We start from the raw sequence: 54286 nt of genomic DNA, 5'->3' as shown, positions 1-54286 counted from the left end.
GATGTCGCCGATCGCGAAGATCGAGGATTCCAGGAACTCCTGCAGGGCGTAGACGTCGCCCTGCAGCCGCGACATCAGCCGGCCGACCTCGGTCTTGTCCATGAACGACAGCGAGACGACCTGCAGGTGCGCGTACATCGCCCGGCGCAGGTCGAACAGCAGGTTCTGGGCGGTCTTGCTGACCGTGGTCTCCATCAGGTGGTTGGCGGCGTAGTTCAGCGTCACCACCCCGGCGAACACCGCGATGAACCAGTGCAGCAGGTCGATGTCGGTGGCGCCTTCCACCAGCGCGTGGTCGATGGCGGCGCGCACGATCAGCGGGATGGTCAGCTGGGTGACGGTGAAGGTCAGCACCGCCGCCACGCCCAGCGCGATCCGGGTCTTGTAGGGGGTGAGGTAGGTCAGGAAGCGCTTGACCACCCACGGGTCGAAGGCGCGGCCGAACAGCTCCTCGTCCTGGTCGATCTGCGAGCCGACCACCGCCAGCGGCGGCCGCTCCTGCTGCTCCGACGGGTGCGGGGCGGGCGAAGTGGTCTCGGTGCTCACGCCGTGCCCTCCCGGTCGGTTGTCGCCTCGGCGCCGCGGGCCTGCAGGTCGTAGAGCTGGCGGTAGCGGCCGTCGGCATCCGCCATCAGTTCGTCATGGCTGCCGCGCTCGACGATCCGGCCGCCCTCGACGAACAGGATCTCGTCGGCGTGCATCAGCGAGCTGAGGCGGTGGGCGATCACGATCACCGCCCGGTCGGCGACGAAGCCCTTCAGCGCCTCGCGGATCCGCCGCTCGGTGGCGGCGTCGACGGCGGCGGTGGAATCGTCGAACACCAGCACCTTGGCTTCCGGCAGCAGGGCGCGGGCGATCGACAGGCGCTGGCGCTGGCCGCCGGACAGCGACACCCCGCGCTCGCCGACCAGGGTCTGGTAGGCCTGGGGCAGGGCCTTCACGTAGTTGTGCAGCTGGGCCATCTGCGCCGACCGCTCGATGTTCGGCCGGCCGGCCCACGGGTCGCCGTAGGCGACGTTGTGGTCGATGCTCGCGGTGAACAGGAACGGCTCCTGCTGGACGATACTGACCGCGTCGCGCAGCGAGCGCAGGGTTACCCCGCGGATGTCCTGGCCGTTGATGGTGATGCGCCCGGCGCTCACATCGTAGTATCGGCCGATCAGCTGGGCGATCGTGGTCTTGCCGGCACCCGGCGGCCCGACGATGCCGATCATGTGGCCGGGCCGCGCCTCGAAGCTGATGTCCGACAGGGTGCGCTCGTCCTTGGCGTGGCTGGGATAGCGGAAGCCGACGTCCTCGAACCGCACCACGCCGCCGGTGACGGCGAGCGGCCTGGCGTCCGGCGCGTCGGCGATCGACGGGATCAGGTCGAGCACGTTGAACAGCCGGCCGCCGCAGGTCGACGCCCGGGCGATCGAGTTGATCATCCAGCCGATCTGGCGCACCGGCATCTGCAGGATCAGCATGAACGCCAGCGCCTCGGTCAGCTGGCCCAGCGTGATGGTGCCGTCGATCACCTTGGTGCCGCCGACCCACAGGGTCAGCCCCATGGCCAGGAAGTAGACGAAGGTCATCTGGGTGGTCGACAGCACGAACAGCCGGACCCGCCGGCTGGCGATCGCCAGCGCGGTGTCGGAGATCCGGTCGTAGCGGATCATCTCGTGGGCCTGGGCGGCGAAGGCGCGGACCACCCGGATGCCGCCCAGGTTTTCCTCCATCACCTTGGTCAGGATCGACATCTGGTCCTGCAGGGCGATCCAGGTGTCGCGCAGCTTCAGCCGGGCGATCGACGCGCGCACCGCCACGATCGGCACGAAGCTGAGCGCCACCAGCGCCAGATCGGTGTCGTTGCGGAACAGCACCACCGCACCGCCGCCGATCAGCACGGTCAGCAGGATCGAGCGCAGCACGCCGGTGTCGACCCACAGCCGCACCCCCTCGATGTCGAGGATGCCGCGGGTCATCAGGTCGCCGGTGTGCACCCGGTCGTGCCAGGACATGCTCAGCGACTGCAGCTTGCGGTAGAAGTCGAGCCGGCGGTGAAAGCCGATCAACTGGCCGACCGCCTCGCCCTGGTAGTTCTGCAGCATGGTGAACACCCCGCGGGCGACCGCCGCGGCCAGCAGCAGCAGGGCGGTGGTCAGCAGTGCGGCTTCGGCCGCCGTCGAATCGACGCTGCCGGTCGTGGCCCCGGCCAGCAGCCCGCGCGCCTGGTCGACCGCCCGTCCGAGATACTGCGGCACCAGCAGCTGGAAGCCGCCGGCGCACAGGGTCGCCACGATCGCCACCGCCATCCGCGCCCGGTGCCGGAACGCCATGGCGGTGATCCGCCACAGCACCGAGGTGTCGAGCTTTGAGACGTCGGTGTTGTAGTCCGCGTCGACTTCAGCGTCGACGCGCTGCGCGCGTTTTGCGGGGCTCGCCATGGGGCGTCCAGGTCAGGGGCAAGTGGATTGCCTCGGGAGTATGGCACGGTCGTTGCGGCATGGGGAGGCACGCGACGGGCGAATTCTATCCCTTCGCCATCGCCTCCAGCACGGCGCGCGAAGCCTCGTCGGCGGGGAAGAAACTCTCGATGCGGATGTCGTGCAGGGCAAGGTCCTGCGGCTCGCCCAGGGTGGTGATGGTGGAGAACAGCCGGACCGTCGCGCCGTCCTTGGCGATGTCGAGGGTCAGCACCGGCGGCAGCGGCACCTGCTCCTCGCTGTCGCGCACGGCACCGCCGGCGGCCCAATGCGGGGCGGCGGGTCCAAGGCGCCGGGCCATGTGCGGCAGCACCTCGTCGCGGTTCTGCAGGTACAGGCCGAGCCCCTCGGGATCGAAGATCCAGGCCGCCAGGTCGATCGATCCGTCGGCCGCGGTCGGCAGGCCGTCGGGTGCGAGGAACGCCAGGATCCGCTCGGCGGCGGCGTTGGCGCGGCGCAGGTGCCAAGCCCGGTCGATGACGATCGCCGGGAACGGTTCCTGCTTGTCCAGGATGAAGGTCAGGGCGGCGTCGATCGCGGCGAGATCCGGGTCGTCGTCGCGGCGCGCCAGGAAGGCCGGTGAGAACCCGGCCGACGACAGCAGGCTGTTGCGGTCGCGCAGCGGCACGTCGAGCGCGCCGGCCAGCGCCACCACCATGTAGCGGCTCGGCCGCGCCCGGCCGGTCTCCAGGAAGCTCAGGTGGCGCTGCGAGGTGCCGGCGTTCAGCGCCAGGTCGAGCTGGCTGACGCCGCGCTGCCGGCGCCAGCGGCGCAGCAGCACGCCGAACTCGTCGGACGGATCGTAGCTATCCTGCAGATCGAGCGCGGTGGCCATGATTACTCCCTGCGTAATTGTGGCACCCCGGCGCGACGGCCGATGGTGCGGGCAGGATACGTCAATGAAAGGAGACGATCATGTCCTTGTTCAGCCATCCCGAGAACGCCCTGCGCCTGGTGCTGCGGCTCAACGCCGGCTCGTCGCTGCTGATCGGCATCGCCATGGCGGCGGCGTCCAGGCCGCTGGCCGCACTGTGCCTGACCAGCCCCGGCCCGTTCCTCGGGCTCGACGGCGCCACCTGGATCCTGCTGGTCGGGCTCGGCCTGTTCCCGTTCGCGGCGTTCGTATTCTGGGTCTCCGCCAGGCCGGCGCAGCGTCCGGCCCTGGTCCGGGCGATCTGCGCCATGGACTGGTCCTGGGTGCTGGCCAGTGCCGCCCTGCTGGTCCTGGGGTGGAGCGCGTTCACCTGGACCGGCGCCATCCTGGTCGACCTGATGGCGGTCGCCGTCGCCGGCTATGCGGTGCTGCAGGCGAAGTTCCTGGGGGCGGTCCGGCCGACGATGGCGTCGGCCGGGTGACCGGGCTCAGGCGTTGGCACCCTCGTTCAGGAAGTTGAGCGGCAGGCCGGGGCGTGGCCAGTCCATGGCGACGAGCCGGCCTGTGCAGCTCAGGGTGATGAAGGCGGTCCGCAGGCCCGGGCCGCCGAACGCGATGTTGGTGCAGTACGGCTCCGGCATCGGGTGGAACTCGAAGGTGCCGGTCGCCGGCGAGGCGACGGTGACGCCGCCGGTGCCCAGCGTGGCGACGCAGATCGCGCCGTCGCGCTCCACCGCCAGGCTGTCGAACCGTCGAAATCCGGCGTCGCAGGCGACCAGCCGGCCGCCGTTCGGCGACGGGAACGGGTGCTTGGCCACCTCGCCCTCGCCGATGATCTCGTAGGCCCACAGCCGCCCACCCTCGGTCTCGGCGACGTACAGGGTCTTCTCGTCCGGCGACAGGCCGATGCCGTTCGGCATCATCATCGGGTAGATCGCTTCCTTGATCAGCCCGGTGTCGGGGCGGCAGTAGTAGACGCCGCCGCGGTCGATCTCGCGCTTGCGGGCCTTTCCGAGATCGGTGAACCACAGCCCGCCGCTCTTGTCGAAGACCAGGTCGTTCGGGCCCTTAAGCGGGTGGCCGTCGCATTCGGTGAACAGCGTCTCGATCGCCCCGGTCTTCAGGTCGACGCGCTCGATCCGGCCGCCGGAATAGTCGCGGGCCTGGCCGATCGTGCGGTGCTCGCCGGTCTCCGGATCGACGTGGAAGTCGAAGCCGCCGTTGTTGCAGATGTAGATCTTGCCGTCGGGGCCCATCGCGGCACCGTTCGGGCCACCGCCGGTCTCGGCGACGATCTCCTTGCGGCCGTCCGGCCAGCAGCGCGTCAGGGTCCGGCGGGCGATCTCGACCACCACGACCGACCCGTCGGCCAATGCCACCGGGCCCTCAGGGAACTGCAATCCATCGGCAAGGGTGCGCAAGCTCATTTCTGGTCTCCTCCCACGGTTGCGGGCAGTATCGGCTTGAAACTCGGTCCGCCGCAAACGCGCTGCGGTCACGAGTGCCGTTCTTGGCAATATCGGTCTTGGGAGGTTGGTCATGAGCGATCGCGGCGACAGCGCGGGCCCGGACTCCGCATCCAATCCGGAAAGCCCGGTCGTGGAGACGGTGATCGTGCCGCGCGCCCATGACATCGGCGGGATGGAGGTCCGGCGCGCCCTGCCGTCGGCCCGGCGACAGATGGTCGGCCCGTTCATCTTCTGGGACCAGATGGGGCCCGCCCGGTTTCCCCTCGGCGAGGGCATCGACGTCCGGCCGCATCCGCACATCGGGCTGTCGACCCTGACCTACCTGTTCGAGGGCGAGATCATGCACCGGGACAGCCTGGGCACCGCCCAGCCGATCCGGCCAGGAGAGGTCAACTGGATGACGGCGGGGCGCGGCATCGTGCACTCCGAGCGGACGGCCACCGAACTGCGGGCCGGCGGTGCCGCCCTCTACGGTATCCAGGCCTGGATCGCCCTGCCGAAGGCGGACGAGGATACCGCACCCGGTTTCACCCACCTGGGTTCCGGCGCGCTGCCGACCATCGAGGCCGAGGGTAAGCGGGTCCGTGTCGTCGCCGGCACGCTGTGGGGCGAAACCTCGCCGGTGCCGAGCTTTTCGGAGATGATCTACGCCGACGCGATCCTGGAGACCGGCTCCAAGCTGCCGGTCCCGGCCGAGCACGAGGAGCGCGCGGTCTACGTGGTCGAGGGCACGGTGTCGATCGCCGGCGACCGCTTCGAGTGCGGGCGCCTGCTGATTTTGCACCCTGGCGACGCGGTCACGGTCGAGGCGGTCAGCAACGCCCGGGTGCTGGTGCTGGGCGGCGAGCCGATGGACGGGCCGCGCTTCATCTGTTGGAACTTCGTCGCGTCGTCGAAGGAGCGGATCGAGGCCGCCAAGGCCGATTGGAAGGCCGGGCGTTTCGATGTCGTGCCGGACGATTCCGAGGAGTTTATCCCGCTGCCGGAGCGGTGAGAGCGTCGCTCAGTTGCTCACCCACCGCTCGTCCTGAAGGCAAAAGCGCTGGGTCCCAGTTCGCTCCCGATCGTTCAGATAGTAGTAGCTTTTCACCTGCTTGCAGAGGTTGCCGCCGTCGAGGACCGGCGGCGACGCGCGTTCGGCCCATCCGAACACGTCCTTGTTCGTCTCGCTCTGCCAGTGGACGGGCCCTCTGATCGAAGCGTTAGCCGATTGGCGGGCCGCGTCCTCGGCACGCAGGCGGTCGGCTTTGTCAAGGGATGCCCAGAACGCACCACCGGCAATCGCTCCAACGACCGCACCGACCAGCACTCCGACGAGTATGTTCTGCCCGGAGAACCCGCCACCGGCGATGGCCGTCCCGGTTGCCGCTCCGGCGCCGGAGGCGGCGCCCACGGCCGCGCCGGCTGCGGCCCCGGAAGGCTGGTCCGATCCGGTCGTCTGGCATCCGGACAACGCGATCGCCGACACGGCGAACACGGCGACTATCCTGCGAACGCGAGCCACCGGCTTCCTCCCTGTGCGCTCCGGGACGGGTGTCGGCCGGAGGCCATCAGCCGACCACATTGACGACGTTGAACCGGCGCATTTCCTGCTCGCTCAGCCAGTGGATATCGAGGTGCGAGGTCGCGAACAGGGTGTCGAACACCTCGACGGCCACGCCCATCCGCACCACGTAGGTTGCGATCATCCCGGCAATGCGGGCCGACATCTGTTCGTTCAGCAGCACGATCAGCCGTATCCGGTCGTCGACCGACATGCGGCGCTCGCTCAGGATCTGCCGGAGCTTGGCGACGTACTCGTCATTACCGGCGGCGGAATGCATGTGCACGCCCAGCCGGCCGGTACCGTCAACACTGCGCAGCACACCGCCCAGGAACGCGAAGAAGCAGGCGCTGGCGCACTCGCGACCGCTGGTGATCCGGGTCGCGACCTGCGCCGCCCGCAGGGTCACGCCGACGTCGATGCCGGCCTTCATGTTGCCGCCCGGGGAGTGCAGCCGCACTTCCATGATCGGTTCGCGGGACAGCGCGTCGAGCACCTTGTTGGCGTCACCGGCCACGAACTCGCCGGACAACGTCAGGATGGTGCCCTGCTTGGTGGTGATACGGTCGAGTTGCAGGGCGTGCGCGACCGAGGTCAGCGCGAACAGGGCAACCAGCGACGCCAAGAGCCGGATCAGGCTTCGGTCCATCGTCCGTCCTGAAGGCAGAAGCGTTTCGTCTCCGTCTGCTCCTGACCGCTCAGATAGTAAATGCTTTTCACCTGCTTGCAGAGGTCGTCGCCATCGAGGGCGGCTGCCGACGCCGGCTCGGCCCAGCCGTGCACGTCCTTGTTCTTCTCGCTCTGCCAGTGCACCACGCCGGCGCTGGGCGCGTTCGCGACCTGGCGAGCGGCGTTCTCGGCCCGCAAGCGGTCGGCGTCATCCAGCGAGGCCCCGATCGCGCCACCGGCGATGGCGCCGACCAGTGCCCCGACCACCACGGCGACCAGCCGGCCCTCGCCGCTGCCGAACTGAGCGCCGGCGGCCGCGCCGGCCAGTCCGCCCAGGAGAAATCCGCTCTGCTGGTTGTTACCCGGGCCGTCTCCGGTGGTCTGGCATCCGGCGAGTGCCAGTGCCGAGATGGCCACCGCCGCGGCCAGCCTGCGTCCCCGCGTCATGAATGCTCCCCATACCCATACGCCGCAAACATTGTCCGCGACGCTCCACCCCAGATTGCAACGATGCCCTGCGCTCAGAGTCTGGGCAATGATTTGCTGCGGTATTTCCTCAGTCGGCGCAAAGCAGTCTTGCGCCGTCGACGCTTTGACGCGCCCGGGCTCGACGATACAGTGCGCGCCATGACGATGCTCTCGCTCGACGATCTGAGCTTCTTCGGCGCCGGGCTGCGGCGGCCGGAGTGCGTGGCCTGCACCGCCGCGGGCCCGGTCTGGGTCAGCCATGCTCTGCCGGAGGGCGGCGGCGGGGTGGCCCGGCTTGACGCCGACGGCCGGCTGCATCCGCTGCTGGCGAAATCGGGCATGCCCGATGACTTCATGCCGAACGGCAGGTGAATGGCGCCGGAGGGCTCGTTCCTGATCGCCAATCTCGGCGAGTCCGGCGGGGTGTGGCGGCTGCGGCCGAACGGGGTGTGCGAGCCGGTGCTGCTGGCGGTCGACGGGGTGACTCTGCCGTCGATCAACTTCGTGCACCGGGCCGAGGACGGTGCGTTGTGGATTTCGGTCAGCACCTGGCGGGCGCCGCGCGACCGGGCGTTCCACCGCGATGTCGCCGACGGCTTCGTGATCCGCATGCCCGATCCGGCGGACCCGGCGTCGGCGCGGATCGTTGCCGACGGGCTGGGTTACGCCAACGAGGTGAAAATCGATCCTTCGGGTGCCTATCTGTATGCCAACGAGACCATGGCTCGGCGTCTGTCGCGTTGGCCGTTGACGCAGGACGGCCTCGGTCGGCGCGAGACGGTGGCCGACTACCTGGACGGCGTGTTCCCGGATGGCTTCGAGTTAGATGCCGAGGGCGGCGTGTGGTGTGCAAGCGTGATGAGCAACCGGGTGGTCCGGGTGGCGCCGGACGGCACCCAGTCGGTGGTGCTGGAGGACTGCGAGCAGGCCGCCGTGGACGCCGCGATGATCAACTGGCTCGACGGCACGTTCAGCCGGGCCGACATGAACGTCGGAGCCACCCGCCGGCTGGCCAACATCGCCAGCATCACCTTCGGCGGTCCGGATCTGCGGACCGCCTATCTTGGTTCGCTCGCCGGGGAGAGCCTGGTGACCTTCCGCTCGCCGGTGGCCGGCGCCGTGCCGCCGCATTGGCATTTCTGACGACAGGAGACGATCGATGGCTGAGGTAAGCCCCATTACGGCCGGTCACCGGGTTGAGGTGACCGAAGTCGGGCCGCGCGACGGCATCCAGGCCGACGCGACCTTCGTGCCGACCGAGCACAAGATTGCCCTGATCAACCGGCTGACCGAGGCCGGCGTGCCGCGGATCGAGGCGACCTCGTTCGTCTCGCCGCGCGCCGTGCCGCAGCTGGCCGACGCCGCCGAGGTGATGAAGGGCGTGAAGCGCTCCAAGAACACCGTGCTGGCCGCCCTGGTGCCGAACGCCCGCGGCGCGATCCGAGCCGCCGAGGCCGGTGTCGACCAGATCGTGGTCTTCATGTCGGCTTCTGAGAGCCACAACCTGAAGAACGTGAACTGCACGGTTGCGGAATCCCTGAAGGCGTTCGAGGAGGTCGCGAAGATCGCCCATGATTCCGGGATCCCGGTGCACGGCGCCATCGCCACTTCCTTCGGTTGCCCGTTCGAGGGCGACGTTCCGGTCGCCCAGGTGGCGCGGATCGCCAAGGCGTACCAGGACATGGGCTTCGTCGGCATGAGCTTCGGCGACACCACCGGCATGGCGACCCCGCCGCTGGTGAAAGAGCGGGTCCTGGCCGTGCGCGACGCGGCGCCGAAGCTGTCCCAGGTGCTGCACTTCCACAACACCCGCGGTATCGGCCTCGCCAACGTCATGGCCGGGCTCTCCGTTGGCGTCGACCGCTACGAGAGTTCGATCGGCGGTACCGGCGGCTGCCCGTTCGTGCCGAAGGCCACCGGCAACATCTGCACCGAGGATCTGCTGTACCTGCTGCACGAAATGGGCATCGAGACCGGCATCGATCTGCGCAAGCTGATGGGCATGGCCAGCGACATGCAGTCGGTCCTGGGCCGCGAATTGCCGGGGCAGATCATGAAGGCCGGACTGCGGCTCGACCTGCATCCCATGGAGTCCGTCCGGACGGCCGTCGGCTGACCGGGGACAGTTGATGAGTGCATTAGCCGGTATTCGAGTCGTCGACCTCACGCGGATTCTCGCGGGGCCGTTCTGCACGCAACTGCTTGCCGACATGGGCGCGGAGGTCATCAAGATCGAACCGCCCGGGGGCGATCCGGTGCGTGCCCAGGGTGCGGTGGTCGACGGCTACTCCTGGTACTTCGCCCAGTTCAACCGCAACAAGAAGTCGGTCGTCCTTGACCTCTACACCGACGAGGGCAAGACGGCGCTGACCCGCCTGATCGAGACCGCCGATGTCCTGGTGGAGAACTACCGGCCCGGAGTGCTCGCCAAGATGGGCTTCGGCGACGCCCGGCTGGAGGAACTGAACCCACGGCTGATCACCGCCAGCGTCAACGGCTACGGCTCGACCGGGCCGTATGTCGACCGGCCCGCCTTCGACTTCATCGCCCAGGCTATGAGTGGTTTCATGGCGGTGAACGGCGATCCGGACGGCCCGCCACGGCGGGCGGCGCCGCCGATCTCCGACCTCGTTGCCGGCCTGTACAGCGCGTTCGGCGTGGTGTCGGCCCTTGAGGGTCGTCACCGCACCGGCCGCGGCCAGAAGGTGGAATCGACCCTGACCGGCGGCCTGATGTCGATGATGGCCTATCTGTCGGCCGAGTACTTCGCGACCGGCCGCAATCCGACCCGCACCGGCAACGATCATCCGATCGTGGCACCCTATGGCTTGTTCGAAGCCGCCGATGGTGAGATCGCGGTATCTCCGTCGCACGATGTGATGGTCGCGCGGTTCCTTGGCGTGCTCGGCCTTGCCGATCTGCTGAACGAACCGGACTATGCCGACAACGCCCGGCGCATGGCCAACCGTCCGGCGCTGAACGCGCTGATCAACGAGGTCACTCGAACCCGGCCGGTCGACCACTGGATCGAGGCGATCAACAAGGCCGGCTGCCCGTGCGGCCGGGTGATGGGCCTGGACGAGGTGTTCACCGACCCGCAGGTTCTGGCCCAGGACATGGTGGTCGAGTCGGTTCGGCCCGGCCGGACGCCGATCAGGATGACCGGGTTCCCGGTGAAGATGTCCGGGACGCCGTGCACCGTGCACTTGCCGCCGCCGGAACTGGGCGAACACACCGAGGAGGTACTGGCCAGCCTGCGCTGACGTTTGCGGACTCCGGTTGAACGAAAGTGCCGGGCGGCGTAGGAGTCTGCCCATCCGACGTGCCGGAAACCGTGTGCCATGAAGATCGGCCCGCTCCTCAAACGCGCCCGCGCCTTGCGCCGCTGGAAACAACAGGCGGTGGCCGATCTGGCCGGCGTCGCGCAGACAACGGTATCGCGCTGGGAATCCGGAGAGGTGGAGCCTTCGGCGGAGCACTTGCGACGGCTGGCTCCGGTTCTCTCGACGGTCTCCGACCTAACCCGTGACAGCGGGCTCAAGCGGCTGGTGGTGACGTCGCCCCTGGCAGTCCACCTGATCTGCGATCTGTCCCACCGTCTGCTGGCGGCCTCGCCGGCCCGCGAGGCGGAATGGCTGGTGCCGGCCAGCGACCTGCACGGCGAACCGTTGTTTCCGTTCGCCACCGACGAGATCCGCGAGGCCGAGAGCCGGCTCGACGGCATCGGCTGGTTCGCTGACGCCACCACCGGCGCGGTCCTGTGGGTCCGTGGCCGGGAGCGGGCAGCGACGATCCGGATGGCGACCGGCTATTGCGTGTGGGAGCGGCTGCTGCTGAACGACGGCAGCCCGGCCCGGCTCGTTACGACCCTGCCGCCGGGCATGCTGCCGGACAGCGGGTTGATCCGGTTGTTCGACGAGGACCCGCGGGGCACGTGACCGCCGCGGCTCGCTTCGTCAACGACGGTCGAGGATCGCCTGGGTGAGTGCCGCGATGAGTTGTTCGGGGTTGTATGGCTTCTGCAGAACCGCAACTCCCGGCCAGTTTGAGTCTTCTGGCGCCATGCCGTAGCCGGTTGCGAACACGAAAGGGACCGATCGTTGGACGAGCAGGTCGGCGACGGCGTCACTTCGCTTGCCGTTCAGGTTGAGATCGAGCAGGGCGGCATCCGGTGAACTGGCGTCGACCAGCTTGATCGCGTCTTCAACACTCGTCGCCGGCCCAATAACCGTGGCGCCGAACTCGATCAGCGTGTCTTCCACGGTCATCGCGATAATTGGCTCATCCTCGACCACGAGGACCCGCTTGCCCGATAGATCACTCATGGCGTTCTCCTTGGGGTAGCGGAGCGTCGATCTCACAGACCAAGCCCGAGGGCTTGAAGTCCAGACGGACGGTGCCCCGCAGTTCCGCCGCAAGCGCACGCTCGATCATCTGCGTTCCAAAGCCGCGCCGCGTCGGTGGGCGAACGGTCGGTCCGCCGGTCTCCCGCCAGACGATGCTGATCCTGGGCTCGGTGTCTTGCGCGATCGACCAGGTCATGGAGACGCTCCCTTCCGCGGTGGACAGGGCGCCATGCTTGGCGGCGTTGGTGCACAACTCGTGCAGCGCGATCGCGATGGTCACGGCGGTCTTCGGCAACAGGGACACCGAAGGGCCGGCGGCACGGATCCTTCGCGCCTCGTCGTGGTGCGCGCACATGACTTCGCCAGCGATCGACGCCAGATCGGTCGATTCCCAGTTCTGGCGGGTCAGCAGATCGTGGGCGGTCGCCAGTGCGGCGAGACGCCCCGCGAACGCTTCGCGCGCCAGGTCCAGGTCGAAGGCGTCCTTGAACGTCTGCTGGCTGATGGCCTGAACGATCGCCAGCGTATTCTTGACGCGATGGTTCAACTCGTTGATCAGCAACCGGAGGTGCTGCTGTTGCAGGCTCTGTTGCGTGACGTCGTGACCTTCCACGATGATGCCCGTCACCTTTCCGTTGGGGTCGGTGATTGGCTCGTAGACGAAGTTCAGGAACAGGTCCTGCGGAGGCGATTCCGGAGACAACTGCAACCGCAGCGGCATGTTCTCGCCGACGAAGCGCTCGCCGGTCCGATAGACTCTGTCGAGAATTTCGAGAAAGCCCTGCTCGGCGATGTCCGGGAACGCCTCCTTGACCGACCGCCCCAGCAACCTCCTCTTGCCAACCAGGCGCACATACGCGGCATTGGCAAACTCGAACGTGTGATCCGGCCCTCGTAGGATCGCCATGAAGCTTGGTGCCTGGTCGAACAGATCCCGAAAGCGCGCATACTCGTCGCGGATGGTTTTCGCGGCGTTCAGCCGGACTTTGGAAAGCTCGATCGCTGAGGCGACGCGTGCGAACAGTTCCCGGCTGGAGAATGGCTTGACGATGTAGTCGTCGGCTCCGGCGTCGAGACCCTCGATCTTGGCTTCCTGACCCGCGCGGGCGGACAGCATGATGAGGGGGATGTCTCGGGTGGCTTCCCTGTCTCGCAGCGCACGCAGCAATCCGAAGCCGTCGAGCTTCGGCATCATCACGTCCGACAGGACCAGGTCCGGCCGTCGTCTTTCGACGGCAGACAACGCTTCCAGTCCGTCAGAGGCTACCTCGACATGGTAGCCGCCGCCCTCGAGCAGATGACGGATGTAGTCGCGCATGTCGGGATTGTCATCGGCGATCAGCACACGATGGCCGGTGCTCGCTGCGGACCTCCCCGGCACGCTGGCCGGTTCGCTGGCCAGGGTATTCGGGTGTGTGGCGTTTCCAACCGGAAGCCAACGCAACGCTTCGGCAACAAACCCGCTGGAGCGTGAACTGGCCGACACCGGTTGCTCGTCCTGGCCGACATGCTCGCGAGGCAGATGTTCGCTGCCATATGGGAGCGTCACCGTGAACGAACTGCCTTTGCCGTGCTGGCTTTGGACCGACAGGGTGGCGCCGTGCAGGTTCACCAGTTCCTGGACCAGTGCCAGTCCAATGCCGCTGCCTTCGATTGATCGTCCCAGTACGCCCTCGATCCGGTGGAAGCGTTCGAACAGGCGTGGCAGTTCATCGGCCGGGATGCCGACGCCAGTATCGCGGACGGAAACAATCGCGCTGCGGCCGTCGGCGGCCGGGCCGACATCCACGATGATCTCGCCTTCCAGCGTGAATTTGAACGCGTTCGAGACGAGGTTGAGAATGATGTTCTCCCACATGTCGCGATCCAGATAGACCGATTGCGGCAGTGGCGTTGCGCGCACGTTCAGCGCAAGACCGGCTTTCTCGGTCGCAGAGCGAAAGCTGGACACGAGGTCGGTCGTGAGCTTCACGAGATCGGTCGGTCGGTAGAACGCGTTCATCCGGCCGGCCTCAATGCGGGAGAAGTCCAGCAGGCTGTTCACCAGCTTCAGCAGTCTCAGGCTGTTGCGGTGAACCGCTTCCAGCCTGGTGCGGTGAGCGTCGTCCAGACCGCGGTCGTCGGCCAGCGTGTCTTCCAGCGGTCCGAGCATCAGCGTCAATGGAGTGCGGAACTCGTGGCTGACATTGGAGAAGAACACGGTCTTCGCCCGGTCGATCTCGGCCAACGCTTCGGCGCGCTTGCGTTCGAGGTCAAGGGTCTCGGCGTCCGCGACGACGGCCGCCAGGTTTGATGCGCAGGTGTCGATGAAAGCTCGGTAGGGCTCATCCCAGTGGAGGCGCGGGCTGAGTGCGGAGACGATCATTCCTGCCGGGGCAGTACTTCCCGGCGGCACGACCGTGCGACACGCAACGCGCGTCACCGGCTCGGGCCATGGCGGGCAGACGATACCTTCCTCCAACTCCACCATGCCGTCCGCGTGCACGCCGCCAGCCGCACTCCGCAACGCCAGCAGTGCAGGGGTCCGCGCCCCGTCCGGTCCAGCGAAGGCGGAGATGGACCAGGCTCCGTCCTCGTCCGGAGCCCCGATCGCGACGAACGGGACGTCTTCCCGGCACGATGCGATCGTCTCCGCGGCATGGTGGAAGATGGCGGACCGGTCGACCTGCGCCTGCTTGGCCGCGACGTCCTTGAGAACCCGTTGGCGCCGCTCCCGGAGCACCCGGTCGGTGGTTTCCAGAACCGTGACGAAAACCCCGCCAGCCTCTCCTGTCTCCAGCAACACGGGGCTGTAGGAGAATACGAAGTAGCACTCCTCGGGGAATCCGAAGCGGTTGAGTGCCAGCAGCTGGTCAATGAATGTCGATGCCTGGGCCTTTTCGAGAACCGTTCGAAACATTGGCCCGATGAAGTCCCAGATCTCGGCAAACGTATCGGCGGTCCCCGTACCGAGTGCTCCGGGATGCTTTGTATCGCCCAGGATCGGGCGGTACGCATCGTTGTAGATCTGGATGAAGCTCGGCCCCCACGCGAGGTACATGGGGTAGCCGGAGTTCAAAAGCAGTCCGACCGCAGTCTTCAGGCATTGCGGCCAGTTCTCCGGCGGTCCGAGTTCCGATCGTGACCAGTCGTGGGCGCGCAACAGGCCGCCCATTTCCCCGCCGCCGGACAGGAAGCTCCGCTGCTCGCCGTCCCTCATCCCTGTTCCCTGTCGTCCCGTTCCACCCGAACCATTCAACCGCATCACGTGGCCTCGGTTCCACAAGATATGGACGTGCCGCGGACAGTGCGGCGGCAGTTCAGCAGGAGAACCGAGGAAGCATCCCTGTTTTGCGATGCGTCCTGCAAGTCGTGCAGTCGAGGACCGGCAGTGTCGGGTGCTGGTGCCGCATAAGTTATGCGTGGCTGCTCTGGCGCGTGACACTTACCGTTCAGGTCATGAACGGATCAGGGAACAAATCCATGCGCGCCGCCGATTGGGCGATTGCCGAGCTTGTACAGTCGGCCGCCCGGTCGACCGCAAGCGAGCACGGGAGTGCTGAACGGGCATGGACCGCGGCACTGTCCGCCATTCTGCTCGCGCGTCACTTGGAGCACCCGGTGGATCTGTTGCGTGTGCTGGAAATGATCGTTGTCGGAGCCCTTGATCGGCCGAGGGCGGACATCAGGTCCGCGCTCGATCCGGACAATGGGCTGCACGCCTTTGCACTGCTGCTCGAGCTCGAGAACGCCGGCACGTCAGAGGCGCGTCTGGTCCACGCCCTGGTCGCCTCGGGCAGCGGCAGGGCAGTACCGGTCACCGACCGGTTCCTGGGGCGTTTTCTCGACGCGATGTCCGATGAGGCGTCGCTGAACGCCGCCGGTTGACGCTGCGGTCCGGGCGACCGATCCTCCCGGCCGAACCCCGACGGAGACACCTGATGGACGACACCGGCAACACCTTCGATTCTGCAGCCTATGGCGGACCGGGCTGGCAGGGGCGGACCCGCAGCCACCGCCAGGAGATCGGCGACCTGTGGGCGGCTTCGGGGATCGACAGCGAGTACGGCCGGCTGCGCAGCGTCCTGCTGCATCGACCCGGCGGCGAGTTGACGGCGGCGCTTGAGAATCCGAACGCGGTCCAGATGCTTTCGGCGCCGGACATCGGACGGGCCGGGGAGCAGCACGACGCCATGGCCGATGCCTATCGGTCCAACGGCGTGGCGGTGCACTATGTCGATCCGGCCGGCCAGCCGACCCCGAACCAGATGTTCTGCGCCGACCTGTTCGTGATGACGCCGGAAGGCGCGATCCTGGCCCGACCGGCATCCACGGTGCGGGCCGGCGAGGAGCGCTGGGTGGCGCGCCGGCTGGCCGATCTGGGCGTCCCGATCCTGCGGACGCTGACCGGAAACGCGGTGTTCGAGGGGGCCGATCTGATGTGGCTCGATCCGGAAACCGTGATGGTCGGCCTCGGCCTGCGTACCAATGAGGATGCCGCCGCGCAGATCGCTTCAACGCTCGAGGATGTGGGGATCGAGACCCTGGCCGTCGACATGCCGTACGGCACCATGCATTTCATGGGAATGCTGCGGATCGTCGATCGGGATCTCGCAATCTGCTGGCCGCGCCGCACGCCGTTCGCCACGGTTCAGGCGCTGCAGGAGCGTGGCTACCAGATCGTCTGGCTGCCGGACGAGAGCGACGGGACCCTGAATCGGGCTCTGAACATCGTGACCCTCGGCCCGCGCAAGATCCTCATGCTGGCCGGCTACGAGTCGGTACAGAAGGTGTATGAGGCGGTCGGGATTGAGTGCGTGACGGTCGACGGCTCCGAACTGGTCAAGGCCGCCGGGGCGATCGGGTGCCTTACCGGCGTGGTCCAGCGCGATCCGGTCGGATAGCCGCCCTGACGCGGAGTGGGACGAGCGTACCGTTCCGGTTCGCGCGCAGCACGGCGGCCAATGTCCAGGCGGTTGCGATCGAGATTCCGATCCAACTGACGACGATCCACAATGCGAGGTCCATCCTACGGTCCTTTCCCGGTCGGGACGCATGACCGCAGTGTCGGTCGAGAAAGTTAATTTTTCGTGGACGTTGCGGCTGCGGATGCTTGCGCTGCGCCGCCCTCGATCAGCCGTCGATGCCGCAGGATGGCCGGGGCGATGAAGTCGATCAGGGTCCGGATCCGGGCGGTCTTGCGCAGATCGTGATGGTACAGGACCCAGATGCTCTTGCCGTCCAGCGTGCCACTGCCGGGTACCCGGATCACTCCCGGCTGCTCGTCACCCAGGAAGCACGGCAGCAGCGCCAGCCCCAGCCCCTCGCTGGCTGCCTGCAGCTGCAGGATGTTGGAGAACAGCCGGTGCCGGACAGGTAGGTTGGGAAACGGCGTGTCGCGCGGCCAGGCGGGGTAGGGCAGTCCCGCGCCCCATCCGATCCAGCAATGGACATCGGGATCGAGGTTCCTGCCGCCGTTCGCCGTCGCCAGATAGGCCGGGGAGGCGTAGATCGCTTTGCGGTACCGGATGACCCGCAGGCCGACCAGGTCCTCGGTCACTTCGTCGGCCATGCGGATGGCGATGTCGGCCTCGCGCCGGGTCAGGTCCGAGTAGCTGTGCGAGGCATCTACGTCGAGTTCGATACCAGGGTGCAGTTGGGCGAACGCCACCAGCTCCCGGGCCAGGAACGACTGCAGCATGGCGGGCGGAACGCTGAGGCGCACGACGCCGCGCGGGCTGTCGTCCCGTCCGACGACCCTGCGATGGACGGCGATCAGTTCGCCTTCGACACGCTCGACGGCTTCCAGCAGGTCCTCGCCGGCCTGGGACGGAGCGAGTCCGTCGGGCCGGCGGTCGAACACACGTGCGCCCAGGGAGGCCTCAAGCGCACCCAGTCGTCGTGTCACGGTCGCATGGTTGACGCCGAGCTGGCGGGCGGCCCCGCGCAGCGACCCGGATCGGTAGACCGCGAGAAAGAACCGAAGGTCGTCCCAGTTGATGGATGAATATCGATCCAGCATGGCGAATTATTACGATCTGCCGGATCGTATGGGAACCACATAGATTGTTGGTGCGGCAGCGCTCCGTAGGCTGAATGCTGCCGGGCACTTCAAACGTGAGGCGATGCCAATGGCTGCGACGTCCAGCATTCATCACTCGGTTCTCGACCTGATCGGCAACACGCCACTGATCGCACTCAGGGTGCTGGTTCCCGAGGGCAGCGCCCGGATCCTCATCAAGGCGGAAAGCCAGAACCCGACGGGCAGCATGAAGGATCGCATGGCGCTTGCCATGATCGAGGCCGCCGAGCTTGACGGCCGGTTGAAGCCCGGTGGCCGGGTCATCGAGTACACCGGCGGCAGTACCGGCGTGTCCCTGTCGCTGGTCTGCGCGGTGAAAGGATACCCGATCAGCATCGTCACGTCGGATGCGTTCAGCGAAGAGAAACGCAATCACATGGCGGCGCTGGGTGCGGAACTTACGATCGTGCGCAGCGTGGGTGGCGGCATGGACGAGACGTTGACGCGTACCATGATCGAGGAGGCCCGGCAGATCACCGAACGGACCAGCGGTTTCTGGACCGACCAGCTCAACAATGCCGATCAGCTGTCCGCCTATCACCGGATGGGCGATGAAATCTGGCGTCAGACCGGCGGACGGGTCGATGCGTTCGTGCAGAGCACCGGCACTGCCGGCTCGGTTAGGGGAGTGGCCGAGCGGCTCAGGTCTCGCAACCCTGACGTTCGGATCGTCGCCGTGGAGCCCAGGGAGTCGCCGGTGCTGTCCGGCGGCAAGACCGGCATCCATAAGATCGAGGGTATCGGGCCGGGGTTTGTCGCGCCGCTTTGGGACCCGTCGGTGATCTCCGAGATCATGCCGGTATCGACCGAGGAAGCGATGGCGATGGCGCGCCGACTGGCACAGGCTGAAGGCTTGTTCGCCGGCACGTCGACCGGGGCCAATCTGGTGGCCGCCTTGGATCTCGCGCGCCGCATGGGTCCGGAGGCGACGGTGGTGACCGTCATGTGTGATTCCGGAATCAAGTACCTCAGCACCGCGCTCTACAGGAACGCGCTGGAGGGGAGCCGTGGCTAATAGGGAACGTAAAGGTCGCTGAACTGGCGAGGGTCAGGGACGGTCCGACCGGATCGGAGCGTCGTTCGCGCGGCCCAGAAGGCCGATCATCGGTGCGGCAACAAGCGAGACCGTGCACCAGATGCCTACAACCCAAAGTGCGACGTCCATGGTCCGTCCTCCGGTGGTGATTCTCACCCGCCTTCCCGTTCTCGTTAGGGATGATAAGTAGACTCCAGTAATACAATCAATGGGAAATATTTGCCGTCGAATTTGTCCGAACAGGCAACTATTGCCCAGTCCCGACGCTCCATTGCACCGATTCAAGCCCGGTGAAAACGCGCCACCGCTCGATCTCGGCCTCGACCCGGGCCATGCGAGCCTTGGCGGGCCTGATCCCGGGTTCCAGCCAGAACCCGCGGACTTCCAGGACCCCCTGGTCGCGGTGCGCCTTGAGCTCGATGCGGCCGATGAGACGGTCGCGCTCCAGCATCGGCAGGACGTAGTAGCCCCAGACCCGCTTGGCTGCCGGCACGAACGCCTCGAAGCGATAGTCGAACCCGAACAACCGCAAGGTGCGGTCGCGCTCGCGGATCATCGGGTCGAACGGCGACAGAAACCGGACTCGCGCCGGCGGTTCCGGCGCCGCGGCGGCAAGATCAAGCACGTCCGGACGAGCCCAGACCTCGCGCAGCGATCCGTCAGCGTGCTCGATCTCGATCCGCCGCAGCGTTTCCGGAGGTGCCGCCGCGCACCAGGCTTCGGCTTCCGCCAGGGAGACCGCATTGAAGAACGCGGCGATCTCGCGAGGCGATGCGACACCCAGGCGGGCGATTGCCTGACGGCACATCCAGTCGACCGTAGTCTCGTGATCGGGTTCGGGGTCGTGATGCTCGGCCGGGATCACCCGGTGTGCGAGGTCGTAGATCTTGGCGAAGCCACGCCGGCCGGCGACGGCGAACTCGCCAGTGTGCCAGAGAAACTCCAACGCCGTCTTGGAGGGGGTCCAGCCCCACCAGGCGCTGCGCTCTTCGGTGTCATCGGAGGTCACGTCGCGCGAGCTGACCGACCCGTTCTCGGTGACCCGTCGGCGAATCCCGTCCAGCACCTCGTCCTGGCGGCCGTTGAAGCGTTCGGCCCAGTGCCGGTTGTCCGTGATGCGGGCTGCCGCCCGCCGGAACCGTCGCTTCCAGTAGGGGTAGAATCGTGTCGGAATGATCGAGGCGTCGTGGGTCCAGTGCTCGAACAGCGACCGCCGCTTCTCCAGCAGGTACTTCAGCAGCGGCTTGCGGTAGCCGTTGGCCCGCGTGAACAGGATGTGGTGATGCGCCTGCTCCAGGGTGGAGATCGTATCGACCTGAACGAACCCCAGGCGTTCGATCAGGGCGTCGAGTCCGTCGCGGGTCAGCGGGCCGGACGGCGATACGCCAAGCTCATGCCGCTCCAGGAACAGGCGGCGCAGGTCGGGATTGGACAGCCGGTCGGTCATGGTCGTCGGTCTCGATTTCACGGTAAGCTGGCGGACAATGCCTAAGGCAGGCTTGCCCCGGAGGATAGCGATGCCAATCCAGAAGCTCGACCACGTCAATGTCCGAACGACCGATCTCGAGACGATGATCGGGTTCTGTGAACGGATCCTCGGATTGAAGAAGGGCCGGCGGCCGGGGTTCGATTTTCCCGGGGCGTGGATGTACGCCGGTGAACAGGCGATCGTCCATCTCGTCGGAGCTTCGGAGGAACTGGCCGAGTATCGGCCGGACCAGCAACTGGAGCACTACGCGCTGAGCGCCAGCGGACTTGCCGACTTCCTCGCGCTTCTGCGGACCGAGAAGGTCGCCTACTACTGCCGGGTGCTGCCGGATTTCGGGATCCGCCAGGTCAACATCTTCGACCCGGACGGCAATCATCTGCACATCGATTTTCCGGCCGACGAGGAGGCCGACCTGTCCGACTATGACGGCGCGTGAAGAGACCGTGCGCCGACGGGCGCTTGGCGGTGCGGCCCGCCCGGGCCTAGGATTGCCGCAATCACCCCGCGACCAGGGAGTTCCGCCATGTCCGTCACATCGCTTACCCAACCCGCCGCCAAGCGTTCGAAGACCCGTTCTCCAGAGGAGCAGACGGTGCGCGAGGAACTGGCGGCCGTGTACCGGATCTTCGGCACCCTGGGGATGGATGACCTGATCTACACCCACATTTCGGCCCGGGTCCCAGGGGCCGATCACCACTTCCTGATCAATCCGTTCGGGTTGATGTACGAGGAGGTGACGGCGTCGAACCTCGTGAAGATCGACCTGGAAGGCAATATCGTCGAGGACACCGGACACCCGATCAACTACGCCGGGTTCCTGATCCACGGCGCAATCCACGAGAAGGCTCCCGACGCGCACTGCGTGATCCATCTGCACACCGATTCCGGCGTTGCGGTGTCGTGCCAGCGCGAGGGCCTGCTGGATGCCTCGCAGTTCGGCATGTTCCTGCCGGGTGGCATCGCCTATCACGACTACGAGGGTCTGGCGCTCGATGAGGATGAGAAGCCGCGGCTGGTCGCCGACCTCGGTGACCGCAAGGCGATGATCCTGCGCAACCATGGCACGCTGACGGTCGGTGAAACCGTCGCAGAGGCGTTCTTCCACATGTACAATCTGGAGCGGGCCTGCCGGGTTCAGGTGCTGGCCCAGGCCGGTGGACAGGCCGAAGTCGTGCGGATTCCGGCGAAGATCGTGGAGCACACCCGGGCGCAGAAGCCGGTCGGGTCGCGGTTCGGCGGATACGGCCAGATCGAACTTGCAGCCTGGATGCGCAAGCTCGACCGGATGGGCGTACCGTTCCGCGACTGAATGGCGATGGCGGCGGCTGGCTACGGGGCTTGCCCGGGATCGAGGTAGATCACCAGGAAGATCTGGTCCGCCGGGCCATCGGCGCGGCTGCGAACCGGAAGCAGCATGCGAACCGCCGAGCGGAACTTCCGCTGGTAGATGCCGATGGCATGAAGGCTAGGCCGACCGGTCCGGAGCGCCTCCTGCATGTGGCTCACAAGCTGAGCGTTGAAGGCAGCGTCGACCTCGCTGGCGTAACGGCCGGTCCAGTCCTCCCCGGTCATCTGGCTTATCCGGGTGCCTTCCAGGCGGATCCGAAAGTCGGCGCCGCCGTCGACTGCTTCATAGATGCTGATGTGCCCGAGCCAGGGCCTCAGTTCGAATGGACCGATTTGCTCGCGGGATGGCGGGAGCCCGTCGGCACAAAGCGACCCCCATTTATCGAGAAGGGTGCGCGCCTGTGGATCGGCACTGGATGGCAGGTCTGCGATTTCGCGATCTGGCCCGACCACGCGAGTTCCTCATTTTCTCGGGAGCCGGTCTTCAATCCGACAGGTTGTATATGTCTACAATGCAACATATTGGCCGACCGGTCGAGTTGTGGTTAACCAAAATGCGGATTGATCAATCGCCGTCCACCGAGAGCGCGGGCTTCAGACCGAGATCGACGATGCCGGTGACGTGCCGGTCATCGACGGCCGCAACTTCGAAAACGAGGGCGTTGATCCGGCGGTGAACGGAGTGGCGCTCCTGGCCCAGCATGGCGGAGACGCCGGTGTTGAGCGTGTACTGGCCCGGGTTCAGCGCGCACCGGAACCCGAAGGAGATGCGGGCCGTCTGACCGGCGCGCAGTTCCGTGCAGCGGGTGGTCTCCTCGCCGAATCCAAGTCCGCCGATCTCCACGCCGCGCAGAGTCTTGATCAGGGTCGCAAACAGTGGATGACGGATGGTCTGATCGACCCGCAACTCGTAGCGGATCACGTAGTCGTGGTTTCGAACCAGGACCGGCGCCGGCCGGCCATCGGGGTCGGTGATCCGGACGTTCTGGATCGAGGCACCGCGCGACACATACTGGACCTCCTCGACGCCGTCTGACGTCGGCGGTCGGTCGGGTGCGATCTCCAGGGCGTGGACGCCATCGCCATTGGGTTCGGCCGCCGGCTCGCCGGTCAGGATCTCCTGCCGGATGGCTTCCTTGGCATCCTCGGGTGCGAAGATCAGCCGGAGATACAGGGGTGCGACGGTCGTGGGATCACCGTCCGCCAACAGTCGGCCGTGATCGAGCAACAGGCATCGATCGCACAGCTCGATCACCACCTGGGTCGAGTGCGTGACCAGCAGGACAGTGGTGCCGCGATCCTTGAGCTGTTGGATCTTCTCGAAGCATTTGAGTTGGAACGACGCGTCGCCGACCGCCAGGGCCTCGTCGATGATCAGCAGTTCGGGCTCGACAGAGATCGCGATGGAGAAGGCAAGTCGCAGGAACATGCCGCTGGAGTAGTGCTTCACCGGTTGATCGATGAACTCCGACAATTCCGAGAACGCCAGGATCTCGCCGACCTTGTCTTGGATGCGGCTTCTGGGAATGCCGAGGACGGCGGCATAGAGAAAGATGTTCTCGCGCCCGGTGTATTCGGGGTTCAGCCCCGCACCGAGTTCCAGCAGCGCGCTCACGGTCCCGTTGACGGACACGGTTCCCTGGGTGGGCGTCAGGGTCGAGGCGACCATCTGCAGCAAGGTCGACTTGCCGGAACCGTTGTGGCCGAGGATGCCCACCATCTCGCCACGACCGACATCGAAGCTGACATTGTCCAGCGCGGTGAAACTGCGCGCCGGGCGCACGATCCTTGGTGCGATCAAGCCGAGCATCTGGCCCATCGGCGAATGCCAGATCGGATAGCTCTTCGTCAGTGACCGGCATGACACCACGATGTTGTCGTTGGTGACGGCGGGCTCTTCGGCCAGACTCATCCGGAAACCTCAGCGTTGCGCGGCGCGCGACGTTAGTCGGTCGGGCCGCAACCCTCAAGGCGCGAGTGCGCGGTTCGGCAAAGGGGTTGCATCACCGTTCGCCGATATTCTACTTCTAAGCCTACCCATGAATGATCGACAGGCAGACAACGACGCTGCGGCTAAAGCACGCGTCCGGGCCCGAACGCTCATGAAGGCTGGTTGGCGGAGCGAGGCCATCAGCCTGCTTCAGCAGGCAGCCTACGGAGACGCCGACCACGATGCCGGCGTCCGGATCGATCTCGTTGAAGCGCTGCTGGCGGCGGGCCGCATTGAGGAGGCCGAGGCGGTTCGACTGCCTGGTACCGACCATTGATCGTGCTCGGCATTCACATGGGCCACGATGCCGCCGTGACCGTTGTGATCGACGGCGTCGTGCAAAGCCTGATCGAAAAAGAGCGCCACACCCGCATCAAGCATGCGGCTATAGCGACGGTCGTCGACATCGACCTGGCGCTGGCGGACGCCGGGATCGGGCTGGAGTCGGTCGATGCCGTTGCGGTTACGACAACCCAGAACTGGCCGTTCCTGTTCGTCGACCCGGGTCGATTCCGGTTTGAGTACGCTCCGGATCTGGAAGGCGTGCTTGGCGGCCCGGACTTCATGCGGCAGCGCTGGGCGGCCTTTGCCAGCGCGATGATGCGGGAAGAAGCGCAGGGTCGAAAGCGGCTGGTCGACTTCCATCACTACCCGGACACGGCCGCGCTCTTCGACGCTGATACCGATCCCTCCGATCCCAAGGCGGAGGTGCTGTTCGCACGTCAGTTCCCTTTCACGCCAACGGGGTGGAGCGAGGTTGGCCGGCCCGATCGGATCACCGCGAACGCGGCGGAGTTGTACGGCAACCGGGATTGGCGCGAGCTGCTGGCAGGGCCGTTCCATGCGCCGATCCGATGCACAATTCGCGGCCGTACGCTGCCGGGAGCGGTGATACCGCACCACTTGGCACACGCGGCAACGGCGTTCTACCAGTCCGATGCCGAGCGTGCCGCCGTCGTCACGTATGACGGTGGCTATCAAACCGGTGTCTACGGTCACGCCGCGGGGATCCACGCCGTGGGTGAAGGCGGCATGCTGTATCCGATCTGGTTCAACCACTCGCACGCCGGAAACCTGTATCGCCGCGTGGCGGATGCCTGCGGGCTGAAAGGGATGGGTGGACCCGGAAAACTGATGGGACTGGCTCCGTACGGAACGCCGCGATTTCACGACCCGTCGTTCGTCGGCACGATGGGCGAGGTACGCGAACGGTATCCCTGGGATCGGGCCAAGATCGTTGAGCTGCTGTACGAGACCGCCTGGCCGTACATCCGCAACGCCGCGGCGCTGGCGCGGGACGAGGTCGGCGCCCTTCCGGCTCCGGATCCGTTGGCTCGATTTCCCAGGGACATGGCCGCCTCCGTGCAACTGACCTTCGAGGAACAGGCGCTCGGGTTGGCGCGAACCGCCGCTCGCTTGGCCGCCGACCTGGGAGTTGCCGCTGACACCCTGTGCTTGTCGGGTGGCTGCGCGCTGAATTGTCCGGCGAACAGTCGTATCTGGCATGAAGCAGGGTTCGCCCGGGTCTTCGTTCCGCCGAGTTGCGATGATTCCGGTCTGGCAATCGGCGCGGCGTTCTATGTCGCGCACGCGCTGTTCAAGGATCCGCGTGTGCACCAAGGGGCCGATACCGGTGGGCTGGCTTACCTGGGTCGGCGCCAGAGCGACGGCGAAGTGGATCGGGCCGTACGATCGGCAGGTAACGGCCTCCGCGTTGAGGAACGGATCGATGCGCCGGCCGCGGCGGCAGCGGATGTCGCGGAAGGAGCGGTTGTCGGCTGGTTCGAGGGCCGTTCGGAAATCGGACCGCGTGCGCTTGGGCACCGTTCGATCGTTGCTGATCCGCGCGATCCCCGGAACCTCAACCGGGTCAACGACATCAAGAGCCGGGAGCGATGGCGGCCTTTGGCACCGGCGGTGCTAGTCGAACGGCACGGCGAGTGGTTTGCAGGGGGGCCGCCGTCGAGCCCGCACATGTTGTTTACTGCCAGGGTCCGCAGCGACGCATTGCCGGCGATCACCCACGTTGACGGATCGGCCCGGGTGCAAACGGTTGACGATAGCGCCAGTGGTTTTCGCAAGCTGATCGAGGCTTTCGAGACCCGGACCGGAACACCGGTGGTTATGAACACGTCGCTGAACGGGCGCGGCGAACCGATTGTCGAGAATCCGGCCGATGCTCTCGATCTGTTTCGCAGCAGCGGGTTGGATGTCCTGTATCTTGAAGGCCGACGTGTGTGCCGGCGAAAGGATGAGCCTCCTGGTCGTGCATAGTCCCTGGCCGTCTGCCGTGCGCGGGCTATGCTGGGCCTTCGGGGTAAGCTGACTGGACACCGGCATGGCGCGGCGCATTCTGATCGTCAATCCGAACGTCACGGAGGCAATCACCGCCACCATGGTGGAGGAGGCTCGGAGGACGGCGGCGCCTGACACCGAGATGGTGCCGGCGACCGCCCGCTTCGGCACGCTGTACATCGAGAACCGGGTTGAATCGGCGATCGCCGGTCACGCGGTGCTGGAAACACTGGCCGAGCAAGCGCCCGGTTGCGATGCAGCGATCGTCGCCGCCTTCGGAGACCCCGGCGTGTTCGCGGCCAAGGAGATGCTGGAGATTCCGGTGATCGGAATCTCCGAGGCGGCATTCCTGACCGCCTACACGCTCGGGCGGCGCTACGCAATCGTCTGCCTCACCCCAAGGCTCGGTGTCTGGTACCGTGAGTGCGCGGAGGAACACGGACTTGCCGGTCGCCTCGTAGCGGTCCGGCCGCTGGACGTGCCGCCGACCGATATCACCAACGCCAAGGAGCAAACCGGCCGACGGCTGGTTGAGGCCTGTCATGAGGTGATCGACCGGTACGGCGCCGAGGTGGTGATCATGGGCGGCGGTCCGATTGCCGGGTTGGCGCGGACGGTGGCGCATGAGATCCCGGTGCCGGTCCTGGACGGCGTGTCGTGCGCGGTGCGTTTGGCGGAGGCCCTCGTCGACCTGGCACCCAGGCCGGCAACGCGCGGCAGTTTCGCCCGGCCCCCGTCCAAGCCTTCAAAGGGGCTGTCACGAGCACTGCAGACGTGGGTGGAGCGGCGCGACGGGTAGCGGTACGGTCACCTTCAGCGAACGATCGACATCAGGGAGAACGAAATGGATCTCGGGATCAGCGGCCGCAAGGCCATCGTGTGTGGTTCCAGCCGCGGACTCGGCCGGGCGATCGCGGGGTCCCTGGCGCGGGCGGGCTGCGTGGTCGTGCTGAACGGAATCGACGCCGACCGCCTGAAGGCCGAGGCTGGCGCGCTGCACAAGGAGACCGGTGCGGATGTCATTCCGGTCGCGGCCGACGTCACCACGCGGGAGGGGCAGGACGCCCTCTTCGCCCCGTGCGCCGCGCCGGACATCCTGATCACCAATGCGGGCGGCCCGCCGTTCAAGGATTTCCGGCAGATCGATCGCGAGGCGATGCTGAAGGGCGTCACCGCGAACATGATCACGCCGATCGAGCTGATCCAACGGGCGGTCGACGGCATGGTCGAGCGGCGGTTCGGGCGGATCGTCAACATCACGTCGGTGTCGGTGAAGATGCCGGTGTTCGGGCTCGACCTGTCGAGCGGCGCACGGGCCGGCCTGACGGCGTTCCTGGCCGGCGTGTCGCGATCGGTGGCGCACGCCAACGTGACCATCAACAACATCCTGCCGGGCTACTTCGACACCGACCGCTACCGGGCCGGAATCGATGCGACCGCCAAGGCCCAGGGCAAATCCCACGATGCGATGCATGACGAACGGGTTGCGACGGTGCCGGCCAAGCGCGCCGGCAATCCGGCGGAATTCGGTGATGCCGCCGCATTCCTGTGCAGTTCGCAGGCAGGGTACATTACTGGCCAGAACCTGTTGCTCGACGGAGGGCTGTTCCAGAGCGCCTTCTGATCGCCGAGTTCGTCCGTTAGCGCGGACCGTGGCAGGGGCGTTGCGCGCTGCGTTCCCGGCGCGTTCGGGGCCAGGATTGGATGAGTGGACGGTGATCAGATGATGTTCACTGCTGAAGCCAGTCGCGCCTGGGCCAGACATTGGCAGTCGCTGCCGCGCGACGGCGTGGTTCCGCTGCGCTCGGTGTTCGATCCGCTCAACGTCCCGGCGCTGATTCCGCACATGATGATCTGCGACCTGTCGGAGCCCGGCGTGGTCCGCATCCGGCTGATGGGCACCGGGATGGTGTCGAGCTTCGGCTTCGACCCGACCGGCCGCGACTATCTGGACCTCGTGGCGCCGGAGCGACGGGCGGCGGCGCTGGAGGGTTTCGTGGTTCCGGCCAGTCATCCATGCGGGATGCGGGTGCTTGGCGAGAACCGGTTCGAGAGCGGCAAGACCATGGCGGTGGAGACCGTGGCGTTCCCGTTTCGCCGCGACGATGGCGCGGGCATGCATCTGGTTTTCGTGGGCTCCAACATCGACACCACCCTGGGGCCCTGGCCGGACCTCGGGCGCACGACGACCTTCCATGTGTTCGAACGGCAGTTCATCGACATTGGAGCCGGGACCCCGGACGTTCCGCTGTAGGCGACGTCAGCCGGTCACTCCGTGCGCCTGCAGGTCGCGCTGGTAGGCGAAGAGCGCCGGAAGACCGCCGGTATGCAGGAACAAGGTCCGGCTTCGCTTGGGAATCCGGCCATCGCCGGCGCAGGCGATCAGGCCGGCAAGCGCGCGGGCAGTGTACACCGGGTCGACCAGCAGACCTTCGAGCCGGGCGGCCAGCCGGAGGGCGTCGGACACCGCATTGTTCAACTTGCCGTAGCCCGGGTGCAGCACGTCGTCGAACACCTCGATATCGCCGTCCCTGACCGGGTTGCCGGTACCGGCCAGCGTCGCGATGCGATCGATGTGCCGTGCCAGACGGCCGGCCTGCGCCGAAGCTGCCCGTCGCACGCAGATCCCGATCACGCGCCCCTGCCAGCCTAGCGTGCGCAGGCCGAACAGCAGGCCGGAGTGGGTCAGGCCGCTGCCGGAGGGGACGACGACCTGATCGACGTCGAGGGCGCCCTGCCGCATCAGTTCAGCTGCGCAGGCGAGGTAGCCGAGCGACCCGAGCGGCGGATGCTTCGGGCTGAGCGGGATCACGTAGGGGCGTCGCCCCTGTCGCGACAGCTCGCCGGCGATCTCGTGCAGCCGGGCGTCGGCACCTTCTTCGTCCTCCCCGACGTCGAAGGCATGCCGATGCGCTCCGAGCAGGTCGTCGAGCAGGACGTTTCCGGAAGAACGATACGTGTCGTCCTGGCCGGAGACCCGCTCTTCCAGTTGTACATGGCAGTCCAGTCCCAGCCGGGCGGCGCAGGCGGCAACGACCCGAACGTAGTTGCTCTGGACGGCGCCGGTGATCAGCACCGTGTCGGCGCCTTCCTTCAGCGCTTGGCCGAAGTAGAATTCCAGCTTGCGCACCTTGTTGCCGCCGAACGCCAGCCCCGTCAGGTCGTCGCGCTTCACGCGGAGGTCGATCCCGAGATGCTTTCCAAGCCGGGGCAGCGGTTCGACCGGGGTGCTCCAACTGAGGAAGGGCGTCCTCGGGAATGGCGCCAGCAGAGCATCGATCGTTTCGGGCACGGCGGTCTCCTCCGGATGGTCCGAGGGTACACTGAGTCAAGCAGCAGAGTCTGCCGCGCGAACGGCATGCTGCTCGACCCCGAAACGGTGAAGTGATCGTGTGAGATGATCGCCGGTGTTGCCGTGACCGCAAATGGAGCAGACAATACCCTGGGCCGAAAGAATGGGCAGAACGCCGATGATGGCAGCCGTTGCGAAGCCTTTCGAACTGTTCGAGGCGACGACCGCGCAGAGGGTTTTCCTGGGCCTCGATCCAGATGCGCCCGACTTCGGGTTCTTCCGGCCCCTGTTTCAGTATTGGACCGATCGGCGGGGTCTCAGGGTTGCACCGGCGCGGGCCGACCTTGATCCGCTCGAATTGCCACCGGCACTGCTGCCCCACGTGCTGCTGATCGACGTCGAGCGCGAGCCGGTCGATTTCCGCTATCGTCTGGCCGGCACGGCCGCCGACACCATTCACGGTCAGAGCCTGAAGGGCGTGCGGATATTGGACCTGCGCCCGGAACCGTTTGCCCGCACCTTGCACGGCGACCTGGTTCGCATGACCGAGGATCTTGCGGCGCAGTTCACCGAACTGTCCTTCACGAATCGGCAGGACAAGACCCGGCGCTACCGGGTGCTGCGCCTGCCGCTGTGCGATGACGCGGGGCGTCTGGCGATGATCCTGGTCCTGGCCGACCACGGGGCAATCACGCGCTGATTGCGGTTGCCTCCTGAGCGGCTTCAAGGCCGGGGGCGTACGGGTTGTCGTTCTGAAGCTGCTGAATACCCGAGCCTCTGATCCTCAGATTTTTCACGTTTCACCTCAGACTATGTCCCAGAGGATGATGCCCGGACGTCTTGGAGCAGGTGCAACGCATTTCGCGAGGTTAAGACGTGAAAGAGTATCTTTTGATCTTTCGTGACCATGAACGTCGGTGGGACAGTTTCTCGCCGGCCGAGATGCAGGCGGTCATCGAGAAGTTCGATGCTTGGAACACTCAGGTACGTGCGACCGGGGCGTTCATCGGTGCCGGCAAGCTGACCAGCGATATGGGTTCCACGGTCCGGCAACGCGGTGATCGGATGGTGGTCGATGGTCCGTTCTGCGAAGCCAAGGAGGCGGTCTCCGGCTACTATTGCATTCGCGCCACGGATGCCGCCGCCGCTGAGGAGACGGCAAAGGGTTTCCCGATGCTGGCCTATGGCGGATCGGTGGAGGTGCGCGAGATGGTGATCCGTCAGACGGAGTGAGATGTGGGCTCGCCTGACGAACCCAAGGTTCTGGTCGAGCATTTCTTTCGCCAACAATGGACCATGGCGATTGCGGGATTGGCCGCTCAGTTCGGCCCGGCCCGGTTGGATGACATCGAGAACGCCGTGTCCGGCGCGATGGTTAAGGCTGTCGAACGCTGGGCGATATCGGGTGTGCCTGACAATCCGGGCGGCTGGATCTACCAGGTTGCCCGGAACATCCTGCGTGACGGGATGCGCCGAAGGCAGATCCACGCGACTAACGAGCGGCACGTCGTCGACGCGTTGTACGCAGAGGCGGATCGAAACGAGCCTGTCAGTTCCGATCCCCTCAACGATGATGTGCTGAAGCTGATGTTCGTGTGTTGCGACCCCGGCATCAGCCTGAGGGACAGCATCGTGTTGACGCTCCGCGTAGTCTGCGGACTTGGGTTCGAGGAGATCGCGTCCGGTCTCTGCATGGCATCGGAGGCGGTTCGAAAATCGCTGTTCCGGTGCAAGCAGGGGCTGGCAAAGAGAGGGATACCGCTCGATCTGCCGCGCCCGGGAGAACTGGGCGAACGTCTCGGCGACGTGCTGCAGATTGTTTATCTGGTGTTCAACGCCGGCTACTACGCAACCGGCGGCAAATCACTGATTCGAGACGACCTCTGTCGAGAGGCAGAACGGCTGATGCACCTTCTCCAGCATAGCCAGTTCGCCTCGGACGGCCGGGTATGGGCGTTGTCGGCTCTGCTGGCGTTCCAGGCTTCCCGGTTGTCGGCACGGGTCGATCCGTCAGGCCGGATACTACTCTTATCCGAGCAGGATCGTGGGGAATGGAATCGGGAGAGCATCGGTCGAGGCTTCAGCTATCTGCGGCGTTCGATGGCTCAATCCCAAAGCTCCCAGTATCATTTGGAGGCCGCCATCGCGGCATGCCATGCCTCTGCGGATTCCTATCAGGCAACCGACTGGCAGCGGATCCTTGGCTACTACGACGCGCTGCTTGAGAGGACGGACTCGCCGGTCGTCCGGCTAAATCGTGCCGTGGCGGTGATGGAACTGCGCGGCGCGGCCGATGCGCTGCCCGTGCTTGGCGAGATCGAGGGGGACCCGCACTTCCGGCACAGTTTCCTGCTGCCGAGCGTCATGGCGGAATGCCATCGTCGCCTCGGCAATCAGGTCCAGGCAACCGCCTACTGGGCCAAGGCCGTCGCGCTGGCACCCAATCGGGTCGCCGCCGAGTTCCTGACCGAGCGGTTGGATTCCTAGCCCAGGTCGGAGGGTTCCCGTCTCTCCAACTCATCTCGCAGAATACGGTTCAGGTCGGTCAAAGCCGTCGCTGCGCTAGTTAGATCAGTTGACGCCATGGAACTGGCAAGCCGTCCCAGCGGCTCAGCCTCGCGCTTCCGCATCAGTTCGAATGTCGTACGGCCGGACGGCGTCAGTTCGTAAAGTGGCGAGCGCTTATGCGCTGGATTGTCATGCGAAACCGCGAGATCGCGCTCTTGAAGCGTGTTCATGATGATCTGGATGTGCTGGCGCGAGACCCCCCGAGCCCGGGCGATGTCGGGTACCGTCTGGGCGCCCGCCAACGCGAGAGCCTCCATCACGGCGCGCATCGAAGGGGTCACCGCCAGGTCGTCGTGCATTGCCTCCGCAAGCGTCTTGAGCAGGTTGAAGCAGACTCGGACCTGGTCTACGACCATGCGGAGTTCGTTCTTGCGATCAGTCATCCCGCTCCATCGGGTTTGGTCATGAGGCTTTGCCGGTTGATCAACTTGGTGGTCCGCACCGGTAAAGTCAGCAGCCACCAGATCGAGTTCACGCGATCATCCTGACACTCCTCCAGGCCGAGTGTCATCGTTGCCAGAGCCCTCGGGGCCTTTTCCCGGTACGTGCCGAACAGACGATCCCAGATGGTGAGTGTCGCGCCGTAGTTGCTGTCCGTCTCGGCCTGCCGGGACGAATGGTGGATGCGATGGACGTCCGGGGTGACGAGCACCAGGCGCAAGATCCGTTCTATGGACGATGGCACCCGGATGTTGGAGTGACTGAACACCGCCATGACGGCATCGAAGATCTCGTAGGTCATCAGCGCGACCGGCGAGATGCCGACTGCCAGGATCGCCAGCAGCAGCACCGGGGTAGCGATCAGGAACTCCAGCGGATGGAACCGGACGGTGGTGGAGATGTCGAGGACCGGATCGGTGTGGTGCACCCGGTGCACTCGCCAAAATAGGGGGATCTTGTGCATGGCCAGATGGATCGCCCATGACAGCAGGCTGCGGACCAGAATGCCGATCGGTAGGGCGAGCAACGCGGAGACCGACAGAGGGTTCAGCAGTCTGTAGTCGTGATCGCGTGCGTAGTCGGCGACGAACACGCCTGACACCGGGATCGCACCGAGAATCAGGATGTTCAAAGCGGTCAGACCAAAGTTGATCGTCCAACGTCGCCCGCGGCAGGGCGCGGCACGGCCGCGGCTGATAGCCAGTTCCAGGAAGCCTAGGATGACCAGGGATCCGAAGAATGCAGCGTATTGCAGTGGTCCTGCCTCGGTTCGAAGAAACTGCTCCAGCGCTTCCATGCCAAACTCCATTGACAACATTACTGTCATATATTTAATGACAATAATGTTGTCAATATAGATCGAACACGAACGACTGGTGCCGAAGCAAAAAGCGTCAGTGAGAGCGGGCGGCAGGTTCGCTTGGCAGATGAATCCCGCACTCGGTCTTGCCGAACCCGGCCCAGCGGCCGCTGCGGGAATCCTCGCCGTCGCGTACCCGGCGGGTGCAGGGCTCGCAGCCGATCGACAGGAAGCCGTTGTCGAACAGCGGATGGCGCGGCAGGCCGCGATGCCGGAACGCCTCGTCGATCCGGGCGGCGGTCCAGCCGGCCAGCGGGTTGATCTTCACCCGGTTGTCAGCGACCTCCACCGGCTCGATCTTCGAGCGGTCGGTGCCCTGGAATCGTTTGCGTCCGGTGATCCAGGCGTCGAATCCGCTGAGCGCGCGTTCCAGCGGCGCAACCTTGCGGATATGGCAGCACATGTCCGGGTCGTGCCGGTGCAGGTTTCCGTCCGGGTCGACATGGCGCAGATCCGCCGGATCGGGACGCAGGCTGCGCACATCGATCAACCCGAAGCGCCGGACCAGGACGTCGCGGTAGGTCAGGGTCGCGTCGAAATGTTTGCCGGTGTCCAGGAACAACACAGGCACCGACCTGTCGATCCGGGCCACCATGTCGAGCAGCACCGCGGCTTCGGCCCCGAACGACGAAACCAGGGCGATCCGCCCCGGAAACACCCGGGTGATCATGGCCTCCAGCAGCGCCTCGCCGTCCAGGTGGCCGAAGGCCCGGTCCCAGGCGGCGGCATAGGTCGGGGCATGCGATGGGCCAACGGCTCCAGGCTCGCCCGCCAGGTCGCTCGACGGATCGCGATACATGACACTCATCCCGCTTGATGGGTCGGGCGGCGGCTCAGTAGGCCCAGGTGGCGGCACAGACCGCGAGTTCGGCGGCGTCGGCAGTCCGAACCGGTTCCGAGCGGATCACCGACTGGGAGGTGCGGGCCGGAACGGCGTAGCGCCGTCGGGCAGGGATCGGGGCCTGGGCATCGGTGGCCGGCTGGTACCAGGCGCTGAACGCCGTGGTCGCCGACTGCCAGCCGCCGGCCGCCCGCTCGTCGACCTCAAGTGAGTCGAACCCGCAGCGCAGCATGAAGGCGATCTGGTCGCGCAGCACGTGGCCGACCGCGCGAACCTCGCCGGTGAAGCCGTGGCGCTCGCGCAGCAGGCGGGCGTAGGAGTAGGCCCGGCCGTCGGTGAACTTCGGAAACTCCAGCGCCACCAGGTCGAGGCGGTCCAGGTCGGCGGCGATCAGAGCAGGTGACTGGGCGCTGGCCAGCCGGACGCCCAGCGGGCCGACCCGGCCGACCAGCCGGTCACGGTGCTGCTGCCACAGTTCCAGCGGAACCAGCAGCGGGCCGGAGCGGTCGAGGTCGGATTCGGTGGTAGCCGCGAACCAGGGATCCTGGACGGCGGCTCCGTTCTTAATGAGTGGCATAGAGCTTCTCCTTGAACGGCTTGATACCGATGCGGCGATAGGTGTCGATGAACGGCTCGTCCGAGCCGGTACGCTTTGCCAAGTAGACGTCGACCACGGTCTCGACCGCGCCGACGATCTGGTCCTCGTCGAAGGCGGGGCCGACGATGTCGCCGATCGCGGCGCTGTGGTCGGCGGCTCCACCGAGCGTGACCTGGTAGAACTCCTTGCCCTTCTTATCGACGCCGAGGATGCCGATGTTGGCGACGTGGTGGTGGGCGCAGGCGTTGATGCAGCCGGAGATGTTGACGGTGACGTTGCCGATCTCCTGCTCGCGCTCCAGATCGGCGAAGCGGGTGCTGATCATCTGGGCGATCGGGATCGAGCGGGCGTTCGCCAGATTGCAGTAGTCGAGGCCCGGGCAGGCGATGATGTCGGACAGCTTGTGCGAGTTCGCGGTGGCCAGCCCGGCCGCCGTCAGTTCCTGCCACACCGCGAACAGGTCGCGCTGGCGCAGGTCCGGCAGCAGCAGGTTCTGCTTGTAGGACACCCGGATCTCGCCGAAGCCGAATCGGTCGGCCAGATCGGCGACCAGTTCCATCTGCTCGGCGGAGGCGTCGCCGGGGATGCCGCCATGCGGCTTCAACGATACCGTGGCAATGGCATAGCCCGGCTGCTTGTGGGCCTCGACGTTGCTGCGTACCCAGGCGTCGAACGCCCGGTTGCCGGCCCGTTGGACATCCAGCTCGGGGCAGGCCGCGTCCAGCGCTTCATAGGCCGGCGGCGCGAAGTAGGCGTGGATGCGGGCAATCTCGTCTGCCGGCAGCTTCAGTTCGCTGTCGCGGATGTGCGCCCATTCCTCCTCGACTAGCCGGGCGAACTCCTCGGTGCCGGTCTCGCGCACCAGGATCTTGATGCGGGCCTTGTAGATGTTGTCGCGGCGGCCGAGCTGGTTGTACACGCGCAGCACAGCTTCCAGGTACGACAGCAGGTGCTCGGCCGGCAGGAACTCGCGGATGGTGACCGCCAGGATCGGGGTCCGGCCCTGGCCGCCGCCGACCAGCACCTCGAAGCCGATCTCCCCGGCGTCGTCGCGGACCATCCGCAGGCCAATGTCGTGGGCGGCCGTCACCGCCCGGTCGCCCGGCGCCCCGGTCACCGCCACCTTGAACTTGCGCGGCAGGAACGAGAACTCCGGATGGAGGGTCGACCACTGCCGGATGATCTCGCAGTAGACGCGGGAGTCGGCAATCTCGTCGGCGGCGACTCCGGCAGTGGCGTCCGCGGTGGTATTGCGAATGCAGTTGCCGCTGGTCTGAATGGCGTGCATCTCGACCGCGGCCAGGTCGGCCAGGATGTCCGGGGTGTCGCCCAGGGTCGGCCAGTTGAACTGGATGTTCTGGCGCGTGGTGAAATGGCCATAGCCGCGGTCGTACTTCCGGGCGATGTATCCCAGTTGCCGCAACTGGCGCGACGACAGTGTGCCGTAGGGGATGGCGACCCGCAGCATGTAGGCATGCAGTTGGAGGTACAGGCCGTTCATCAGCCGCAGCGGCTTGAACTCGTCCTCGCTCAGCTCGCCGCTGATCCGGCGGGCGACCTGCTCGCGGAACTGCTCGACCCGCTGGGTCACGAAGGTCTGGTCGAATTCGTCGTAGCGGTACATGGCGGTCTCGACGGTTCCGGTCAGAGGGTGGCGGCTTGGTAGCCGAGGTCGGTGCGCACGCTGGGTCCCAGGGTGCGCAGGGTCTCGCGCTGGCCGAGCGGGATTGCACGGCCGTCGGCGGCATCGACCTTGAAGGTGTACGGGCCGATCACCGTCCCGGCCTTGGCGGCCTGCTCGGCGACCGCCAGGAGCTCGGCTTCGCGCTCCTTGGTGGCGGCAACGGCGGCATCGGCCAAATGTTCCGACCAGCCACCATCGGCGGTCAGGTAGATCACGAAGCCGTCCAGCAGGCGGTTGGCGGTGATGGCGGTGTTCGGCATGACGAACCGTTCCTTCAGGACGCGATGGACAGCAGGCGGGACGCCGGCTCGGCCTGGGCCAGGGCGACCACATCGCCGACGATCACCAGGGCCGGGCCGGTCAGCCGGTTGTCCCGGGCGAGCCGGTCGAGCGTGGCGACGGTGCCAATGAAGCGGCGTTCGGTCGGCAGGCTGGCGCTCTCGACAATGGCTGCCGGCGTCGATCCGGCGAGGCCGTTCTCGGTCAGTCGCCCCGCGATGGTCGCCAGCCGGCTCAGGCCCATGTAGATCGCCAGGGTCTGGCCGGACCGTGCGGCGGCCTGCCAATCGACGTCCGGCTCGCTGTCGTCGGCGCCGTGGCCGGTGACGTAGGTGACGGTCGACGCCAAGCCGCGGTGGCTGAGCGGGAAGCCGGCGGCCGAGGCGGCGGCGGTTGCCGCGGTGATTCCGGGCACGACCTCGACCTCGACCCCGTGCGCGCGCAGGTGTGCAACCTCCTCGCCGACCCGGCCGAAGAGGTTGGGATCGCCACCCTTCAGGCGAACGACGCGCTGGCCCTCGCGAGCCCGGTGCACCAGCAGGGCGTTGATCTCGGCCTGGGTCCAGCTGTGCGCGCCCTTGGCCTTGCCGACAGAGATCCGGGTGGCGTCGCGCCGGGCGTGGTTCAGCACCGCATCGCTGACCAGCCGGTCGTGGATCACCACGTCGGCCTGTTGCAGCAGGCGCAGCGCCTTCAGGGTGAGCAGGTCGGGATCGCCCGGCCCGGCGCCGACGATGTGCACGACGCCGGCTGCGAGGTCGCGGCCCTGCGCGGCAAGTTGGGTGAGGAACTGGGGGCACTCACCCTCGTCGCCGCGCAGGATCCGCGTCGCGATCGGCCCGTCGAGGACCGAATCCCAGAACCGGCGGCGTTGCGTCGCCGATGGCAGTGTGTCGTTGACGCCCTGTCGGGCGCCGTCGAGCGTGCGCGCCAGCCGGCCAAGCCCGGTCGGCAGGACGGCCTCAATCCACGAGCGCACCCGTCGTGCGAGCGCAGGTGAGGCTCCGCCGGTCGACACCGCGATCAGTACCGGGTTCCGGTCGACGATCGCCGGCATGATGAAATTGGACAGTTCAGGCCGGTCCACGACATTGGTCGGGATGCGGGCGGTCCGTGCGGCAGCGGCCACTGCGACGCCATCGGCATCCGGTTCGGCGACGATGACGAGCGCACGGCCGCCGGCATCTTCCGCCACCGGACGCCGCCGGTGGACGGTCAGCCGCCCGGCGCGGGCCCAGTCCAGGATCTCGGTGGCCAGCGTGGTCGCGACGACCGTGATGTCGGCGCCGGCGGCCAGCAGCAGCCGGGCCTTGGGCACGGCTGCCTCGCCGTTGCCGCCCACCAGCAGAACCGGCTGCCCCGCGAGCCGCAGAAATGCCGGAAAGCCTTTCACGACGGGCGCTCCACCCGATTCCGGAGTATGCTAGTGTCTGAAGTGAAGGTCGGTCGGGTCACGGCGGACTCCAGCGGTTCGTATCATCGAGCCCACGGAGCAATCCCCGTGGCGCTTTAGCAATTGGTCACGCGGCTGCAAGCTGCCCTGTCAAATCGCCGCGGGTCCGTCAGGGAGGACCAAGCCCGATGCGTCGTTCGAAGTACTATATGGCGAACGCATGTTCGTTGTAAAGAATATGGATCGATGAAAAGAACGAAATCTGCGGAGCAGGTCGAAATCGATGTCGCAACAGACCAAGGAACCGGGCATGGCCATCGCACCGCCGAAGTTTGGCGGCGAGATTCTGCGGGCCCGCAAGGATGCGGGGCTGAGTCTCGACGAATTGGCCCGTCGATCCGGCGTGTCGAAGTCGATCCTGTCGCAGATCGAGCGTGACAGCACCAATCCGACGATCGCAACGGTGTGGCGGATCTGCGCAGCGCTCGAACGGACGCCGGAGAGCTTCTTTCGGTCGGGAGATGAGGAACGCTCAGGCGTTGCCCTGCTGAGTTCCAACGCGACGCCGGAGATTCAGAGCGAGGACGGGCGCTGCCGGCTCCGCATCCTGGGGGCCATCGAGACCGTGGAACGCATGCAGTGGTATGAGTTCCTGGCCGAGGCGGGAGGCACGCTGGTGTCGTCCGCGCACGGCGCCGGCAGTGTCGAGCACCTGACGGTGATCTCGGGGAGGCTTTCGGTTGTCGCGAACGGTGACATCAAGACCGCTGGCCCTGGTGAGACGCTGCGCTACGCCACGGCGCACGGCGACCACGTCATCCGCAACAACGATACCCAGCCGGCCCGGGCGCTGATGGTCTGCGTACTCTGAGGGGCAACGCATCGCGCCCCGGACCGGGCACGCTTGCGCTGCCTTGTCCGGGGCGTCGATTGCTGGATCAGGCGACCTTGCCCGTCAATTGCACCAGCCGGTCACTTGCACTTGAAGGTGACGACGGTGCGATCGACCGCTGCCATCGAGTCCGTGGCGTCGGCCGACGCGACCGGCTCGGCGCCGAGCGGGTCGCAATGCGCCTTGGCCATCTGTGTGGCATCGCCCATGCCGGAGACGCTGTCGTAGTAGACGACGCGGATCTCGGAATCGGACATGCTGGCAATCTCGGCAGCCGGGACGCCGCCGGTGCCGCCGGCACATGCGGAAACCAGAAGACCCAGGGAAGTCACGGCGATCAGTGTTTTCATCTCTATACCCTCCTGAATGAGCCCCCAGTGTTCACCGGGTTTGCGGCTCCATCGCGGCTTGGCCGCCTTTGGAATGACAGAGTTACAACGTGCCAGATCTACCTCGGTTCCAAGAACAAGCGAGAATAAGCGACATCGTCTGACTTGGAGGCGGTTAGCAGGTACCGCGCCGGCTCGGTCGCTGTTGGCGAACGACAATAACGCCGTTGAATTGGGACGTTCTATACAGAGTCAAGGCGCGGCAGGGCAGGGATGGCCGGAATACGGGGAGTGTTGTCATTGCGCCCGCCGTAGGGTGGTTCGATTGTCACGCGGCATGGTGCCGGCACGCTGGTTGTCGGACGCCGTCACGGAGGATGGTATGCCCGCAGTCGTCAACGACGTTCGCTCGTTCAAGGCGGAGCGCGCCTGGGGTGCCCGCGACCTGGCCGAAGTCGATGGTGCGACGGTTCGGCTGCATTGGACGGATCAGCCATACAAGTGGCATGTGAACGACGGAGCCGAAGTGTTCGTGGTCCTCGACGGCACGGTCGACATGCGCTACCGCGAAGCCGGGGTAGAGACGTCGGTCCGGCTTGAGGCATCTGACATCTTCGTCGCGGACATTGGTGACGAGCATGTGGCCCATCCGCTCGGCGAGGCGCGTGTGCTGGTCGTCGAACGCAAGGGCTCGGTCTGATTAAGCCAAAGTCGGGAGGACGGCATGGCGCTGCAACTGCGGCCGAACTGCGAGTACTGCGACAAGGACCTGCCGCCGGATGCGACCGAGGCGCGGATCTGCAGCTACGAGTGCACGTTCTGCGCCGAGTGCGTGGACACCAAGCTGCAGAACGTCTGCCCGAACTGCGGGGGCGGGTTCACGCCGCGACCGATCCGGCCGGCAGTCGAGTGGCGACCGGGAGTGTCGGTCGCTCACCAACCCCCGGCGACCGGGCGCGTCCATCTGAAGCGAACGCCGGACGAGATCGCGGCACTGCGGGCACGGGCAGGGGACGTCCCGCCCGAGCGGCGATAGGCGGCCTCGGCCGCGGTTGCCGAGAATGATATTGCCGGACGGCTGTCAGGACTTGGATGCGTGCTCGGGTTTGCCTTTGCGCTTGGCCGAGGCCATCTCCTCCAACTCCTTCTCGGTCATCGACTCGACCATTGATTTCGACGCGCCTTTCAACTCGCTCTTCTTGATATCGCCGCGCTTGGCGGCCAGGGCCGCACCGGCGGCCTTCTGCTGGGATTTCGACTTCGCGGGCATCTCGGCCTCCGGTCATGGGTGGGGGTCACTGTGCGACCTTCACCGGTAACCCGATCGATCCGCGGATAGTTCCCGAATTCGCGCGCCATGAACGGCACCGGGAAACGCAAAGCGCGCCGGCTTTCACCGGCGCGCTCGCGTTGCTCTGAGCTGGTTGGATCGTTACTTGGGGCCGACCCAGGCGTCCATCTTGTCGAGCTTCATCTGGCGCTTCTCGCCGTCAGGCAGCTTCCAGTTGAAACCGAACGCCGCGCCTTCCCACGAGCCATAGGTCGGGTTGGCGATCATGATCCACTCGCGCCCCCAGCGGTCCTGGTTCGCCTTGTAGAACGCGACGCGCTCGGCCGGGGTGCCGTCTGATTCGTCGGTAAAGTCGCCGAGGTTGTCGCCGATGTTCAGCAGCACCCGGTGGGTGGCGCCGACCGACATGCGCCGCGGGCTCTTGGCCGACTTCTTCCACTCTTCCTTCTCGCCGCGGACCAGCACCGTTTCACCCGCGTCGTCGACCGGATAGCCGAACTTCTTCAGGTTCTCGATCGTGGCCTTCTCTTCGACGTCCTTGCGGTTCGAGATGTAGTAGATCGCAACCCCCTTGGACTGCGCGTACTTGATGAACTCGAGCGACCCCGGGATCTGACGCGACGTCACCGTGTTCACGAAAGGCGTCCAGGTCTTGGAGCTGAAGCCGTTGCCGGTCTTCACGGTCCAGGCCTGATACTCGGAATTGTCGAGCACGGTTTCGTCGATGTCGAGGATGACCGCGGTTGGCTTGCTCTCGTAGTTGTCGCCCTGCTCGCCGGGCAGCGCCGTCCACTTCTTGTCGGCGAGCGCTTCGTCCAGGCGCATGCGCGCCAGCGCGTACATTGCGTAGGTGTTGGCCTTGAATTCGACCGCGTTCTGCGTCCAGTAGGTGGCGTTCAACCCGTCGTTCTGTGGCGGTTCGTTTGCGTACGCCGTGCTGGCGGCTCCGGCGGTGGCAAGCGCAATAACGCTGGCTGCGAGCAACCCGCCCAGCGGGCGGCGGCGCGTCGTGTCGGACATGATGTGCCTCTCTCGTTCCCTGTGAACCCGATGCGTGCATTCCCGGTTCGGCCCCGTCGTTCCACGCGGTCGGCTGCCGTCGGTTGCCGCTATGTTGCAGGCGATCGGGATCGTGGGCCAAGCGCAATCGGATGGCGAGCGTTTCGCGGACCGTGAGTCCAGCCGATGCGGCGCGATCGGGCCCGGGCGACCGCTGCCCAGGTTTCCCGCAGCCATACCGCGCAGGCGATCGACTGCTCGAACAGCGAGTAGCGACAGCCCTCGCCGTAGTCGAGGTTCGGGATGAACTCGGTGCTGATCTGGCCGAGCGGGCTGGCCGGATCGGCGGCGTGTTTGCGCATCAGTTGTCGGATGACATCCTTCCACGGCTCCAGCCGGGCGGCATCCCAGTCGGCGTGGTAGTTGCCGGGGCCGGGATCGGCGAACGGGTACTGGATGCCGCGTCCGGGCCGCCCGTCGGGGCCGGTGGCGGCGGTATTGCGCGGGTTGTTCGGGACTGCCGCCCGGGCATGGCAGTGTCGCACCCAGCCGGCGTCGATCCAGGTGCCGCAGACATGGCCGGGTCGGGCAGGGTCCAGGATCAGCCTGCCGGACTCAACATCCTCGCGAATGCCGGAGACGTCCTGTTCCTCCGGATGGTCGATCTTGAAGATCACATGGCTGTGGTCGAGGGTCATCCGGTAGGGCAGGCCGCGCGCCTCGACCATTCGGGCGACCGTGGCGACCCGCCGGAAATCCTCCGACCACATGTTCACGTGGATCTCGAAGCAGGGCTGCACGCCGCGCTTCTCGCCTTCCTCGAACGCGAAGGCATAGAAATCCGCCACTTCCTGGTCGGTCACCGGCCGGCCGTCGGCGCGGTTCACTTTGACCTGGACATTATGGATGGCCGAGCCGAGGCGGCGGGCGGTGTCCAGGTTCGCGACGAGCAGCGGCTCGTCCTGGCCCAGCGCGTAGAACCAACCACCGCAGCGCACCGGTATCCCGTACTTCTCGCTGGCCCGCGCGAAGTCGTCGATCCGGTCCGGGTCCGGGGTCTTGTCGACATAATCGAACACCCCGGCCTCGCGGACCATCGCGAACCGGGTGTCGACGTCCGGCATCGGGTCGGCGTGGGTGTGCTTGATGCCGTTGGTCTGGATGCCGATCGGCAGATCCCTGGCGGCGGGCACGGCGGTCAGCCCATCATCGCAAACGCGCTGCGCGCGCCGCCGGATTTCTGGGTCTTGAAGATCGAGCCGGCGTCCGGGGCCGGCGGCAGCGGGACGCGGATCGGGTTGGCTTCGACCCGTGGCTGGGTGGTCGGCTGGCCGCAGACCATGCGGGTGTGCAGGTCTTCCCACAGCTCGCGCTGCGGCAGGCGCTGGTAGTACGAGGCGCCGCCGACCAGCGGCCAGGCGTCGGCCGCCAGGCACTCGTAGAACAGGATCATGCGGTTGCGGTCGCTCATGTTCGGAGCCGAGCCGTGCAGGGTGCGCACGTGGTGGATCGTCATCGAGCCGGCCTTGCCGGTCAGGGTGACGATCTTGTCCTGGTGGAAATCCGGGTCGCTCGGGTCGACCGCGCCGCAGAAGACACCCTGGGCATTGGTGTGCGCCAGCACCGGGCCCTTGTGCGAGCCGGGGATGACCTGCAGCGGGCCATTGGCCTCGTCCACGTCCTCCAGCATCAGGCCGACCGCCAGAAGGTCGTCATTGGTGTGCGGGTAGAACGCCCAGTCCTGGTGCCACTCGACCGCCGCTCCGCCGCCCGGCGCCTTGGTGTTCAGCTTGGCGGTGCTGAGCGCCACGTTCGGGCCGAGCAGGGTCTTCAGCACCGTGGTGATCCGGCTGTTCACCAGGGTCTCCTGGTACACCGGATGCTGCTTGTGCGGCAGCTTGATGCGGGTCAGGCGCGGCTGGGCGGCGGAGTGCCCCTCGTCCAGGTCGTAGACGTCGTTGCTCTCCGTCACCGCGCGCGACTTCTCGATCAGGTCGCGGGTCACCCGCTGCAGCGCCTCGAGCTGTGCGGGGGTGACCGCGTTCTCGACCATCAGGTAGCCGTTCTCGCGATAGAACGCGACGTCGTCGGTGCTGAGCATGGGGCGTCTCCTCGTGGGTGCCGGCCATCGCCGCGTGTCGGCGTGCCGTCCGGCTTCTCCATCTGACGGGATCATGTTATCGATAACATTGATGAGTCAACGTGAAATGTTATCGATGTCATTCTGCCGAGCTCCGGAGAGCCGTCCGTGACCGAATCCCTGCTCGCGCCGCGGAAGTGGGTGACCATGCAGGATGTCGCACTGGCGGCCGGCGTGTCCACGATCACCGTGTCGCGGGTGCTGCGTTCACCGGAAAAGGTAAAGGCCGCGACCCGCGAGCGGGTTGAGGCGGCGGTGCGCGATCTCGGCTACGTGCCCGACCAGGTGGCGGGCAGCCTGTCGTCGCGGGAAAGCCGGCTGGTCGCAGCCCTGGTCTCGACCCTGGCCGGCTCGGTGTTCGCCTCGACCGTCGACGGCCTGGCGCAGAGCCTACGCGACGAGGGGCATCAGTTGATGCTCGGTACCACCGAATACTCCAGCGCCAGCGAGCAGGCGCTGATCGCCACCGCGCTCAGTCGCCGGCCCGACGGCATGGTGCTGACCAGCGGCGAGCACACTCCGGCGGCTCGCGCCATGCTGGCTGGATCAGGCGTGCCCGTCGTCGAGGTCTGGGAACTGCCGGAAGATCCGATCGACATGGCGGTCGGCTTCTCCAACACCGAGGCCGGACGGGCGATCACCGAGGCGCTGTATCAGACCGGGCGCCGACGCATCGGCTTCATTGGCGGCGGCAGCCGGCGCAGCGCGGAGGTCGGCGAGGGCGATCGGCGTGGCCGTCTGCGTCGGCAAGGTTACGAGGCGGCGCTGGCCGAACATGGTTTGGGCGAGCCGCGGGTGGTGCCGAATCCCGCCGACGGCTCGATGGTCGAGCGCGGTGCGCGCGATCTTGCCGCTTTGCTGGAGCGCTGGCCGGACACGGACGCGGTGTTCTGCTCCAGCGACTCGGTCGCCCTGGGCGCCCTCAGCGAGGCGCGGCGCCGAGGCATCGACGTACCAGGAACCCTGGCGGTCGCCGGGTTCGGCGATTTCGAGATGGCCGGCGAATCCGGTCTCGGCCTGACCACGGTACGGATTCCCGGCTACGCGATCGGCGCCGAGGCCGGCCGCCTGCTGCTGGCCCGCAAGCGCAGCGAGGCCACCGGGCCGCGCATCCTGGATCTGGGCTTCGAAATCGTGCGGCGCGCGACGGCGTGAAGCTGGGGCGGCAACGCTTTGGACACCAATGAGCTGGTGTCGTAGCCAAGGTACTGGGTGCTCGGTCAGGCCAGCGAACGTTGGAGTTTGACAGCCGATGGATCGAACCCGATCGCTCGGTAAAACGCCTGCGCGTCCGTGCGGTGCAGGGCGGTGGTAACCTCCAGCAGAGCGCATCCTGCTTCCCGAGCCAGTTTCTCGGCCGCGTCGACCAGTGCGCGCCCGATGCCGCTACCATGCGCCTGAGGATCAACGACAAGTGTCGTGATACGGGCGATCGGAGCGGCGAGATGCAACATTGGCGTTAAATGCACGGCGATCAGTCCGACGATGCGATCGTCCCGGCAGGCAACCAGAATTGGGTCGGATCTACGCCCTTCGAATTGAGCTATCCGCTCACGCAATGCTTGAAACGTCGTTGTGTAGCCCAATTGCTCCAGGAGCGATCGGATCTGTCGAGCGTCGCGTTGGCACATAGGCCGGATTCCAATCATTACTTCCTCCGCCGCGTTTTCCGTTCTGTCGATTGACTCTCGGATCGGACGATATTTTAGATACCCCTAAGAGCATCGTTCGCTTGATGCGAGTATGATCGTCAAAGCGAGGGAGCGGTCATGGCACGGATGCTTTCCGGCAATTTCAGCCTTGAGGAATTGTGCAAGAGCCAGACGGCGGTCCGGCTGGGCATCGACAACTGGCCGCGGGAGCCGGAGGGCGCGGCGATCATCGCCAATCTGACGCGGGTGTGCGAGCGGATCCTGCAGCCGGTCCGAGAGCATTTCGGCGTGCCGTTCGCGCCGTCGAGCGGCTACCGGTGCCTGCCGCTCAACACCGCCATCGGTTCGAAGAGCACGTCGCAGCACATCAAGGGCGAGGCGGTGGACTTCGAGGTTCCCGGCGTAACCAACGCGCAGCTCGCCTCCTGGGTCCGGGACAACCTGGAGTATGACCAGCTGATCCTTGAGTTCTACGAGCCCCGCGAGCCGACCAGCGGATGGGTCCACTGCTCGATCACGGGCGGCCCGAACCGGAAGCAGCTTCTGACGATCAACAGGCAGGGCACCACGTCTGGCCTGCTAATCTGAAACGGCGGCGGTGTCAGCCGGACGCTGCCGGCTGTCTTCCGGCCACCAGCACGAACACCGCAATCCCGGTCGCGGCCGCGCCGCAGCCGGCGATGGTTCCCGGCACCCCCAGGACCTCGAACAGCCAGGGACCGGCGGCGGTCGCCACCATCGCCGCGCCGATCACCATGGCCTGCCGCAACCGCAGAACGGCCCCGAATGCATCGCTTGCCAAACGGCTGCCGAAGAACGTCAGCATCTGGACACCGGCCAACGCACCGCCCAAGCCTGAAATGAAGGCCAGCAGCACCATGGCGGGTACGGCTGCCGTCTCGTCCAGAAACAGCAACGGCACGGGCAGCAGCATCAGTCCCAGGCCGATCACCGCATACCCGGTGAACAGCATTCGCCAGGGATTGCGCAGCTTCCAGGTGACGACGACCGCGTTGCCGATCAGTTCGCCCGCGGCGGAACCGCCGAATACCAGGGCCACCGAGGCCAAGCCTCCCGCGCTGAAGCCGACCTCTTGCGACAACAGCACAGGCACCCCGACGGTGAAGCCCAGCGCCATGCCCGCGCTGCGGACGCTGGTGGCTGAGAGGATCCACCACGCGCCGGGACAACGGCAGGCGGACGAAACGCCGAGGCCGAGCCGGGCGAGCAGCGTAGTCGGATTGCCTGTGCGCGGCGCGCGGTCGACGAGCTGCCGGCCGACCGCGGCGACGGCCCCGGCGGACGCCAGGAAACTGATGGCGTTGGCGGTCAGCAGATGGACCGCCGGGCCGATCGCCAGCCACCCGGCGGCGATGAACGGCCCGACGACCTGAGCCGACCGGGTTGACGCGTCGAACAAGCCATTGGCGGCCCGCAGGCGCTCCGGCTCGGGGACCAGCAACGGCACACCCGATATCAGGGCGGGGGTCGTCAGCGCTGCAAAGGCCGCCAGCGCGACCGAGGCCGTCATCAGCAGGGGCAGGGTAAGGCCGAACGTCAGGGCGGCGGCTACCGTCAGGGCGCACACCGCCGCGCTCATCACATTCAACCAGACGATCAAGACCGCTCGCGGCACCAGATCGGCAACCGCGCCGCCACCCAGGCTGACCGCCAGAGTCGCCGCGGCCTGTGCGGCGATCAGGAGCGATGCGTCCCCGCCGGCCAGACCGACCGCCAGCCAGACCGCGCCGACGCGGTACAACTCGGTTCCGATGGCGGACATTGCCAGCCCACCCCACAGGACGCGCACGTTGCGGTCGTGCAGGAGGGCGATGAACGGATGCGTCATGGCGTCGGCTTTGCTCGGCCTAGGGCACGTTGCCTGTACGGCGGGTCGACGATGGTCCGTGGCGGGGCCGACGCTCTGCAAGCATTCAGTGTGCGCGGAGCGCGATCCGTTTTTCGGTTGCCGCAAGTCGTTTGCCGGCATGGATTTTTGTGTAGCCCGGTCGACGGCATATCTTGGGACCGGCCCCTGCCGGGATCGTCTGCCGATCTTCATCGTGTCCGACTCGGCCGCATTGCTGGATCGGTTTGAGTACCGCCTTCGCTACGACGGACGTTGACTGCAGTCGAATGGCGATGCTTCGGGACGGCAGGGGCAAATCGGCGTACACTGAAGATCTTCTGTCGGGTCGCAGTTCCTGCGTGACCGGCGCCGGTACCGACGTCTTGCCACGGCCTTCTGCGGCCCCTCGAACAACGGTTCGGGAGACGCGACAATGGCTGTCGAGCATCAGATTCGAAATCCGCTGGAATGGGGCGTTGATCAGGTCAAGCTGATCCAGGCCGCCCTGGGGTTGACCGGGCGTGCGTTGGACGGCGCCGAGGCCGATCGATACACCACCCCGCCGCTGGTTCGGCGCATAGAGGTCGCCGACCTTCGCGAGGTCCTGGTCAAGGGTTTGGCGGATTTTGCCGCCGCGCGGACCGACGTGCTGTTCATCTGCCTGATCTATCCGGTCGTCGGCCTGTTCCTGATGTATCTGGCGTTCGGCTACGAGATGCTGCCGCTGCTGTTCCCGATGGCGTCCGGCTTCGTGCTGGTCGGACCGGTGGCGGCTGTTGGCCTCTACGAGATGAGCCGTCGGCGCGAGAAGGGCCGGGAGGTGACCTGGGTGGACGCGTTCGGCGTGCTCCGGTCGCCGGCGTTCGGCGCGATCGTGGTGCTGGGCCTGCTGCTGCTGGCCATCTTCCTGAGCTGGCTGGTGATGGCCTACGCGATCTACTTCGGCACGCTCGGGCCCGAGCCGCCGACCTCGGTCGCCACGTTCGCCCGCGACGTGCTGACCACTCCGGCCGGCTGGGCGATGATCGTCGCCGGCATCGGCGTCGGCTTCCTGTTCGCGGTGCTGGTGCTGACGATCAGCGTGGTGTCGTTCCCGTTGCTGCTCGACCGCGACGTCGGCCTGTACCCGGCGATCGGGACGTCGATCCGCGCGGTGATGGCGAACCCACGCCCGATGGCCGCCTGGGGGCTGATCGTCGCCGGCGGCCTGGTGCTGGGGTCGATCCCGCTGTTCATCGGCCTGGCGATCGTCATCCCGGTGCTCGGCCACGCCACCTGGCACCTGTACCGCAAGCTGGTGCCGCGTTGAGCGGCACCGTCACGACCCGCGTGCTGCCCGTTCGATGAGGGCGCGCCACTCCGGCGCGACCGGCAACCGGAAGACGTCGCGCAGGACCCTCTCGATGCTGGCCGCGTCGAGGAACTGCTTGTCGGATCGTTCATCGGCGTGGCGAACCGTGAACCGGTTGTCCAGCAGTGTGTACCGGGCATCACCGGTGGTCCGCGCGACAATGAGATTACGCGTGAAGTGCGAGTCGGGATGCGTCGAGGTGTGCCAGTTGGCGACTTCGTAGTCCGACGGATGAAGCGGCTCGCGCGAGACCGTGTACATCGGCAGCCAGACGCCCTCCCGGCGGGCCTGAACCATCAAGTCGTGCCCGAACCGGAACACCCGGAATGCCTCGTGTGCGGTCTGTTGCGGCTCGGTGGTGTCGATCCGCAAGGGCGCCGGCGGCACGCTGCTGCCGAACCCGACGTCGACCAGCCACGGCCGGCCGTCAAGCTGGACCTCAAGCAGCATGTGGGTCCTGGCCGATGGTGCACTGTCGGCCGGCATGGTCCAGCGGACCCGTGCCGATATCGGCGTCACCTGGAAGCCGAGGGTCGCCAGGACCCGTTGGAACAGCCCGTTGTGTTCGAAGCAGTATCCGCCCCGGCCGGCGCCGATCAGCTTGACGTCGACGGCGTTGGCCGCGATATCGATCCCGCGGCCGAGCAGCGCGTCGATCGCCTCGAACGGAATTGCATCGAGATGATGCCGGTGCAACGCCCGCAGGGTATCGATCGTCGGCGCGAGGGGGCCGTCATAGCCGATGCGGGCGAGGTAGGCGTCCAGGTCGACCAGTGGTTCGGCGTCGGCGCCGGACAGCCGGTCGAGTATCTGTCGGACTGCGATCGGGGCGTAGGCGTCGACCAGATGGATGGCCGGATGACGGGTCGTGAAAGCGTTCTTCAATCGATTGCGGGTCGCGTCATCCACTCCACCGCCGATCGACAGCAGGTCGAAGTCGCGGGGATCGAAGTCGATGTCCAGCCGGGCCGGGTCGGTCGATCCAGATGCCTGGATGCCCAACTCGGCCAGATCCTGCATCACCGTGTCGAGGACCTCCCGCGTAACGCCGATGACCAGCACGCGCGCGCCTGCCGGTTCGGTTTTGGATCGGGTGGCCGGGCTCATGCCACCGCCTCCGCGTAGGCCCGAGTCTCGCGTGCCTGCTTGAGGGCGGTCGTCCACCAGGACAGTCGCGCCAACATCAGCCGGGCCGCCTGGGTCGCACCCGCCGGGTCGCGCAACTCGCCGCGGTCGTCGAACTGGTTCCAGGCGTTCGCGAACGCCACGCTGTCGCGCAGCCCGACGGCGTGCAGTTCGGTGAACACGTTGCGCAGGTGCTCAACCGCCCTGATGCCACCGGATGCGCCGCCATAGGAGACGAACGCGACGGGCTTGGCCTGCCACTCGGCCTTGGCGGAGTCGATCACGTCCTTCAGTGCGGCGGGATAGGAGTGATTGTATTCCGGGGTGACCACCACGAACGCCTGGGCGCGGTCGAGGCGTGCGTGCAGTGCTGCCCGGGCCTTCGGGTTGGAGCCGACGATCGCGGACGCGACGCCCGGTTCGGCAGGGTCGATGACATCGAGAGCGAAGCCGCCGTAGGTCTCGACCTGGGCCGCCGCCCAGGCGGCCACGGTGTCGCACAGGCGCCCCTCGCGGGTGCTGCCGTAGATCAGGGCGATGTCGATGGTGGGGGACATTCGAGGATGCTCCTGGATTGCGTTCTCCATGAGCTCAGCCATATAGAACCTCAACCATAGTTGAGGTCAAGGCCGTGGCGAAGATTTCTCCTGACGAAATTTCCAGGACGCTGACGGTCGGCGAGGTGGCGCGGCGCAGCGGCATCGCTGTTTCGGCGGTGCATTTCTACGAGGCCAAGCATCTCATCCGAAGCCGCCGCACCGAGGGCAATCAGCGACGCTACCCTCGCGAGGTGCTACGCCGGGTGGCGATCATCAAGGTCGCTCAGCGGGTCGGCATTCCGTTGGCTGAGGTTCGCGAAGCCCTCAGCGGCTTGCCTGCGGGACGCACGCCGACCGCCGAGGACTGGCAGGCGCTGTCCAGCCGCTGGCGGTCAGCGCTGGATGCACGCATCGACAAGCTGGTTCGGCTGCGCGACCAGTTGGACGGCTGCATCGGGTGCGGTTGCCTGTCGGTCCGCGACTGCCCACTGCGCAACCCGTGGGATGCGCTGTCGGAACAGGGGACGGGACCACGCCTGTTGGATCCGGATTGACCGCGAAGCCTTGGCGTCCGGGATGCTCGCCCCTAAGATGCCGGCACCTGAACGATCCACCCGATCCGGAGATTTCCGATGACCGACGCGGCCGCCATCCGCGAGAACGAGCCCCGCATTGATGCCGAGGAGATCCTCGACGGAATCCTCGACTGGGTGGAGGTCGAGACCCCGACCTATCACGGTGCCGAGGTCAACAAGCTGGCCGAGAAGGTGCGGGCGCTGTGGGCCGATGTCGGGTGCTCGGCGGAGCGGATTCCAGGGCGCGACGGGTTCGGCGACCACGTGCTGGTCCGTTCGCCGGACTGGAAGGAGGGCGAGCCTTCCCTGCTGGTGTTGTCGCACATGGACACGGTTCACCCGATGGGTACCAAGGAGGGCCCGAACCCGATCCGGCGCGAGGGCGATTCGGTGTTCGGTCCGGGCATCTACGACATGAAGGCCGGCGCCTACCTGCCGTACTACGCGTGGCGCCACCTCAAGCGTCTCGGACGCGCCCACGGCATGCCGGTGACCTGGCTGTATGTCTCCGAGGAAGAGGTCGGCAGCCCGACCAGCCGGGAAGTAATCGAGCGCGAGGCGAAGAAGGCCAAGTACGTGCTGGTGACCGAGCCGGCGCGCGACGGCGGCAAGATCGTGACCGCGCGTAAGGGGGTGGGCCGGTTCGAACTGACGGTGACCGGCCGTCCGGCGCATGCCGGCGCCCAACACCAGGACGGCCGCAGCGCGGTCAAGGAGCTGGCGCACCACATCCTGGAGATCGAGGGATACACCGACTACGAGCGTGGCGTGACGACCAATATCGGCCTGGTGCAGGCCGGTACCGGGGTCAACGTGGTGCCGCGCGACGCCACTGCCGAGATCGACCTGCGGGTGGTCACCGCCGCCGACGGCGAGGAGTTGACCGCCAAGATCCTGAACCGGGTGGCGCGCGATCCCGATGTCACCGTGGTCGCGACCGGCGGCATGAACCGGCCGCCCTACGAACGTTCGGCCGAGATCGAAGCGCTGTTCGATCAGGCGAAGGCGCTGGCCGCCAAGGGCGGGCTCGACCTGGTGGCGACGCCGCTGACCGGCGGCGGCTCCGACGGCAACTTCACCGCCGCCCTCGGGGTACCGACGCTCGACGGTCTCGGCGCCGACGGCAAGGGGGCGCACACACTGCACGAGCAGATCTACGTGTCGTCGCTGGAGCCACGGGCCCGCATGTGGGTCGAACTGCTGGCAGGATTGAAATGACGGTCGCCTTCGCGCCACGCGGCAGCCACGCCGAGGTCGAGGAGGGCCTGGCGCTCGCCCCTAAATTCGATGCCGACGGGCTGATCCCGGCGATCGCCACCGACGCCACCGACGGCACGGTCCTGATGATGGCCTGGATGAACGCCGACGCACTGAGCGCCACCATCGAGACCGGCGAGGCGCATTACTGGTCGCGGTCGCGTCGGGAGATGTGGCGCAAGGGCGGCACCAGCGGCCATGTCCAACGGGTGCGCGAGGTGCGGCTGGACTGCGATCAGGACGCGGTTCTGCTGCTGGTCGACCAGGAGGGACCCGGAGCCTGCCACGTCGGCTACCGCGCCTGTTTCTTCCGCAGGGTGGTCACGGACGGATCCGGCGGGGTCCGGCTGGAGACGGTGGAGCCGAAGGCCTACGATCCGAAGACCGTCTACGAGGGTGGGTCATGACCGGCAAGGTCGAACTGCTGCTGCCGGCGGTGGCGCGCTCGGCCGCCGTGACCGTGACGCCGCTCGGCCGGCTGACCGTGCCGTCGCGGGCGGTGCCGGAACGCCGGGTGATGGTCGATCCGCAGGAGTTGGCGGGCCTGCGCGACGCCGCGCGGTCGGCGGCGGACCGCGCGCACGCGCCGTACTCAAAGTTTACCGTCGGCGCGGCATTGGTCATGGCCGATGATCCGGAGCGACGGGTGTTCACCGGGGCCAACGTCGAGAACGCGACCTATGGCGCGACCATCTGCGCGGAGCGTACGGCGATCGCCCAAGCCGCAGCCGCCGGGTTCCGCAGGATCGCGGTCCTGGCGGTGTCCTGCACGAAGGCGATGCACGCCCGGCTCGCCGACCGGTCGCCCTGCGGGATCTGCCGGCAGACCATCGCGGAGTTCTCCACCGAGGCGCCGCCGAGCCTGGTGCTGATCGATTCGGGCGAAGACGACGTGCTCGGTGACATCCTCGATCTCGACCGGTTGTTGCCCTACGCGTTTCGGATAACTCCGTAGGGGTCCTCAGGCCGGAGCCGCCGGCCAGCCGTCGGTCTGGCGCAATGCCTCGGCCAGCACCATGCCCGCCGTCACCGCGACGTTCAGCGACCGGGCGCTCGCCACCATTGGCACGCGCACGGCCAGATCGGCGGCTGCATGCAGTGCATCGGGCACGCCGGCACTCTCCCGCCCGAGCACCAGATGATCGTCTCTCTCGAACCGCGCCTGGGGCAGCGGCGTGGCGCCGCGGGTGGTGAGCAGCACAAGACGACCCGGCGAGCGGATCGCCATGAAAGCGTCCCACGAGGAGTGGCGGGCGACAGCGGCAAACTCGAGATAGTCCATGCCGGCCCGGCGCAATCGCGGTTCGGACCACACGAAGCCGCAGGGCTCGATGATGTCGACGCCCACACCGACGCAGGCGGCCAGACGCAGGATGGTTCCGGCGTTCTGCGGGATGTCCGGCTGGAAGAGAACGAGGCGCATGACCGGCTAATAACCGCCGCGCTACGCTTTGCAAACCATTGAGCCGTGGGGTATAGCGAAGCGGCACGGGGCGGGTAGGTCGGCCGGATTGCGACAGCGCGTCGCGTTGGACCGGCCGCCGGTTCCGTATAGTGAGTTGAGTCTGGGGTCGTCCGGGGGCGACCGTGTGAGGGTTGGAGGACCATGGCTGACACCCATCAGGGCGAAACCCGCCGCGATTTCCTGTACATCGCGACGGCCGCTGTCGGCGCTGTCGGGGCGGCGAGCGCGGTTTGGCCGTTTGTCGATCAGATGAATCCGGCTGCCGACGTGCTGGCGCTCGCATCGATCGAGTTCGATACCGCGACCGTGGCCGAGGGCATGGCGGTTACGGTGAAATGGCGCGGCAAGCCGGTCTTCGTGCGGCATCGCACGCCGGAAGAGATCGAAGAGGCGCGTGCGGTGCCTTTGGCCGATCTGCCGGATCCGGCGGCCGATGCGACGCGCGCGCAGAAGCCCGAGCAGTTGATCGTGGTCGGCGTGTGCACCCACCTGGGCTGCGTCCCTCTCGGCCAGAAGCCGTCGGACCCGCGCGGCGATTTCGGCGGCTGGTTCTGCCCGTGCCACGGCTCGCACTACGACACCGCCGGCCGGATCCGCAAGGGCCCGGCGCCGAAGAACCTGGAGGTGCCGGAATACCAGTACGTGTCCGACACCGTCGTCCGAATCGGCTGAGGGAGGGCGACACACCATGGCCGCGAAATTCGAGAATTCGATCGTGCGCTGGATCGACCACCGGCTGCCGATCTTCACGTTCATGCACCACGAGCTGCATGAGTACCCGACCCCGAAGAACCTGAACTACTGGTGGAACTTCG

General features: G+C 66.6%; 62 protein-coding genes and 1 riboswitch (1 of these 63 cut by a window edge). Of the genes, 31 read left to right on the top strand and 31 right to left on the bottom strand.

All coding sequences use genetic code 11. From position 1 onward, the window contains the following. From RIC54_RS15825 to RIC54_RS15815, 3 genes are all read right to left on the bottom strand, one after another. Positions 1-546, bottom strand: the beginning of a protein-coding gene (locus RIC54_RS15825) for an ABC transporter ATP-binding protein (RefSeq protein ID WP_350151187.1). Its footprint begins 1359 nt before the window's first position; 546 of the gene's 1905 nt are visible here — the first part of the coding sequence; the start codon lies at positions 544-546; its stop codon lies off the left edge, out of view. Next, on the bottom strand, positions 543-2426 hold the full coding sequence (locus tag RIC54_RS15820; RefSeq protein WP_350151184.1) for an ABC transporter ATP-binding protein: 1884 nt from the start codon (positions 2424-2426) through the stop codon (positions 543-545). Before RIC54_RS15820 ends, RIC54_RS15825 begins: the two co-directional genes overlap by 4 nt. 85 nt (positions 2427-2511) lie before the next feature. Beyond that, positions 2512-3300, bottom strand: coding sequence for a helix-turn-helix domain-containing protein (locus RIC54_RS15815; RefSeq protein ID WP_350089884.1), 789 nt, complete (start codon positions 3298-3300; stop codon positions 2512-2514). 80 nt (positions 3301-3380) lie between these two features. Here RIC54_RS15815 and RIC54_RS15810 point away from each other — a divergent pair, with 80 nt between their 5' ends. Further along, positions 3381-3821, top strand: a complete 441-nt coding sequence (locus RIC54_RS15810; protein WP_350089881.1) for a hypothetical protein — start codon at positions 3381-3383, stop codon at positions 3819-3821. 6 nt (positions 3822-3827) lie between these two features. On the opposite strand, the gene RIC54_RS15805 is transcribed toward RIC54_RS15810, so the two are convergent. Continuing rightward, on the bottom strand, positions 3828-4766 hold the full coding sequence (locus tag RIC54_RS15805) for an SMP-30/gluconolactonase/LRE family protein (RefSeq protein ID WP_350089878.1): 939 nt from the start codon (positions 4764-4766) through the stop codon (positions 3828-3830). 112 nt (positions 4767-4878) lie between these two features. On the opposite strand from RIC54_RS15805, the gene RIC54_RS15800 reads away from it, so the two are divergent. Next, positions 4879-5802: a pirin family protein gene (locus RIC54_RS15800; protein ID WP_350089875.1), complete on the top strand. Its 924-nt coding sequence runs from the start codon at positions 4879-4881 to the stop codon at positions 5800-5802. Between the two features lie 9 nt (positions 5803-5811). Here RIC54_RS15800 and RIC54_RS15795 read toward each other — a convergent pair whose 3' ends face one another. Genes RIC54_RS15795 through RIC54_RS15785 form a run of 3 tightly spaced genes read right to left on the bottom strand, consistent with a single transcriptional unit; the run spans position 5812 to position 7467 of the window. After that, the gene (locus tag RIC54_RS15795) at positions 5812-6312 is read right to left on the bottom strand and encodes a YMGG-like glycine zipper-containing protein (RefSeq protein WP_350089872.1); all 501 of its coding nucleotides are present in this window, start codon (positions 6310-6312) and stop codon (positions 5812-5814) included. Between the two features lie 46 nt (positions 6313-6358). Further along, positions 6359-7000, bottom strand: coding sequence for a COG3904 family protein (locus RIC54_RS15790; RefSeq protein WP_350089869.1), 642 nt, complete (start codon positions 6998-7000; stop codon positions 6359-6361). Continuing rightward, positions 6985-7467 (bottom strand): glycine zipper 2TM domain-containing protein, encoded by a 483-nt coding sequence (locus tag RIC54_RS15785; protein ID WP_350089866.1) that lies wholly within the window; start codon positions 7465-7467, stop codon positions 6985-6987. The genes RIC54_RS15790 and RIC54_RS15785 overlap by 16 nt, the downstream gene beginning before the upstream one ends. A 180-nt stretch (positions 7468-7647) precedes the next feature. Between RIC54_RS15785 and RIC54_RS15780 the strand changes: the two genes are divergently transcribed. The 5 genes from RIC54_RS15780 to RIC54_RS15760 all read left to right on the top strand — a co-directional run bounded on the left by RIC54_RS15780 (position 7648) and on the right by RIC54_RS15760 (position 11426). Further along, the gene (locus RIC54_RS15780) at positions 7648-7860 is read left to right on the top strand and encodes a hypothetical protein (RefSeq protein WP_350151182.1); all 213 of its coding nucleotides are present in this window, start codon (positions 7648-7650) and stop codon (positions 7858-7860) included. After that, a complete protein-coding gene (locus RIC54_RS15775) occupies positions 7861-8631 on the top strand; it encodes an SMP-30/gluconolactonase/LRE family protein (RefSeq protein ID WP_350151179.1) in 771 nt (256 codons plus the stop codon). It abuts the gene before it with no gap. A gap of 16 nt (positions 8632-8647) precedes the next feature. Then, a complete protein-coding gene (locus tag RIC54_RS15770) occupies positions 8648-9604 on the top strand; it encodes a hydroxymethylglutaryl-CoA lyase (protein ID WP_350089860.1) in 957 nt (318 codons plus the stop codon). 13 nt (positions 9605-9617) lie between these two features. Then, positions 9618-10751, top strand: coding sequence for a CaiB/BaiF CoA transferase family protein (locus RIC54_RS15765; protein WP_350089857.1), 1134 nt, complete (start codon positions 9618-9620; stop codon positions 10749-10751). Between the two features lie 78 nt (positions 10752-10829). Further along, the gene (locus tag RIC54_RS15760) at positions 10830-11426 is read left to right on the top strand and encodes a helix-turn-helix domain-containing protein (RefSeq protein WP_350089854.1); all 597 of its coding nucleotides are present in this window, start codon (positions 10830-10832) and stop codon (positions 11424-11426) included. Positions 11427-11444: 18 nt separating this feature from the next. Here RIC54_RS15760 and RIC54_RS15755 read toward each other — a convergent pair whose 3' ends face one another. Further along, on the bottom strand, positions 11445-11813 hold the full coding sequence (locus RIC54_RS15755; RefSeq protein ID WP_350089850.1) for a response regulator: 369 nt from the start codon (positions 11811-11813) through the stop codon (positions 11445-11447). Next, complete coding sequence (locus RIC54_RS15750) at positions 11806-15033, bottom strand: response regulator (RefSeq protein ID WP_350089847.1); 3228 nt, start codon at positions 15031-15033, stop codon at positions 11806-11808. The genes RIC54_RS15755 and RIC54_RS15750 overlap by 8 nt, the downstream gene beginning before the upstream one ends. A gap of 263 nt (positions 15034-15296) precedes the next feature. Here RIC54_RS15750 and RIC54_RS15745 point away from each other — a divergent pair, with 263 nt between their 5' ends. Both RIC54_RS15745 and RIC54_RS15740 read left to right on the top strand, forming a co-directional pair. Continuing rightward, the gene (locus tag RIC54_RS15745) at positions 15297-15701 is read left to right on the top strand and encodes a hypothetical protein (protein ID WP_350089844.1); all 405 of its coding nucleotides are present in this window, start codon (positions 15297-15299) and stop codon (positions 15699-15701) included. A 53-nt stretch (positions 15702-15754) separates the two neighbouring features. Then, positions 15755-16717: a dimethylarginine dimethylaminohydrolase family protein gene (locus RIC54_RS15740; RefSeq protein WP_350089841.1), complete on the top strand. Its 963-nt coding sequence runs from the start codon at positions 15755-15757 to the stop codon at positions 16715-16717. A gap of 176 nt (positions 16718-16893) precedes the next feature. Here the strand turns inward: RIC54_RS15740 and RIC54_RS15735 are convergent, their stop codons facing one another. Continuing rightward, positions 16894-17835, bottom strand: coding sequence for a LysR family transcriptional regulator (locus RIC54_RS15735; protein ID WP_350089838.1), 942 nt, complete (start codon positions 17833-17835; stop codon positions 16894-16896). Positions 17836-17944: 109 nt separating this feature from the next. Between RIC54_RS15735 and RIC54_RS15730 the strand changes: the two genes are divergently transcribed. After that, on the top strand, positions 17945-18910 hold the full coding sequence (locus RIC54_RS15730) for a PLP-dependent cysteine synthase family protein (protein WP_350089835.1): 966 nt from the start codon (positions 17945-17947) through the stop codon (positions 18908-18910). 268 nt (positions 18911-19178) lie between these two features. Here the strand turns inward: RIC54_RS15730 and RIC54_RS15725 are convergent, their stop codons facing one another. Further along, positions 19179-20378, bottom strand: coding sequence for a winged helix-turn-helix domain-containing protein (locus RIC54_RS15725; RefSeq protein WP_350089832.1), 1200 nt, complete (start codon positions 20376-20378; stop codon positions 19179-19181). Between the two features lie 70 nt (positions 20379-20448). On the opposite strand from RIC54_RS15725, the gene RIC54_RS15720 reads away from it, so the two are divergent. Next, entirely contained in the window at positions 20449-20856 is a 408-nt protein-coding gene (locus RIC54_RS15720) for a VOC family protein (protein ID WP_350089829.1), read from the top strand. A gap of 87 nt (positions 20857-20943) precedes the next feature. Further along, on the top strand, positions 20944-21729 hold the full coding sequence (locus RIC54_RS15715) for a class II aldolase/adducin family protein (RefSeq protein WP_350089826.1): 786 nt from the start codon (positions 20944-20946) through the stop codon (positions 21727-21729). A gap of 20 nt (positions 21730-21749) precedes the next feature. Here RIC54_RS15715 and RIC54_RS15710 read toward each other — a convergent pair whose 3' ends face one another. Both RIC54_RS15710 and RIC54_RS15705 read right to left on the bottom strand, forming a co-directional pair. Further along, entirely contained in the window at positions 21750-22220 is a 471-nt protein-coding gene (locus tag RIC54_RS15710; protein WP_350089823.1) for a PAS domain-containing protein, read from the bottom strand. Between the two features lie 112 nt (positions 22221-22332). Continuing rightward, positions 22333-23679 (bottom strand): ABC transporter ATP-binding protein, encoded by a 1347-nt coding sequence (locus tag RIC54_RS15705; protein WP_350089820.1) that lies wholly within the window; start codon positions 23677-23679, stop codon positions 22333-22335. On the opposite strand from RIC54_RS15705, the gene RIC54_RS15700 reads away from it, so the two are divergent. From RIC54_RS15700 to RIC54_RS15680, 5 genes are all read left to right on the top strand, one after another. After that, positions 23639-24034, top strand: coding sequence for a tetratricopeptide repeat protein (locus tag RIC54_RS15700; protein WP_350089817.1), 396 nt, complete (start codon positions 23639-23641; stop codon positions 24032-24034). The genes RIC54_RS15705 and RIC54_RS15700 overlap by 41 nt on opposite strands. A 17-nt stretch (positions 24035-24051) precedes the next feature. Next, positions 24052-26031, top strand: coding sequence for a carbamoyltransferase C-terminal domain-containing protein (locus RIC54_RS15695; protein ID WP_350090647.1), 1980 nt, complete (start codon positions 24052-24054; stop codon positions 26029-26031). A gap of 64 nt (positions 26032-26095) precedes the next feature. Beyond that, positions 26096-26851, top strand: a complete 756-nt coding sequence (locus RIC54_RS15690; protein WP_350089814.1) for an aspartate/glutamate racemase family protein — start codon at positions 26096-26098, stop codon at positions 26849-26851. 45 nt (positions 26852-26896) lie between these two features. Then, positions 26897-27676: an SDR family oxidoreductase gene (locus RIC54_RS15685; protein ID WP_350089811.1), complete on the top strand. Its 780-nt coding sequence runs from the start codon at positions 26897-26899 to the stop codon at positions 27674-27676. 84 nt (positions 27677-27760) lie between these two features. Further along, complete coding sequence (locus tag RIC54_RS15680; RefSeq protein WP_350089808.1) at positions 27761-28306, top strand: PAS domain-containing protein; 546 nt, start codon at positions 27761-27763, stop codon at positions 28304-28306. A 6-nt stretch (positions 28307-28312) separates the two neighbouring features. Here RIC54_RS15680 and RIC54_RS15675 read toward each other — a convergent pair whose 3' ends face one another. Further along, the gene (locus RIC54_RS15675) at positions 28313-29344 is read right to left on the bottom strand and encodes a D-cysteine desulfhydrase family protein (RefSeq protein ID WP_350089805.1); all 1032 of its coding nucleotides are present in this window, start codon (positions 29342-29344) and stop codon (positions 28313-28315) included. A gap of 178 nt (positions 29345-29522) precedes the next feature. Here RIC54_RS15675 and RIC54_RS15670 point away from each other — a divergent pair, with 178 nt between their 5' ends. From RIC54_RS15670 to RIC54_RS15660, 3 genes are all read left to right on the top strand, one after another. Next, positions 29523-30044, top strand: coding sequence for a PAS domain-containing protein (locus RIC54_RS15670; protein WP_350089802.1), 522 nt, complete (start codon positions 29523-29525; stop codon positions 30042-30044). Between the two features lie 176 nt (positions 30045-30220). Continuing rightward, positions 30221-30577 carry a YciI family protein gene (locus RIC54_RS15665; RefSeq protein WP_350089799.1) on the top strand — a complete coding sequence of 119 codons (357 nt, stop codon included), beginning with the start codon at positions 30221-30223 and terminating at the stop codon, positions 30575-30577. 3 nt (positions 30578-30580) lie between these two features. Continuing rightward, a complete protein-coding gene (locus RIC54_RS15660; protein WP_350089795.1) occupies positions 30581-31831 on the top strand; it encodes an RNA polymerase sigma factor in 1251 nt (416 codons plus the stop codon). On the opposite strand, the gene RIC54_RS15655 is transcribed toward RIC54_RS15660, so the two are convergent. From RIC54_RS15655 to cysG, 7 genes are all read right to left on the bottom strand, one after another. Next, the gene (locus RIC54_RS15655) at positions 31828-32295 is read right to left on the bottom strand and encodes a MarR family winged helix-turn-helix transcriptional regulator (RefSeq protein WP_350089792.1); all 468 of its coding nucleotides are present in this window, start codon (positions 32293-32295) and stop codon (positions 31828-31830) included. The genes RIC54_RS15660 and RIC54_RS15655 overlap by 4 nt on opposite strands. Beyond that, complete coding sequence (locus RIC54_RS15650) at positions 32292-33149, bottom strand: sterol desaturase family protein (protein WP_350089789.1); 858 nt, start codon at positions 33147-33149, stop codon at positions 32292-32294. Before RIC54_RS15650 ends, RIC54_RS15655 begins: the two co-directional genes overlap by 4 nt. A 97-nt stretch (positions 33150-33246) precedes the next feature. Continuing rightward, positions 33247-34011: a phosphoadenylyl-sulfate reductase gene (locus RIC54_RS15645; protein ID WP_350089786.1), complete on the bottom strand. Its 765-nt coding sequence runs from the start codon at positions 34009-34011 to the stop codon at positions 33247-33249. Positions 34012-34045: 34 nt separating this feature from the next. After that, on the bottom strand, positions 34046-34630 hold the full coding sequence (locus RIC54_RS15640; RefSeq protein ID WP_350089783.1) for a DUF934 domain-containing protein: 585 nt from the start codon (positions 34628-34630) through the stop codon (positions 34046-34048). Then, positions 34617-36275, bottom strand: coding sequence for a nitrite/sulfite reductase (locus RIC54_RS15635; RefSeq protein ID WP_350089780.1), 1659 nt, complete (start codon positions 36273-36275; stop codon positions 34617-34619). Before RIC54_RS15635 ends, RIC54_RS15640 begins: the two co-directional genes overlap by 14 nt. A 20-nt stretch (positions 36276-36295) precedes the next feature. Continuing rightward, entirely contained in the window at positions 36296-36595 is a 300-nt protein-coding gene (locus RIC54_RS15630; protein WP_350089777.1) for a DUF2849 domain-containing protein, read from the bottom strand. 14 nt (positions 36596-36609) lie between these two features. After that, entirely contained in the window at positions 36610-38007 is a 1398-nt protein-coding gene (gene cysG, locus RIC54_RS15625) for a siroheme synthase CysG (protein WP_350089774.1), read from the bottom strand. A 96-nt stretch (positions 38008-38103) separates the two neighbouring features. Then, a riboswitch (SAM riboswitch) is annotated at positions 38104-38179 on the bottom strand. A 138-nt stretch (positions 38180-38317) separates the two neighbouring features. Here cysG and RIC54_RS15620 point away from each other — a divergent pair. Further along, positions 38318-38878, top strand: coding sequence for a helix-turn-helix domain-containing protein (locus RIC54_RS15620; protein WP_350089771.1), 561 nt, complete (start codon positions 38318-38320; stop codon positions 38876-38878). A 101-nt stretch (positions 38879-38979) separates the two neighbouring features. On the opposite strand, the gene RIC54_RS15615 is transcribed toward RIC54_RS15620, so the two are convergent. Beyond that, positions 38980-39249 carry a hypothetical protein gene (locus tag RIC54_RS15615; protein WP_350089768.1) on the bottom strand — a complete coding sequence of 90 codons (270 nt, stop codon included), beginning with the start codon at positions 39247-39249 and terminating at the stop codon, positions 38980-38982. Between the two features lie 361 nt (positions 39250-39610). Between RIC54_RS15615 and RIC54_RS15610 the strand changes: the two genes are divergently transcribed. Continuing rightward, on the top strand, positions 39611-39928 hold the full coding sequence (locus RIC54_RS15610) for a cupin domain-containing protein (RefSeq protein ID WP_350089765.1): 318 nt from the start codon (positions 39611-39613) through the stop codon (positions 39926-39928). Between the two features lie 24 nt (positions 39929-39952). Next, positions 39953-40264, top strand: coding sequence for a DUF1272 domain-containing protein (locus tag RIC54_RS15605; RefSeq protein WP_350089762.1), 312 nt, complete (start codon positions 39953-39955; stop codon positions 40262-40264). 45 nt (positions 40265-40309) lie between these two features. Here RIC54_RS15605 and RIC54_RS15600 read toward each other — a convergent pair whose 3' ends face one another. From RIC54_RS15600 to RIC54_RS15585, 4 genes are all read right to left on the bottom strand, one after another. Continuing rightward, on the bottom strand, positions 40310-40498 hold the full coding sequence (locus RIC54_RS15600) for a DUF3008 family protein (protein WP_350089759.1): 189 nt from the start codon (positions 40496-40498) through the stop codon (positions 40310-40312). Positions 40499-40660: 162 nt separating this feature from the next. Further along, positions 40661-41539: a 5'-nucleotidase, lipoprotein e(P4) family gene (locus RIC54_RS15595; RefSeq protein WP_350089755.1), complete on the bottom strand. Its 879-nt coding sequence runs from the start codon at positions 41537-41539 to the stop codon at positions 40661-40663. An 89-nt stretch (positions 41540-41628) separates the two neighbouring features. Further along, positions 41629-42711 carry an IolE/MocC family protein gene (locus tag RIC54_RS15590; protein WP_350089752.1) on the bottom strand — a complete coding sequence of 361 codons (1083 nt, stop codon included), beginning with the start codon at positions 42709-42711 and terminating at the stop codon, positions 41629-41631. Positions 42712-42716: 5 nt separating this feature from the next. Next, positions 42717-43619: a phytanoyl-CoA dioxygenase family protein gene (locus RIC54_RS15585; protein WP_350089749.1), complete on the bottom strand. Its 903-nt coding sequence runs from the start codon at positions 43617-43619 to the stop codon at positions 42717-42719. A gap of 147 nt (positions 43620-43766) precedes the next feature. On the opposite strand from RIC54_RS15585, the gene RIC54_RS15580 reads away from it, so the two are divergent. Beyond that, on the top strand, positions 43767-44813 hold the full coding sequence (locus RIC54_RS15580; RefSeq protein ID WP_350089745.1) for a LacI family DNA-binding transcriptional regulator: 1047 nt from the start codon (positions 43767-43769) through the stop codon (positions 44811-44813). Positions 44814-44878: 65 nt separating this feature from the next. Here the strand turns inward: RIC54_RS15580 and RIC54_RS15575 are convergent, their stop codons facing one another. Further along, positions 44879-45244: a GNAT family N-acetyltransferase gene (locus RIC54_RS15575; RefSeq protein WP_350151176.1), complete on the bottom strand. Its 366-nt coding sequence runs from the start codon at positions 45242-45244 to the stop codon at positions 44879-44881. A gap of 183 nt (positions 45245-45427) precedes the next feature. On the opposite strand from RIC54_RS15575, the gene RIC54_RS15570 reads away from it, so the two are divergent. Further along, entirely contained in the window at positions 45428-45898 is a 471-nt protein-coding gene (locus RIC54_RS15570) for a D-Ala-D-Ala carboxypeptidase family metallohydrolase (protein WP_350089739.1), read from the top strand. Positions 45899-45911: 13 nt separating this feature from the next. On the opposite strand, the gene RIC54_RS15565 is transcribed toward RIC54_RS15570, so the two are convergent. Continuing rightward, on the bottom strand, positions 45912-47159 hold the full coding sequence (locus tag RIC54_RS15565; RefSeq protein WP_350089736.1) for an MFS transporter: 1248 nt from the start codon (positions 47157-47159) through the stop codon (positions 45912-45914). A gap of 433 nt (positions 47160-47592) precedes the next feature. On the opposite strand from RIC54_RS15565, the gene RIC54_RS15560 reads away from it, so the two are divergent. Next, positions 47593-48468, top strand: a complete 876-nt coding sequence (locus RIC54_RS15560) for a DUF2189 domain-containing protein (protein ID WP_350089733.1) — start codon at positions 47593-47595, stop codon at positions 48466-48468. 9 nt (positions 48469-48477) lie between these two features. Here RIC54_RS15560 and RIC54_RS15555 read toward each other — a convergent pair whose 3' ends face one another. Together RIC54_RS15555 and RIC54_RS15550 are read right to left on the bottom strand one after the other, a co-directional pair. After that, complete coding sequence (locus tag RIC54_RS15555) at positions 48478-49617, bottom strand: arylamine N-acetyltransferase family protein (protein WP_350089730.1); 1140 nt, start codon at positions 49615-49617, stop codon at positions 48478-48480. Then, positions 49614-50192, bottom strand: coding sequence for an NADPH-dependent FMN reductase (locus RIC54_RS15550; RefSeq protein ID WP_350089727.1), 579 nt, complete (start codon positions 50190-50192; stop codon positions 49614-49616). Before RIC54_RS15550 ends, RIC54_RS15555 begins: the two co-directional genes overlap by 4 nt. Before the next feature lie 83 nt (positions 50193-50275). On the opposite strand from RIC54_RS15550, the gene soxR reads away from it, so the two are divergent. The 4 genes from soxR (at position 50276) to RIC54_RS15530 (ending at position 52961) form a co-directional block, all read left to right on the top strand. Next, positions 50276-50728: a redox-sensitive transcriptional activator SoxR gene (gene soxR / locus RIC54_RS15545; protein ID WP_502989669.1), complete on the top strand. Its 453-nt coding sequence runs from the start codon at positions 50276-50278 to the stop codon at positions 50726-50728. 78 nt (positions 50729-50806) lie between these two features. Next, entirely contained in the window at positions 50807-51967 is a 1161-nt protein-coding gene (locus RIC54_RS15540; RefSeq protein ID WP_350089721.1) for a M20 family metallopeptidase, read from the top strand. Next, complete coding sequence (hisI, locus tag RIC54_RS15535; protein WP_350089718.1) at positions 51964-52413, top strand: phosphoribosyl-AMP cyclohydrolase; 450 nt, start codon at positions 51964-51966, stop codon at positions 52411-52413. Before RIC54_RS15540 ends, hisI begins: the two co-directional genes overlap by 4 nt. Next, on the top strand, positions 52410-52961 hold the full coding sequence (locus RIC54_RS15530; protein WP_350089715.1) for a cytidine deaminase: 552 nt from the start codon (positions 52410-52412) through the stop codon (positions 52959-52961). The genes hisI and RIC54_RS15530 overlap by 4 nt, the downstream gene beginning before the upstream one ends. Positions 52962-52967: 6 nt before the next feature. Here RIC54_RS15530 and RIC54_RS15525 read toward each other — a convergent pair whose 3' ends face one another. Then, positions 52968-53429 (bottom strand): tRNA (cytidine(34)-2'-O)-methyltransferase, encoded by a 462-nt coding sequence (locus RIC54_RS15525; RefSeq protein WP_350089712.1) that lies wholly within the window; start codon positions 53427-53429, stop codon positions 52968-52970. 183 nt (positions 53430-53612) lie between these two features. Here RIC54_RS15525 and petA point away from each other — a divergent pair, with 183 nt between their 5' ends. Continuing rightward, entirely contained in the window at positions 53613-54143 is a 531-nt protein-coding gene (petA, locus tag RIC54_RS15520) for a ubiquinol-cytochrome c reductase iron-sulfur subunit (protein ID WP_350089709.1), read from the top strand. The last annotated feature ends 143 nt before the right edge of the window (positions 54144-54286 follow it).

The organism is Thalassobaculum sp., assembly GCF_040219215.1.
Classification (GTDB): Bacteria; Pseudomonadota; Alphaproteobacteria; order Thalassobaculales; family Thalassobaculaceae; genus Thalassobaculum_A.
Note: the sequence above shows the minus strand (reverse complement) of the source record. Positions and strands in the feature narration are given on the sequence as shown.

Coding starts and splice junctions, on each gene's coding strand:
- RIC54_RS15555 (WP_350089730.1), bottom strand. CDS start 49,617: ATGAGCCCGGCCACCCGATCCAAAACCGAACCGGCAGGCGCGCGCGTG.
- RIC54_RS15725 (WP_350089832.1), bottom strand. CDS start 20,378: ATGACCGACCGGCTGTCCAATCCCGACCTGCGCCGCCTGTTCCTGGAG.
- RIC54_RS15650 (WP_350089789.1), bottom strand. CDS start 33,149: ATGGAAGCGCTGGAGCAGTTTCTTCGAACCGAGGCAGGACCACTGCAA.
- RIC54_RS15610 (WP_350089765.1), top strand. CDS start 39,611: ATGCCCGCAGTCGTCAACGACGTTCGCTCGTTCAAGGCGGAGCGCGCC.
- RIC54_RS15715 (WP_350089826.1), top strand. CDS start 20,944: ATGTCCGTCACATCGCTTACCCAACCCGCCGCCAAGCGTTCGAAGACC.
- RIC54_RS15740 (WP_350089841.1), top strand. CDS start 15,755: ATGGACGACACCGGCAACACCTTCGATTCTGCAGCCTATGGCGGACCG.
- RIC54_RS15635 (WP_350089780.1), bottom strand. CDS start 36,275: ATGTACCGCTACGACGAATTCGACCAGACCTTCGTGACCCAGCGGGTC.
- RIC54_RS15800 (WP_350089875.1), top strand. CDS start 4,879: ATGAGCGATCGCGGCGACAGCGCGGGCCCGGACTCCGCATCCAATCCG.
- RIC54_RS15705 (WP_350089820.1), bottom strand. CDS start 23,679: ATGAGTCTGGCCGAAGAGCCCGCCGTCACCAACGACAACATCGTGGTG.
- RIC54_RS15530 (WP_350089715.1), top strand. CDS start 52,410: ATGACCGGCAAGGTCGAACTGCTGCTGCCGGCGGTGGCGCGCTCGGCC.
- RIC54_RS15780 (WP_350151182.1), top strand. CDS start 7,648: ATGACGATGCTCTCGCTCGACGATCTGAGCTTCTTCGGCGCCGGGCTG.
- RIC54_RS15750 (WP_350089847.1), bottom strand. CDS start 15,033: ATGAGGGACGGCGAGCAGCGGAGCTTCCTGTCCGGCGGCGGGGAAATG.
- hisI (WP_350089718.1), top strand. CDS start 51,964: ATGACGGTCGCCTTCGCGCCACGCGGCAGCCACGCCGAGGTCGAGGAG.
- RIC54_RS15600 (WP_350089759.1), bottom strand. CDS start 40,498: ATGCCCGCGAAGTCGAAATCCCAGCAGAAGGCCGCCGGTGCGGCCCTG.
- RIC54_RS15550 (WP_350089727.1), bottom strand. CDS start 50,192: ATGTCCCCCACCATCGACATCGCCCTGATCTACGGCAGCACCCGCGAG.
- RIC54_RS15605 (WP_350089762.1), top strand. CDS start 39,953: ATGGCGCTGCAACTGCGGCCGAACTGCGAGTACTGCGACAAGGACCTG.
- RIC54_RS15570 (WP_350089739.1), top strand. CDS start 45,428: ATGGCACGGATGCTTTCCGGCAATTTCAGCCTTGAGGAATTGTGCAAG.
- petA (WP_350089709.1), top strand. CDS start 53,613: ATGGCTGACACCCATCAGGGCGAAACCCGCCGCGATTTCCTGTACATC.
- RIC54_RS15775 (WP_350151179.1), top strand. CDS start 7,861: ATGGCGCCGGAGGGCTCGTTCCTGATCGCCAATCTCGGCGAGTCCGGC.
- RIC54_RS15790 (WP_350089869.1), bottom strand. CDS start 7,000: ATGGACCGAAGCCTGATCCGGCTCTTGGCGTCGCTGGTTGCCCTGTTC.
- RIC54_RS15540 (WP_350089721.1), top strand. CDS start 50,807: ATGACCGACGCGGCCGCCATCCGCGAGAACGAGCCCCGCATTGATGCC.
- RIC54_RS15820 (WP_350151184.1), bottom strand. CDS start 2,426: ATGGCGAGCCCCGCAAAACGCGCGCAGCGCGTCGACGCTGAAGTCGAC.
- RIC54_RS15560 (WP_350089733.1), top strand. CDS start 47,593: ATGGCTGTCGAGCATCAGATTCGAAATCCGCTGGAATGGGGCGTTGAT.
- RIC54_RS15640 (WP_350089783.1), bottom strand. CDS start 34,630: ATGCCACTCATTAAGAACGGAGCCGCCGTCCAGGATCCCTGGTTCGCG.
- RIC54_RS15760 (WP_350089854.1), top strand. CDS start 10,830: ATGAAGATCGGCCCGCTCCTCAAACGCGCCCGCGCCTTGCGCCGCTGG.
- RIC54_RS15810 (WP_350089881.1), top strand. CDS start 3,381: ATGTCCTTGTTCAGCCATCCCGAGAACGCCCTGCGCCTGGTGCTGCGG.
- RIC54_RS15595 (WP_350089755.1), bottom strand. CDS start 41,539: ATGTCCGACACGACGCGCCGCCGCCCGCTGGGCGGGTTGCTCGCAGCC.
- RIC54_RS15525 (WP_350089712.1), bottom strand. CDS start 53,429: ATGCGCCTCGTTCTCTTCCAGCCGGACATCCCGCAGAACGCCGGAACC.
- RIC54_RS15815 (WP_350089884.1), bottom strand. CDS start 3,300: ATGGCCACCGCGCTCGATCTGCAGGATAGCTACGATCCGTCCGACGAG.
- RIC54_RS15690 (WP_350089814.1), top strand. CDS start 26,096: ATGGCGCGGCGCATTCTGATCGTCAATCCGAACGTCACGGAGGCAATC.
- RIC54_RS15700 (WP_350089817.1), top strand. CDS start 23,639: ATGTTGTCGTTGGTGACGGCGGGCTCTTCGGCCAGACTCATCCGGAAA.
- RIC54_RS15615 (WP_350089768.1), bottom strand. CDS start 39,249: ATGAAAACACTGATCGCCGTGACTTCCCTGGGTCTTCTGGTTTCCGCA.
- RIC54_RS15565 (WP_350089736.1), bottom strand. CDS start 47,159: ATGACGCATCCGTTCATCGCCCTCCTGCACGACCGCAACGTGCGCGTC.
- RIC54_RS15785 (WP_350089866.1), bottom strand. CDS start 7,467: ATGACGCGGGGACGCAGGCTGGCCGCGGCGGTGGCCATCTCGGCACTG.
- RIC54_RS15745 (WP_350089844.1), top strand. CDS start 15,297: ATGCGCGCCGCCGATTGGGCGATTGCCGAGCTTGTACAGTCGGCCGCC.
- RIC54_RS15685 (WP_350089811.1), top strand. CDS start 26,897: ATGGATCTCGGGATCAGCGGCCGCAAGGCCATCGTGTGTGGTTCCAGC.
- RIC54_RS15755 (WP_350089850.1), bottom strand. CDS start 11,813: ATGAGTGATCTATCGGGCAAGCGGGTCCTCGTGGTCGAGGATGAGCCA.
- RIC54_RS15805 (WP_350089878.1), bottom strand. CDS start 4,766: ATGAGCTTGCGCACCCTTGCCGATGGATTGCAGTTCCCTGAGGGCCCG.
- RIC54_RS15720 (WP_350089829.1), top strand. CDS start 20,449: ATGCCAATCCAGAAGCTCGACCACGTCAATGTCCGAACGACCGATCTC.
- RIC54_RS15585 (WP_350089749.1), bottom strand. CDS start 43,619: ATGCTCAGCACCGACGACGTCGCGTTCTATCGCGAGAACGGCTACCTG.
- RIC54_RS15735 (WP_350089838.1), bottom strand. CDS start 17,835: ATGCTGGATCGATATTCATCCATCAACTGGGACGACCTTCGGTTCTTT.
- RIC54_RS15620 (WP_350089771.1), top strand. CDS start 38,318: ATGGCCATCGCACCGCCGAAGTTTGGCGGCGAGATTCTGCGGGCCCGC.
- RIC54_RS15770 (WP_350089860.1), top strand. CDS start 8,648: ATGGCTGAGGTAAGCCCCATTACGGCCGGTCACCGGGTTGAGGTGACC.
- RIC54_RS15765 (WP_350089857.1), top strand. CDS start 9,618: ATGAGTGCATTAGCCGGTATTCGAGTCGTCGACCTCACGCGGATTCTC.
- RIC54_RS15670 (WP_350089802.1), top strand. CDS start 29,523: ATGATGGCAGCCGTTGCGAAGCCTTTCGAACTGTTCGAGGCGACGACC.
- RIC54_RS15645 (WP_350089786.1), bottom strand. CDS start 34,011: ATGTATCGCGATCCGTCGAGCGACCTGGCGGGCGAGCCTGGAGCCGTT.
- RIC54_RS15630 (WP_350089777.1), bottom strand. CDS start 36,595: ATGCCGAACACCGCCATCACCGCCAACCGCCTGCTGGACGGCTTCGTG.
- RIC54_RS15695 (WP_350090647.1), top strand. CDS start 24,052: ATGGGCCACGATGCCGCCGTGACCGTTGTGATCGACGGCGTCGTGCAA.
- RIC54_RS15655 (WP_350089792.1), bottom strand. CDS start 32,295: ATGACTGATCGCAAGAACGAACTCCGCATGGTCGTAGACCAGGTCCGA.
- RIC54_RS15730 (WP_350089835.1), top strand. CDS start 17,945: ATGGCTGCGACGTCCAGCATTCATCACTCGGTTCTCGACCTGATCGGC.